Source organism: Exiguobacterium sp. s192 (genome assembly GCF_018618795.1).
In the GTDB taxonomy this organism is placed as follows: Bacteria; Bacillota; Bacilli; order Exiguobacteriales; family Exiguobacteriaceae; genus Exiguobacterium_A; species Exiguobacterium_A undae.
In genome coordinates this window covers 173,015-222,713 of sequence record NZ_JACSMS010000005.1, presented here as the reverse complement: position 1 = coordinate 222,713, position 49,699 = coordinate 173,015, and the positions used below count along the sequence as shown (strand labels likewise).

Annotated in this window: 44 protein-coding genes, 2 rRNA genes and 2 riboswitches (1 of these 48 only partly in view); of the genes, 42 read left to right on the top strand and 4 right to left on the bottom strand. The window is 49.9% G+C overall.

Annotated elements, in window-relative coordinates; genetic code table 11:
- From KNP87_RS10805 to ligA, 22 genes are all read left to right on the top strand, one after another.
- Positions 1 to 120: ribosomal RNA gene (locus KNP87_RS10805) — 23S ribosomal RNA — on the top strand; the annotation flags it as partial.
- Between the two features lie 48 nt (positions 121 to 168).
- Positions 169 to 284: ribosomal RNA gene (gene rrf, locus KNP87_RS10800) — 5S ribosomal RNA — on the top strand.
- Positions 285 to 382: 98 nt separating this feature from the next.
- Entirely contained in the window at positions 383 to 589 is a 207-nt protein-coding gene (locus KNP87_RS10795; RefSeq protein WP_026833974.1) for an NETI motif-containing protein, read from the top strand.
- A gap of 234 nt (positions 590 to 823) precedes the next feature.
- Positions 824 to 925: riboswitch (purine riboswitch) on the top strand.
- 89 nt (positions 926 to 1,014) lie between these two features.
- Entirely contained in the window at positions 1,015 to 1,506 is a 492-nt protein-coding gene (purE, locus tag KNP87_RS10790; protein ID WP_026833973.1) for a 5-(carboxyamino)imidazole ribonucleotide mutase, read from the top strand.
- A complete protein-coding gene (purK, locus tag KNP87_RS10785) occupies positions 1,503 to 2,606 on the top strand; it encodes a 5-(carboxyamino)imidazole ribonucleotide synthase (RefSeq protein ID WP_214721651.1) in 1,104 nt (367 codons plus the stop codon). Before purE ends, purK begins: the two co-directional genes overlap by 4 nt.
- Positions 2,603 to 3,898 carry an adenylosuccinate lyase gene (gene purB, locus KNP87_RS10780; protein ID WP_028106995.1) on the top strand — a complete coding sequence of 432 codons (1,296 nt, stop codon included), beginning with the start codon at positions 2,603 to 2,605 and terminating at the stop codon, positions 3,896 to 3,898. Before purK ends, purB begins: the two co-directional genes overlap by 4 nt.
- Positions 3,899 to 3,958: 60 nt before the next feature.
- Positions 3,959 to 4,666, top strand: coding sequence for a phosphoribosylaminoimidazolesuccinocarboxamide synthase (purC, locus tag KNP87_RS10775; protein ID WP_214721650.1), 708 nt, complete (start codon positions 3,959 to 3,961; stop codon positions 4,664 to 4,666).
- On the top strand, positions 4,663 to 4,911 hold the full coding sequence (gene purS / locus KNP87_RS10770; RefSeq protein ID WP_026829308.1) for a phosphoribosylformylglycinamidine synthase subunit PurS: 249 nt from the start codon (positions 4,663 to 4,665) through the stop codon (positions 4,909 to 4,911). The genes purC and purS overlap by 4 nt, the downstream gene beginning before the upstream one ends.
- On the top strand, positions 4,908 to 5,591 hold the full coding sequence (purQ, locus tag KNP87_RS10765; RefSeq protein WP_026829307.1) for a phosphoribosylformylglycinamidine synthase subunit PurQ: 684 nt from the start codon (positions 4,908 to 4,910) through the stop codon (positions 5,589 to 5,591). The genes purS and purQ overlap by 4 nt, the downstream gene beginning before the upstream one ends.
- A complete protein-coding gene (purL, locus tag KNP87_RS10760) occupies positions 5,572 to 7,791 on the top strand; it encodes a phosphoribosylformylglycinamidine synthase subunit PurL (RefSeq protein WP_214721649.1) in 2,220 nt (739 codons plus the stop codon). The genes purQ and purL overlap by 20 nt, the downstream gene beginning before the upstream one ends.
- Complete coding sequence (purF, locus tag KNP87_RS10755) at positions 7,767 to 9,176, top strand: amidophosphoribosyltransferase (RefSeq protein WP_026833967.1); 1,410 nt, start codon at positions 7,767 to 7,769, stop codon at positions 9,174 to 9,176. The genes purL and purF overlap by 25 nt, the downstream gene beginning before the upstream one ends.
- Before the next feature lie 19 nt (positions 9,177 to 9,195).
- Positions 9,196 to 10,230 carry a phosphoribosylformylglycinamidine cyclo-ligase gene (gene purM / locus KNP87_RS10750; RefSeq protein ID WP_028106992.1) on the top strand — a complete coding sequence of 345 codons (1,035 nt, stop codon included), beginning with the start codon at positions 9,196 to 9,198 and terminating at the stop codon, positions 10,228 to 10,230.
- Positions 10,227 to 10,802, top strand: coding sequence for a phosphoribosylglycinamide formyltransferase (gene purN / locus KNP87_RS10745; protein ID WP_214721648.1), 576 nt, complete (start codon positions 10,227 to 10,229; stop codon positions 10,800 to 10,802). The genes purM and purN overlap by 4 nt, the downstream gene beginning before the upstream one ends.
- Positions 10,799 to 12,319 carry a bifunctional phosphoribosylaminoimidazolecarboxamide formyltransferase/IMP cyclohydrolase gene (gene purH / locus KNP87_RS10740; protein ID WP_214721647.1) on the top strand — a complete coding sequence of 507 codons (1,521 nt, stop codon included), beginning with the start codon at positions 10,799 to 10,801 and terminating at the stop codon, positions 12,317 to 12,319. Before purN ends, purH begins: the two co-directional genes overlap by 4 nt.
- Before the next feature lie 15 nt (positions 12,320 to 12,334).
- The gene (gene purD / locus KNP87_RS10735) at positions 12,335 to 13,591 is read left to right on the top strand and encodes a phosphoribosylamine--glycine ligase (protein WP_214721646.1); all 1,257 of its coding nucleotides are present in this window, start codon (positions 12,335 to 12,337) and stop codon (positions 13,589 to 13,591) included.
- A gap of 214 nt (positions 13,592 to 13,805) precedes the next feature.
- The gene (locus KNP87_RS10730) at positions 13,806 to 15,545 is read left to right on the top strand and encodes an adenine deaminase C-terminal domain-containing protein (RefSeq protein ID WP_119923654.1); all 1,740 of its coding nucleotides are present in this window, start codon (positions 13,806 to 13,808) and stop codon (positions 15,543 to 15,545) included.
- A gap of 67 nt (positions 15,546 to 15,612) precedes the next feature.
- The gene (locus KNP87_RS10725; protein ID WP_012369366.1) at positions 15,613 to 15,927 is read left to right on the top strand and encodes a YerC/YecD family TrpR-related protein; all 315 of its coding nucleotides are present in this window, start codon (positions 15,613 to 15,615) and stop codon (positions 15,925 to 15,927) included.
- Between the two features lie 39 nt (positions 15,928 to 15,966).
- A complete protein-coding gene (locus KNP87_RS10720) occupies positions 15,967 to 17,346 on the top strand; it encodes a TrkH family potassium uptake protein (protein ID WP_214721645.1) in 1,380 nt (459 codons plus the stop codon).
- Between the two features lie 12 nt (positions 17,347 to 17,358).
- Positions 17,359 to 17,583: a hypothetical protein gene (locus KNP87_RS10715; protein WP_028106987.1), complete on the top strand. Its 225-nt coding sequence runs from the start codon at positions 17,359 to 17,361 to the stop codon at positions 17,581 to 17,583.
- Between the two features lie 84 nt (positions 17,584 to 17,667).
- Positions 17,668 to 18,351 (top strand): heptaprenylglyceryl phosphate synthase, encoded by a 684-nt coding sequence (pcrB, locus tag KNP87_RS10710; protein ID WP_214721644.1) that lies wholly within the window; start codon positions 17,668 to 17,670, stop codon positions 18,349 to 18,351.
- Positions 18,352 to 18,395: 44 nt separating this feature from the next.
- The gene (gene pcrA, locus KNP87_RS10705; RefSeq protein WP_026833959.1) at positions 18,396 to 20,621 is read left to right on the top strand and encodes a DNA helicase PcrA; all 2,226 of its coding nucleotides are present in this window, start codon (positions 18,396 to 18,398) and stop codon (positions 20,619 to 20,621) included.
- 14 nt (positions 20,622 to 20,635) lie between these two features.
- Positions 20,636 to 22,630, top strand: coding sequence for an NAD-dependent DNA ligase LigA (gene ligA, locus KNP87_RS10700; protein ID WP_214721643.1), 1,995 nt, complete (start codon positions 20,636 to 20,638; stop codon positions 22,628 to 22,630).
- Between the two features lie 91 nt (positions 22,631 to 22,721).
- On the opposite strand, the gene KNP87_RS10695 is transcribed toward ligA, so the two are convergent.
- The gene (locus KNP87_RS10695) at positions 22,722 to 23,297 is read right to left on the bottom strand and encodes a class D sortase (RefSeq protein WP_214721642.1); all 576 of its coding nucleotides are present in this window, start codon (positions 23,295 to 23,297) and stop codon (positions 22,722 to 22,724) included.
- Between the two features lie 133 nt (positions 23,298 to 23,430).
- Between KNP87_RS10695 and KNP87_RS10690 the strand changes: the two genes are divergently transcribed.
- From KNP87_RS10690 to KNP87_RS10680, 3 genes are all read left to right on the top strand, one after another.
- Positions 23,431 to 24,609 (top strand): CamS family sex pheromone protein, encoded by a 1,179-nt coding sequence (locus KNP87_RS10690; protein WP_214721641.1) that lies wholly within the window; start codon positions 23,431 to 23,433, stop codon positions 24,607 to 24,609.
- 187 nt (positions 24,610 to 24,796) lie between these two features.
- Positions 24,797 to 25,651, top strand: a complete 855-nt coding sequence (locus KNP87_RS10685) for a MurR/RpiR family transcriptional regulator (RefSeq protein ID WP_026833955.1) — start codon at positions 24,797 to 24,799, stop codon at positions 25,649 to 25,651.
- 12 nt (positions 25,652 to 25,663) lie between these two features.
- On the top strand, positions 25,664 to 26,830 hold the full coding sequence (locus KNP87_RS10680) for an amidohydrolase (RefSeq protein ID WP_214721640.1): 1,167 nt from the start codon (positions 25,664 to 25,666) through the stop codon (positions 26,828 to 26,830).
- Between the two features lie 80 nt (positions 26,831 to 26,910).
- Here KNP87_RS10680 and KNP87_RS10675 read toward each other — a convergent pair whose 3' ends face one another.
- Positions 26,911 to 27,102 (bottom strand): YwbE family protein, encoded by a 192-nt coding sequence (locus KNP87_RS10675; protein ID WP_214721639.1) that lies wholly within the window; start codon positions 27,100 to 27,102, stop codon positions 26,911 to 26,913.
- Between the two features lie 191 nt (positions 27,103 to 27,293).
- Here KNP87_RS10675 and KNP87_RS17375 point away from each other — a divergent pair, with 191 nt between their 5' ends.
- The 3 genes from KNP87_RS17375 (at position 27,294) to glsA (ending at position 31,953) form a co-directional block, all read left to right on the top strand.
- The gene (locus KNP87_RS17375; RefSeq protein ID WP_214721638.1) at positions 27,294 to 28,160 is read left to right on the top strand and encodes a DnaJ C-terminal domain-containing protein; all 867 of its coding nucleotides are present in this window, start codon (positions 27,294 to 27,296) and stop codon (positions 28,158 to 28,160) included.
- A 6-nt stretch (positions 28,161 to 28,166) separates the two neighbouring features.
- Positions 28,167 to 30,740 (top strand): ATP-dependent chaperone ClpB, encoded by a 2,574-nt coding sequence (gene clpB, locus KNP87_RS10665; protein ID WP_028106980.1) that lies wholly within the window; start codon positions 28,167 to 28,169, stop codon positions 30,738 to 30,740.
- Positions 30,741 to 31,020: 280 nt separating this feature from the next.
- Positions 31,021 to 31,953 (top strand): glutaminase A, encoded by a 933-nt coding sequence (gene glsA, locus KNP87_RS10660; protein WP_026833950.1) that lies wholly within the window; start codon positions 31,021 to 31,023, stop codon positions 31,951 to 31,953.
- Here the strand turns inward: glsA and KNP87_RS10655 are convergent.
- The gene (locus KNP87_RS10655) at positions 31,950 to 32,732 is read right to left on the bottom strand and encodes a CHAD domain-containing protein (RefSeq protein ID WP_214721637.1); all 783 of its coding nucleotides are present in this window, start codon (positions 32,730 to 32,732) and stop codon (positions 31,950 to 31,952) included. The two genes, glsA and KNP87_RS10655, sit on opposite strands and share 4 nt — an antisense overlap.
- A 97-nt stretch (positions 32,733 to 32,829) precedes the next feature.
- Here KNP87_RS10655 and KNP87_RS10650 point away from each other — a divergent pair, with 97 nt between their 5' ends.
- The 5 genes from KNP87_RS10650 to KNP87_RS10630 all read left to right on the top strand — a co-directional run bounded on the left by KNP87_RS10650 (position 32,830) and on the right by KNP87_RS10630 (position 40,261).
- Entirely contained in the window at positions 32,830 to 34,185 is a 1,356-nt protein-coding gene (locus KNP87_RS10650; RefSeq protein WP_214721636.1) for an MATE family efflux transporter, read from the top strand.
- Positions 34,182 to 36,740, top strand: coding sequence for a bifunctional lysylphosphatidylglycerol flippase/synthetase MprF (mprF, locus tag KNP87_RS10645; RefSeq protein ID WP_214721635.1), 2,559 nt, complete (start codon positions 34,182 to 34,184; stop codon positions 36,738 to 36,740). The genes KNP87_RS10650 and mprF overlap by 4 nt, the downstream gene beginning before the upstream one ends.
- 308 nt (positions 36,741 to 37,048) lie before the next feature.
- Positions 37,049 to 38,197 (top strand): N-acetylglucosamine-6-phosphate deacetylase, encoded by a 1,149-nt coding sequence (gene nagA, locus KNP87_RS10640; protein ID WP_214721634.1) that lies wholly within the window; start codon positions 37,049 to 37,051, stop codon positions 38,195 to 38,197.
- Positions 38,198 to 38,200: 3 nt separating this feature from the next.
- Complete coding sequence (gene nagB / locus KNP87_RS10635; RefSeq protein ID WP_214721633.1) at positions 38,201 to 38,959, top strand: glucosamine-6-phosphate deaminase; 759 nt, start codon at positions 38,201 to 38,203, stop codon at positions 38,957 to 38,959.
- A 204-nt stretch (positions 38,960 to 39,163) separates the two neighbouring features.
- Complete coding sequence (locus KNP87_RS10630) at positions 39,164 to 40,261, top strand: LCP family protein (protein ID WP_214721632.1); 1,098 nt, start codon at positions 39,164 to 39,166, stop codon at positions 40,259 to 40,261.
- A 63-nt stretch (positions 40,262 to 40,324) separates the two neighbouring features.
- On the opposite strand, the gene phnF is transcribed toward KNP87_RS10630, so the two are convergent.
- On the bottom strand, positions 40,325 to 41,062 hold the full coding sequence (gene phnF / locus KNP87_RS10625; RefSeq protein ID WP_214721631.1) for a phosphonate metabolism transcriptional regulator PhnF: 738 nt from the start codon (positions 41,060 to 41,062) through the stop codon (positions 40,325 to 40,327).
- A gap of 128 nt (positions 41,063 to 41,190) precedes the next feature.
- Between phnF and KNP87_RS10620 the strand changes: the two genes are divergently transcribed.
- The 9 genes from KNP87_RS10620 to dapD all read left to right on the top strand — a co-directional run.
- Positions 41,191 to 42,342, top strand: coding sequence for an alanyl-tRNA editing protein (locus tag KNP87_RS10620; protein ID WP_214721630.1), 1,152 nt, complete (start codon positions 41,191 to 41,193; stop codon positions 42,340 to 42,342).
- Positions 42,339 to 42,767, top strand: coding sequence for a GNAT family N-acetyltransferase (locus KNP87_RS10615; RefSeq protein WP_214721629.1), 429 nt, complete (start codon positions 42,339 to 42,341; stop codon positions 42,765 to 42,767). Before KNP87_RS10620 ends, KNP87_RS10615 begins: the two co-directional genes overlap by 4 nt.
- A gap of 119 nt (positions 42,768 to 42,886) precedes the next feature.
- Complete coding sequence (locus tag KNP87_RS10610; RefSeq protein WP_214721628.1) at positions 42,887 to 44,092, top strand: argininosuccinate synthase; 1,206 nt, start codon at positions 42,887 to 42,889, stop codon at positions 44,090 to 44,092.
- Positions 44,089 to 45,462 carry an argininosuccinate lyase gene (gene argH, locus KNP87_RS10605; protein WP_214721627.1) on the top strand — a complete coding sequence of 458 codons (1,374 nt, stop codon included), beginning with the start codon at positions 44,089 to 44,091 and terminating at the stop codon, positions 45,460 to 45,462. The genes KNP87_RS10610 and argH overlap by 4 nt, the downstream gene beginning before the upstream one ends.
- A gap of 66 nt (positions 45,463 to 45,528) precedes the next feature.
- Positions 45,529 to 45,706: riboswitch (Lysine riboswitch) on the top strand.
- Positions 45,707 to 45,819: 113 nt separating this feature from the next.
- Positions 45,820 to 47,019 (top strand): aspartate kinase, encoded by a 1,200-nt coding sequence (locus KNP87_RS10600; protein ID WP_214721626.1) that lies wholly within the window; start codon positions 45,820 to 45,822, stop codon positions 47,017 to 47,019.
- A gap of 12 nt (positions 47,020 to 47,031) precedes the next feature.
- Positions 47,032 to 48,024, top strand: coding sequence for an aspartate-semialdehyde dehydrogenase (locus KNP87_RS10595; RefSeq protein WP_214721625.1), 993 nt, complete (start codon positions 47,032 to 47,034; stop codon positions 48,022 to 48,024).
- 20 nt (positions 48,025 to 48,044) lie between these two features.
- Positions 48,045 to 48,926: a 4-hydroxy-tetrahydrodipicolinate synthase gene (dapA, locus tag KNP87_RS10590; protein ID WP_119923669.1), complete on the top strand. Its 882-nt coding sequence runs from the start codon at positions 48,045 to 48,047 to the stop codon at positions 48,924 to 48,926.
- Positions 48,923 to 49,669: a 4-hydroxy-tetrahydrodipicolinate reductase gene (gene dapB / locus KNP87_RS10585; protein WP_119923670.1), complete on the top strand. Its 747-nt coding sequence runs from the start codon at positions 48,923 to 48,925 to the stop codon at positions 49,667 to 49,669. The genes dapA and dapB overlap by 4 nt, the downstream gene beginning before the upstream one ends.
- Positions 49,656 to 49,699 carry the start of a 2,3,4,5-tetrahydropyridine-2,6-dicarboxylate N-acetyltransferase gene (gene dapD, locus KNP87_RS10580; protein ID WP_026833934.1) on the top strand. It continues 664 nt past the right edge of the window, so the window shows 44 of its 708 coding nt (coding positions 1-44); it begins with the start codon at positions 49,656 to 49,658; the stop codon falls past the right edge of the window. Before dapB ends, dapD begins: the two co-directional genes overlap by 14 nt.

The window sequence follows — 49,699 nt, the reverse complement described above, 5'->3', positions numbered from 1 at the left end:
GAGATTTCCCTTTGAGTAATCAAGAAAGACCCCTCAGAGACGATGAGGTAGATAGGTCACGGGTGGAAGCATGGCGACATGCGGAGCTGAGTGATACTAATCGGTCGAGGCCTTGTTCTAGCAGATGATCTTGTTGATGACTTCAGTTTTGAGGGCGCGAGCCCGTCGTCTGGTGACGATAGCCAAGTGGTCACACCCGTTCCCATGCCGAACACGGAAGTTAAGCACTTGAACGCCGAAAGTAGTTGGGGGCTTCCCCCTGTGAGGATAGGACGTTGCCAGGCAAACGGTGGTTCTGGAGCATACGCTCAAGGGCCGCCGCTTTTTTATGGACTTTTTTTGGTTTTTTTCATATATATAATAAGGAAGGAATGTGAGACTCATGGCAAAAAAACAAAAAATGCGCGTTGCCGTAGAAGAAAATGAAACGATCAGCGAGTGCATTGATCGGATTGATGCCATGGGTTATCGTCCGACCGTTCGACGGGAAGAACCGATTTTTGGACTTGATGCCAACGGAGAACCGTATCCTATCCGCCAACAAATCATTTTTGACTGTAAGCCGAAACTCGAATCTGAGAACGCATGAATCGGCATGAATCGAATTGTTTTTTCGCAAAGACCATCCTTTCTTTTATGAAAGGGTGGTCTTTTTTAGTAGTTTTTCTTTCTGTCAGGTTGACAGCAGTTTAAATTTCCGAATGGAAAACCAACCGAATGGAAGAAATTAAGTATAAAACCGAACGATGAATTTTCAGATAATTAAATTGTTCGCCTTTGGTTGACGAATCGAGTTCAGTCTTGTTAAGATGAAGGCGTGATAGGAAGATTTAATATAACACCTCGTATAATAGCAGGGATATGGCTTGCAAGTTTCTACCCGACGACCCTAAATCGTTGGACTATGGGGTATATGGATGTTCGTCGATCGTTTTTTGGCGTACCTTTTTATACCCTAAGCCACCCTTTTAGACGTGGTTTGGGCTTTTTTTATGCAAAAAGGAGGAGACGAAGATGAGTAAGGTGGAAATCGGAGTCATCATGGGCAGTCAATCGGATTGGGTGACCATGCAGAAAACGTGTGACGTACTGGATCAATTGGACATTGCATACGAAAAGAAAGTGGTCTCCGCACACCGGACACCGGACTTAATGTTTCGATATGCGGAATCCGCTCGGGAACGAGGATTAAAAGTCATCATTGCCGGTGCAGGTGGGGCAGCCCACCTTCCAGGAATGGTGGCAGCGAAGACAACGCTCCCCGTGATTGGTGTCCCGATTCAGAGCAAAGCACTCCAAGGCATCGATTCCTTACTCTCGATCGTTCAGATGCCAGGCGGTGTTCCGGTTGCGACCGTTGCGATTGGAGACGCTGGAGCGAAAAATGCCGGTTTGCTTGCAGCTCAGATTCTTGCGACCGTCGATGAACGGATTGCCCGGGCTTTAGATCATATGCGGGTCGAACTGGAAGGGGATGTCATCGCTTCGGAGGTGCATCTGACATGACACGAATCGGAGTTTTAGGCGGAGGACAATTGGGGCGGATGATGGCTTTATCTGCACGCCAAATGGGATATTCGCTCATCACGCTTGATCCGACGGAGAATGCACCGTGTGCGCAAGTTGCCGATCAACAGATTCAGGCACCGTTCACGGATGTCGAGGCAGCCAAACGACTGGCTGACGCCTCGGATGTCGTAACGTATGAGTTTGAAAACATCTCACACGAAGTAGCGGAAGCCATCGGCGGTAAATTGATCCATGGCACCGAACTTCTGTTTCGGACACAACACCGGATTCGTGAGAAGGAACTGCTTGAACAGCTCGGTTATCAAGTGGCACCATACCAGGCAGTTCAGACGACCGATGATCTTCTCGAAGCAAAACGGCAGTTAGGTCTTCCCTTCATCTTAAAAACAGCCCGGTTTGGTTATGACGGCAAAGGGCAGACGGTCATTCGAACGGAACTGGATCTAGAAACGGCCGTCACCCGTTTTGAACCGACAGAATACGTTGCCGAAAAGTGGTTGCCGTTTGACCAAGAGATTTCCGCCATCGTCACGCGAAGCGAGCGGGAAACGAAAGTCTTCCCGGTCAGTGAAAATATCCACCAAGACAACATCCTGCATCTGTCGATCGTTCCCGCCCGTATTTCAAGCGACTTGGAGCAACAAGCGATTGACCTGGCGACGCGTCTCGCGAACGATGTCGATTTGATCGGAACACTGGCAATCGAACTGTTCGTCGTCGGTTCCGAATTGATCGTCAACGAACTGGCGCCGCGTCCGCACAACTCGGGTCATTATTCGATTGATGCGTGCGAGACGTCACAGTTCGAGCAACACATACGAGCCATCTGCGGACTGCCGCTTGGCGATACCCGCTTGACGACACCGGTCGTCATGGCGAACATCCTAGGTCAACATATCACAGCATTAGACGAGGCATTACCGATGTTATCCTCGCGGACGAAAGTCCATTTATACGGAAAACAGGACGCAAAACAGGGGCGGAAGATGGGGCATCTGAACATCTTGGCTGATTCGGTCGAAGAAGCGTTAGCCGAAGTTGCGCGCCTGCAGATATGGAAGGAGACGGTTAGATGATCGAACGCTATACACGTCCTGAAATGAAAGCGATCTGGACAGAACAGAACAAATTCGAAGCCTGGTTAAAAGTTGAGATTTTAGCATGTGAAGCCTGGAGTGAGCTTGGCGTGATTCCAAAAGAAGACGTCCAGTTGCTTTGGGAAAAAGCTTCCTTTGATGTCAATCGGATCAATGAAATCGAGCAAGAGACACGACACGACGTCATCGCCTTCACACGTGCCGTATCGGAGACACTTGGCGAAGAACGCAAATGGGTTCATTACGGACTGACGTCAACGGACGTCGTTGATACGGCGTTATCGTATCTGTTGAAACAAGCCAATGATATCTTGGCGGCCGATCTCGATCGTTTCATTGAAATCTTGAAGGTCAAAGCCAACGAACATAAGTATACGGTCATGATGGGACGTACACACGGCGTACACGCTGAGCCGACGACGTTTGGTCTGAAGCTGGCCCTTTGGTACGAAGAAATGAAACGGAATAAAGTCCGGTTCGAGGCAGCACGGGAAACAGTCGAATACGGCAAGATGTCGGGAGCGGTCGGAACGTTTGCGAACATCGACCCATTCATCGAAAAATATGTCTGTGAGAAGCTTGGCACGAAACCGGCACCGGTCTCGACGCAAACCCTGCAACGTGATCGTCATGCCCATTACATGTCGACGATTGCCTTAATCGCGACATCGATTGAAAAGATGGCGACGGAAATTCGTGGTCTTCAAAAAACGGAGACTCGTGAAGTCGAAGAATTCTTCGCTAAAGGTCAAAAAGGATCATCGGCGATGCCGCACAAACGGAATCCGATCGGTTCCGAGAACATGACGGGTCTTGCCCGTGTCATCCGCGGCCATATGGTGACAGCGTACGAAAACGTCTCACTGTGGCATGAACGGGATATCTCCCACTCGTCTGCGGAACGGATCATTTTGCCGGATGCGACGGGATTACTCAACTACATGTTGAATCGGTTCGGTAACATCATCAAAAATCTGACGGTGTTCCCGGAAAACATGAAACGCAACATGGACCGGACGTTTGGTGTCATCTTCTCCGGTCACGTCTTACTCGCTTTGATTGAAAAAGGCTGGTCACGCGAAGCGGCCTACGACTTCGTTCAACCGCGGGCGATGCAGGCATGGGAAGAACAAATCATGTTCCGCGATGTCTTATGGCAGGAAGCGGACATTCAACAACTCTTTACAGAAGAAGAACTCGATGCTTGTTTTGATCCAACGTATCATACGAGCCGAGTCGATGAAATCTTTGAACGGTGTGGCTTGAACTAATCAACCTGGGACGGGAGCTCGGCTCCCGTCTACATCTTAGGATCATGGGGGACGAAATCGATGCAACCACTTTATGAAGGCAAGGCGAAACGGTTATACACGACGCAGGAGCAGGATGTGCTCCGCATCGTCTACAAAGACGAGGCAACAGCATTTAATGGAGAGAAGAAGGCAGAGTTTGCCGGTAAAGGAGAATTGAACAACCGCTTGACGAGCCACTTTTTTGAGGTCCTCGCAGCGGCGGGAATTCCGAGCCACTTCATTGAACGGACATCGGAGCGCGAACAGCTCGTACGTCGTGTCACCATCATTCCACTTGAGGTCGTCGTGCGAAACGTCGTCGCCGGCAGCCTCAGTAAACGGCTGGGCATCGAAGAAGGAACGGTGCTCGAGACGCCGATCGTCGAGTTTTATTATAAAGATGACAGCTTAGGTGATCCGCTTGTCACACCGGCACACATCAATTTACTGAAGATTGCGACTACAGAAGAGCTTTTACGGCTTGAACAGGAAGCCCATCGTGTCAATGACGTCTTGCGTCCCTACTTTGATAACAAGGGCATCACGCTCGTTGATTTTAAACTGGAATACGGTAAAACACCGGCCGGCGAAATTTTGCTGGCAGACGAAATCTCACCGGACACATGCCGGTTATGGGATAAGGAAACGGGCGAACACCTCGACAAAGATGTTTTTCGCCGCAATATCGGATCACTCATCGACACATACCAAACACTATTCAATCGCCTAGGGGGAAACGGACAATGAAAAAGGTTACAGTAGCGGTCGCATTACGAGAAAGTATTTTAGATCCACAAGGTGTCGCGGTCAAAGGCGGTCTAAGCCAGCTTGGTTTTGCGGGGGTCGAAGAAGTTCGGATTGGCAAGCGGATTGAGTTGCTCGTTTCCGATGAGACAACGGACGCGATGATTCATGAGATGTGTCAGAAACTGCTCGTTAACACTGTGATGGAAGATTACCGTTTTGACGTAGAAGAGGTGACGACCGTATGAAGTTTGCCGTCATCGTTTTTCCCGGATCGAACTGTGATCTAGATATGTATCATGCTGTCAAAGACGCACTCGGCGAAGAAGCGGACTACGTCTTCCATACGGAAACGTCCCTTGAAGGATACGACGGTGTCCTGTTACCGGGCGGTTTTTCCTACGGCGACTACCTCCGGTGTGGCGCGATCGCTCAATTCTCACCGATCATGGAGGAAGTGAAACGATTTGCGGCAGAAGGCAAAACGGTCCTCGGCGTCTGCAACGGGTTCCAAATTCTTGTTGAAGCCGGGCTTCTCCCGGGTGTCTTACACCGGAATACGGGACTGAAGTTCATGTGCCGGACGGTTGAACTGAAGGTCGAAAACAATGAGACGCGTTTTACATCCGACTACGCAGCGCAAGAAACGATTACGATTCCGATCGCGCACGGAGAAGGCAACTACTACTGTGACGATGCGACGTATGCGATGTTACAGACGAACCGACAAATTGCCTTTACGTATACCGATAATCCGAACGGATCACGCGGCGATATCGCCGGCATCACGAATAAAGCCGGGAACGTCCTCGGCATGATGCCACACCCGGAACGGGCAGTTGAACTGCTGACCGGCGGAACCGATGGACTTAAGTTATTCACTTCACTCGTCAAACAGGGGGCACATCATGTTAAAACAACAGTCTGAACCAACGATGGAGCAAATTCAGGAACAACGGATCTACGCAACAATGGGACTGAGCGATGCGGAATATGAGATGGTCGTCAACTTACTCGGACGCCAACCGAACTACACAGAAATCGGATTGTTTTCCGTCATGTGGTCGGAGCACTGTTCGTACAAGACGTCGAAGCCGGTGTTACGCCAGTTTCCGACGACAGGTCCACGCGTCCTGCAAGGTCCGGGTGAAGGAGCCGGTGTCGTCGATATCGGGGACAATCAAGCCGTCGTCTTTAAAATCGAGAGTCACAATCACCCGTCAGCCGTCGAACCGTATCAAGGGGCAGCGACCGGTGTCGGTGGGATCATCCGCGATATCTTTTCGATGGGAGCCCGTCCGGTCGCCTTGATGAACTCGCTTCGGTTCGGTCACCTCGGTACACCGCGTGTCAATCAACTGTTTGAACAAGTGGTCGCTGGAATTGCCGGATACGGGAACTGTGTCGGGATTCCGACGATCGGGGGAGAAGTCGGCTTTGATCATTCGTATGAGGGCAACCCGCTTGTCAATGCGATGTGTATCGGCTTGATCAACCATGAAGACATTCAAAAGGGTCTCGCCAAAGGGGCGGGGAACTCGGTCATGTACGTCGGAGCCGCAACCGGACGCGACGGGATTCACGGAGCGACCTTTGCTTCAGAAGATCTTGGGGAAGATACGGAAGCAAAACGTCCAGCCGTTCAGGTCGGGGATCCGTTCATGGAGAAACTCTTGATCGAAGCCTGTCTTGAAATCGTTGGTCATCCGGCGCTTGTCGGCATGCAGGATATGGGAGCTGCCGGACTGACATCATCATCAGCCGAGATGGCTTCGAAAGCCGGTATGGGCATCGAGATGCATCTGGATGATGTACCGCAACGGGAAACAGGCATGACAGCTTATGAAATGATGTTATCAGAGTCACAAGAACGGATGTTGTTGGTCGTTGAACGCGGACGCGAATCGGAAATCGAAGCGATCGTCAGCAAATGGGGACTCCATGCGGTGCATGTCGGAGAAGTCATCGATGAAAAAGTCCTTCGTTTGGTCCAACACGGCAAAATCGTCGCTGAAGTACCGGTGGATGCGCTGGCAGAAGAAGCACCGGTCTACAACAAACCATCCCGTGTCCCGGCATATTATGAAGAGTTCCAAACGATGGAGGAAACGTTACCAGTCGTTGACGATGTGGTCGAGACATGGCGTTCCCTACTCAAACAACCGACGATTGCTTCAAAACGTTGGGTCTACGACCAATACGATCATATGGTTCAAACGTCAACGGTCGTCGCACCGGGTTCTGATGCAGCCGTCATCCGGGTTCGCGGAACGAACAAAGCACTCGCGATGACGACAGACTGCAACAGCCGTTTCGTTTACCTCGATCCGTTCGTCGGCGGACAGATTGCCGTCGCTGAAGCAGCCCGCAACATCGTTGCCAGTGGTGCGACACCACTCGCGATCACCGACTGCCTGAACTTCGGGAATCCGGATAAACCGGAAGGCTTCTGGCAACTACAGCAAGCGACGGCCGGAATGGCAGAAGCGTGCCGTGTGCTCGAGACGCCGGTCATCGGTGGAAATGTTTCCTTGTACAATGAATCCGCCGGCAAAGCAGTCCATCCGACGCCGGTCGTCGGGATGGTCGGTCTTCACGAACAGACCGAATGGATTACGACGCAACACGTCAAGCAAGCAGGCGACGCTGTTTACCTGCTCGGAGAAACGACAGCAGAATTCGGCGGCAGTGAACTGCAATACCTGCAATTCGAAAAATCATTCGGGAAAGCACCGCAGATTGACTTAGCCGTCGAACAAGAGCGGTTACTGGCCTTGCAAGCGGCGGTTCAAGCGGGACAAGTCACAGCGATTCATGACGTGGCAGAAGGTGGTCTCGCTGTTGCCTTAGCCGAGATGACATTCGGAACGACGCTTGGTCTTGACGTGACATTTGACGGTCCGGCACTAAATCTGTTCAGTGAATCGCAATCACGTTTCGTCGTGACGGTGAAGCCGGAACAGGAAGCCGCCTTCGTAAAACTGACAGGGGCGCATAAAATAGGATACGTTACCGATCAAGATGCTTTGCAAATCAAGACAAGCGATACACTCATCGAAGCGACACGTTCAACACTGCAAGCCGACTGGGAAGGGGCGATCGCGTGTTATATGACATCAAAGGATTAAATGAAGAGTGTGGGGTGTTCGGGATTTTTGGACAACCGGAAGCAGCGCAACTTGCGTATTACGGACTCCACAGCCTGCAACACCGGGGACAGGAAGGGGCAGGAATCGTCGCAAGCGACGGCAAACTGCTCCTGCCGCACCGGGGACAAGGGCTCGTCACGGAAGTTTTTTCGCAAGAAACACTGGATTCTTTATCCGGGCACCACGCCATCGGACATGTCCGCTATTCGACGGCCGGGGGAAATACGCTTGAGAATACACAACCGCTCCATTTTAAATCACGGACGGGCGACCTGGCGCTTGCGCACAACGGGAACCTCGTCAATGCCGATTCATTAAAACATCTACTCGAAGCAGAAGGAGCGATTTTCCAAACGACGAGTGATACGGAAGTTGTCGCTCACCTCGTCAAGCGGAGTAAGTTACCGACGCTTGAAGACCGGATTGCCGATAGTCTGGCTCGACTCGTCGGCGCGTTCGCGTTCTTGTTCTTGACGGAAGATACGTTGTACGTCGCCGTTGATCCACACGGTCTGCGGCCGTTGTCGCTTGGAAAAACACCGGACGGCGGAATTGTCTTTTCATCGGAGACATGTGCGTTTGACATCGTCGGCGCCGAGTTCATTCGGGATATCGAGCCTGGGGAGCTCGTGACCATCACAACGTCCGGCATGTCATCGCGTCAATATATGGAACCACATGAGCGGGCGATGTGTTCGATGGAATACATCTACTTTTCCCGTCCCGATTCGATGATTGATGGGGTCAACGTCCATACGGCACGAAAAGCACTTGGCAAAAAGATGTTCGAAGAAGCACCGGTCGAGGCAGACGTCGTCACCGGTGTGCCGGATTCGAGTATTTCCGCCGCCATCGGGTATGCGGAAGCGAGCGGCATTCCATATGAAATGGGTTTGATCAAAAACCGTTATGTCGGTCGGACGTTCATTCAGCCGTCACAAGAACTCCGCGAGCGCGGTGTCAAGATGAAGTTATCGGCGCTGCGGGGTGTCGTCAACGGCAAACGGGTCATCATGGTTGATGATTCAATCGTTCGCGGGACGACAAGCCGCCGCATCGTCGGACTGTTACGGGAAGCCGGGGCAACCGAAGTCCATGTCCGCATCACGGCACCCCCCATCACCAATCCGTGTTATTACGGGATCGATACATCCTCAAAAGATGAACTGATTTCCGCCCGCTTGACACCAAGTGAGATTTGCCGGGAAATCGGAGCCGATTCACTTGAGTTTTTGACGGTCAACGGAATGGTCAATGCAATCGACCGCCCGTTTGATGGTCCGTTGAAAGGTCAATGTACGGCTTGTTTCACAGGCGAATATCCAACACCGATCGGTGCATTAGAATTAGAAGCCAAACTTTGAACAGATGGGGGAACAAAGCATGAGTAAACAATACGAAGCAGCAGGTGTCAGCCTGACGGCAGGATACGAATCCGTTTCTCGAATGAAAAAACACGTGGCCCGCTCGATGCGCAAAGAAGTCATGACGGGACTCGGCAGTTTCGGTGCAATGTTCGACCTCAGTCAATTGAATCTGAAAGAACCGGTCCTCGTCAGCGGTACGGACGGCGTCGGAACGAAGCTGAAGCTTGCCTTCGCCCTCGACCAGCACGATACGATCGGGATTGATTGTGTTGCGATGTGTGTCAATGACATCATCGTCCAAGGGGCGGAACCGCTCTATTTCCTCGATTACATCGCTCTCGGAAAAGCGGTTCCCGCTAAAATCGAGCGGATCGTCGCCGGCGTTGCCGAAGGTTGTGTCCAGTCCGGTTGTACATTGATCGGCGGGGAAACGGCAGAAATGCCGGGGATGTATGCAGACGGTGAATACGATATCGCCGGATTCGCGGTCGGTGCCGTCGAAAAACAAAAATTGATCACAGGAGAACACGTTCAACCGGGAGACGTCATCTTAGGTCTCGCTTCGTCGGGCGTTCACTCGAACGGCTTTTCACTTGTCCGGAAGATCGTCGCCGAAAGCGGTCTGCGGTACGAAGATGAGTTGATGATGTTCGGCAGTACGATCGGCAATACGTTGCTGATGCCGACACGGATTTACGTCGAAGCGGTCAAAGCGGCCCTCGAGACAGAAAAAATTCAGGCGATGGTCCATATTACCGGCGGCGGTTTTTACGAAAACGTTCCGCGTGTTCTTCCTGAAGGATGCGGTGCGACGTTTGACCCGAAAAAATGGCCGACGTTGCCGGTCTTCGATTGGCTCGAACAAGCCGGAAACGTGCCGCGTCACGATATGTACAATGTCTTCAACATGGGCATCGGTTACATGATGATCGTTAAACCGGAAGATGTCGATGCCGTCACGGCACGCCTTGCCCGTGAAAATGAGACAGTCTATACGATTGGGACAGTCACGGATGAGCCGGGCGTCCGCATCCATGGAGTCGATCAATGAAAATCGCCTGTTTTGCCTCGGGAAGTGGCAGTAATGTCGAAGCATTGTTCGACGCGATTGAAGAAGGACGTCTGCAGGCTACGATTGAACTCGTCGTCTGTGATCAAAAACAAGCGAAAGTGATTGAACGGGCACGCGCACGTAACTGTGATGTGTTCGTGTTTACAGCCAAGGAGTATCCGGATAAACCAACGTTCGAGCGGGAAATCGTCGCCGAGTTGGAGCGGCGACATGTGGAACGGATTATCTTGGCCGGGTATATGCGATTAATCGGGGATGTTTTGCTGGCACACTATGCCGGACGAATCGTCAACATCCACCCGTCGTTGCTGCCGGCTTTTCCCGGAAAAGATGCAATCGGGCAAGCATTTCGTGGCGGAGTCAAAATCACAGGTGTTACAATTCATATAGTCGATGAAGGGATGGACACGGGACCGATCATCGCACAAGAAGCGGTCCGGATCACAGAGGATATGACACGGGAAACGCTGCAACAGGCGATTCAGCAAGTCGAGCATAAACTGTACCCGCAAGTCATCGAAGAGTGGATGAAAGAGGAGGCAAACGTATGAGAGCGTTAATCAGTGTATCAGACAAAACCGGCATCGTTGAATTAGGACAGGCGATGCACCAGGCAGGGATTGAACTCGTTTCGACAGGTGGGACACATCAAGCCCTTGAGGCAGCAGGACTTCCGGTCATTGGTATCAGTGAAGTCACACAGTTTCCAGAGATGCTGGACGGACGGGTCAAGACCCTTCATCCGATGGTCCATGGTGGACTGCTTGGACGACGTGATCTCGAGAGCCACCGGGAACAGATGGCAGAACAACAGATTGAACCGATTGATTTTGTTGTCGTCAATCTCTATCCGTTCAAAGAAACGGTCATGCAGGAAGACGTCCCGTACGCCGATGCGATTGAAAACATCGATATCGGTGGACCGAGCATGATCCGATCTGCTGCGAAAAATCATGCGGCGGTGACGGTCATCGTTGATCCGGCAGATTACGCAGATGTCATCAACGAGATTCATCTTGGTGGAACGACGTTCGAAACACGCCAGAAGCTGGCAGCAAAAGCGTTCCGCCATACAGCGGCTTACGATGCCTTGATTGCAGACTACTTCTTGACGCAGACAGGCGAAAAGTTCCCGGATCAGTTGACGATCACGCTAGAGAAGGTTCAGGATCTGCGTTATGGAGAGAATCCACACCAGGAAGCCGCCTTTTACAAAACACCGATTTACCGCGGGGCATCACTCGCTTCGGCGAAGCAACTCCACGGCAAAGAATTGTCCTACAACAATATCCAGGATGCCAATGCAGCGCTTGAGATTCTCGATGAGTTCCGTGAAGCGGCAGCCGTCGTCGTCAAACACATGAATCCATGTGGCGTCGCGGTTGGTCCGACAATCGACGAAGCCTTCCGCCGGGCGCACGCCGCCGATCCTGTCTCCATCTTCGGTGGGATCGTGGCCTTGAACCGCGAAGTCGATCTCGCAACAGCAGAACAGTTAAGCGGAATTTTCCTCGAAATCATCATCGCTCCTTCCTTTACGGAAGACGCGTTTACGTTGCTTGCAGCGAAGAAAAATCTTCGGTTACTCGAACTGGATGTCAAACGTGTCCAAGCGATTCGTTATACGGCAGTCGCCGGCGGCATGCTTGTGCAGGACAGTGACGATGAGACACTCGATGATGCGTCAGCACGTGTCGTAACGGACCGGAAACCGACGGCAGCCGAATGGGAAGACTTAAAACTCGCTTGGCGTGCGGTCAAACACGTCAAATCGAACGCCATCGTCATTGCGAAAGACGAAGTGACGGTCGGCGTCGGCGCCGGACAGATGAACCGTGTTGGTTCAGCGAATATCGCGATCACCCAAGCCGGTGAGAAAGCGATTGGTGCCGCAATGGGATCAGACGCCTTCTTCCCGATGGGGGATACGGTCGAAGCAGCGGCAGCGGCAGGCATCACGGCGATCATCCAACCGGGTGGATCGATTCGCGACCAGGAATCCATTGATGCGTGCAATAAACACGGTATCACGATGATCTTTACGAACGTTCGTCATTTTAAACACTAAGCGGAGGCGGTCCGAGTGAAAGTATTAGTAGTCGGTAAAGGTGGACGCGAGCATGCGCTCGTTTGGAAACTGGCACAAGATGTCCGGATTGATACGATTTATGCAGCACCTGGAAACGTCGGGATGACGGAAGCTGTTTGTGTCCCGATTCGGGAAGACGCAATTGGGGAATTGGTTCAGTTCGCCCGTGACGAACAGATTGATTGGACGATCGTCGGACCCGAAGGACCGCTTGTCCTCGGAATCGTCAATGCGTTCCAAGCAGCCGGATTAAAGATCTTTGGACCGTCCCGTGAAGCGGCGGCGATTGAAGGCAGTAAACAATTTGCGAAAGCCTTGATGGACCGGGCCGGGATTCCGACGGCTGACCATGCGGTCTTTACTTCCGCGGTTGAAGCGAATGCTTACATTCGGGCGCAAGGAGCACCGATCGTCATCAAAGCGGATGGTCTGGCAGCAGGGAAAGGTGTGACCGTCGCTGCGACGACGGAACAGGCCATCCAAGCTGTCGACGAAATTTTTGCCGGTGATTTCGGGGAGCAGAGCAGCGTCGTGATCGAAGAATGTCTTGTCGGAGAGGAATGTTCGCTGATGGCTTTCGTGCACGAAGAAACCGTCATTCCGATGGTCTTGTCGCAAGACCATAAGCGGGTCTTTGATGGTGATCTTGGTCCGAACACGGGTGGTATGGGCGCTTACAGTCCGTTGCCACAGTTTGACGAACAGGCGGTAACGGAGGAAGCGATGCAACGGGTCCTCCGGCCGCTCGTCGAACAGATGGCGAGTGAAGGGATTCCGTTTACCGGTTTCTTATACGCCGGTCTGATGTTGACCGACCGTGGACCGTCCGTGATCGAGTTTAATGCGCGCTTCGGTGATCCGGAGACGGAAGTGATTTTGCCCCGTCTCGAAACCGAACTGCTGGATGTCATCATCCCCTTGATGGAAGGTGACGTTCCCGAAGTCGTCTGGTCGGATGAAGCCGTCGTCGGTGTCGTCATCGCGGCGAACGGATATCCGGAACAGCCGGCAACGGGCCATCTGGTCCGGACGGATACGATCGGTTCCGATGTCCTTGTCTTTCATGCCGGAACCGTCGCCGGTGATCAAGAGACGGTGTTATCTGCCGGAGGACGCGTCCTCGTTTGTGTTGCGAAAGCGGCGAATATGGAAGATGCGGTGTCGGCAATCTACAGCGGACTCGATTCATTTGACCGGACCGGCTTCTTTTACCGGACGGACATCGCCAAAAAAGCATTTCGAACGATCTGATTTTATAACGGCAAAAGCCGGTGCCTCACATGATTGTGAGGGACCGGCTTTTTTTGTGTCCGGCGACGAAAGACGCTTGTCTTCCGTGGCGGTTTTGTGTTATTTTGGCGAAATGAGTCGAATTGACGACGAATAAGCTTGAAACTTTTCCGGTAACATTTTAGTATAAGAACTATAAGAAAGCGTTTTCAAATAAAAAGGAGGTCGAGCTTTCATGAAAAAAAATTGTGGACGGTCCCCATGGACGAAAACAGAAGTCCGGACCCATCAAGCGGTCATCAATGGAAAGCTTGCGCCTACACTCGTGATTGAAAATGCGACGTACTTAAATCAAGGACTCAAAGCGTGGCGGACGGCGAATATTTGGATCAGCGGCGACCGGATCATCTACGTCGGACCGGACATGCCGGAAACGGCGGACGAAGTGTACGATGCTGCAGGGAAATTCATCGTCCCGGGCTACATCGAACCGCACGCGCATCCGTTCCAACTCTATAACCCGGCGACGCTTGCGAAGTTTGCAGCGGAACGCGGCACGACGACACTTGTGAATGACAATATGCTTCTTTTGTTAGAGCCGGTGGAGCAAGCGTTTGCGCAAGTCGAAGCACTAGCAGACCTGCCGACTTCGATGTATTGGTGGGCGCGACTCGATGCCCAGACGGAACTCGACGCCGACAGCATCACGATTGATAACCGGCGGATTCAAGCTTGGCTGAAGCATCCCCAGGTCATTCAAGCCGGCGAACTGACCGGCTGGCCGCGTCTTTCGCAAGGTGATGACGAGTTGCTGCAATGGATGCAGGATGCGATGAAGCTTGGAAAACCGATCGAAGGACATTTTCCGGGAGCATCCGCGAAAACGTTGACGAAGATGGCATTATACGGCGTGACGAGCGACCACGAAGCGATGACGGTCGAAGAGGCACTGATGCGGCTCGAGCTCGGCTATACGACGACCATCCGTTACTCGTCGATTCGTCCCGACCTACCGGATATTTTTGCGGGTCTCGTTGAAGCGGGATTACAGAACTACGAGAAGGTGCTCGTGACGACAGATGGATCGACCCCTTCCTTTTATAAAGCCGGTCTGATGGATGAGACGATTCGGTTGATGCTGGCCGCAGGGATTGCTCCGGAAGAAGCGTACCGGATTGCCTCTTATAATGCGGCACGTCACTTTAACCTGGATCATCTGCTCGGCAGTATCGCACCGGGACGGATTGCTCACCTGAACATCTTGGAAGCAAAAGACCAACCGACACCGGTCGATGTCTTGGCACGAGGAACATGGGTCCGGAAAAACGATATCCCGTGTTACCCGGTCGAAGCGATGGATCATGCGCTTGACTTGATGCAGAAGTCTGAAATCGGGATTGAACTGACGGAACATGACTTTTCCTTCAGCATGCCGGTCGGACTTGAAATGGTCAATTCCGTCATCATGAAGCTGTATCAGATTGAACATGATACGAGCATGCAAGTGTTACCGGACGGATGTGAGGAGTCGTTTTTGATGTTGGTTGACCGCGAAGGGAAATGGCGTCTGAACACCGTCTTAAAAAACTTTGCGACCCACGTCGGTGGACTCGTCAGCTCGTATTCGATCAGCGGCGATATCTTGTTGATTGGAAAATCCAAACGAGACATGCAGATTGCCTTTGAACGGATGAAATCGTTTGGCGGCGGCGTCGTTCTCGTTGATGACGGCGAAGTGATTGCGGAAATTCCTTTAACGTTAATGGGGCAAACGTCGGATTTGCCGCTCGAAGATTTAATCATTCAAGAAACGGCTTTGCGCGAAGCGTTATTTGCCCGAGGATACAAGTTTGAAGATCCGATCTATACCTTGCTGTTCCTGGCTTCGACCCACCTGCCGTATGTGCGGATCACACCGCAGGGAATTTATGAAGTCTTACGCAAGAAAGTACTTTTCCCGGCAATTTTGCGATGACGCTTGAAATTTAAAACGTCGCACTTTAAACTGTTAAAGAGCAATGAATGGGAAAGGGAGTCAGATGATGCAACTCGATAAATTGCGTGGAAAAGAACTTGATCAATTATTTACGGCCATCATGAAGATGGATTCATTAGAAGATTGTTATACATTGTTTGAAGACTTAGCGACGGTCAATGAGATTCAGGCATTGGCACAACGACTTGAAGTCGCCCGGCAGTTACGGGAAGGAAACACGTACCACAAGATTGAAAAAGCAACAGGTGCTTCAACAGCAACGATTTCCCGTGTGAAGCGGTGTCTGAACTACGGTTCTGGCGGCTATGACTTGGCACTCGCACGATTAGGTCTTGTAGAAGAGGAAGTAGCGGATAACTAACCGGTTATCCGCTATTTCTGCGAAGGAGGACGAAGCCGGATGGATTTAGCGTTTCAACAAAAAATTCAACATTTCATTCGAAAACTGACGCCGATCCAGTCACTCGTCATTATTTATTTCGTTGCCGTCATCATCGGAATCATTATGCTTGGATTGCCCTGGTCGACACGGGGAGATTACAATTGGGACTTTACGGACCTTGTGTTCATGGCTGTCAGTTGTGTCAGCGTGACCGGTCTGACGACGGTCTCGGTCTCGGATACGTTTACGACGTTTGGTTACTTTATGATCATGATTTTGGTCCAGGTCAGCGGGATCGGCTTGATGTCGCTGCATATCGCGATGTGGGTTATCCTCGGCAAACGGATTGGTTTCCGGGAACGGCAACTTGTTGTCCGTGACCAAAACCAGACGACGATGCAAGGAGTCGTCAAATACATTCGCGAAGTCATTTTGATCATCCTATCGATTGAAATCATTGGAGCCTTGATTTTAGGCTTGTATTATACGAAGTACTTTCCGACGCTGGGTGAAGCGATGTTACAAGGATTGTTTGGTTCTGTCAGCGCGACGACCAATGCCGGGTTTGATATTACCGGAGAATCGTTATTGCCGTTTCGCGGGGACTTATTTGTCGTGTTCATGCAGATTCTGTTATTGACGCTCGGGGCGATCGGGTTCCCGGTCTTGGTTGAAGTCCGGCGCTATATCTCCTACCGGGCGACACGCCAATCAACGCGTCAACCGTATCATTTTTCATTATTCACAAAATTAACGGCTTCGACGTTCTTTATTTTGGTCCTGTTCGGAACGGCCAGCCTGCTGCTGTTTGAATGGAACCAATCATTTAAAGGGTTGCCGGTCGGTGAAAAGCTGGTTGATGCCTTATTCCAATCCGTAACGACCCGAAACGGCGGACTGACGACGGTCGACATCACGACCTTCTCGCAAGCCTCGATTTTTGTTTTATCGATTCTGATGTTTATCGGGGCGTCGCCTTCATCCGTCGGGGGAGGGATTCGGACGACGACGTTTGCCGTCGCCGTGCTCAGCGTCATTGCCTTTATCCGCGGGGAGTACGGAATTAAGATTTTTGGACGTGAGATCGGACAGTCCGATATTTGGAAAGCGTTTGTCGTCATCGTTGTCTCGACCGGCGTGACGATGATCGGGTTGATTGTCTTATTGATCTTTGAAGATGCCCCGTTCCTGGTCCTGTTTTTTGAAGCCTGTTCGGCGTTTGGAACAACCGGATTGTCACTTGGGATTACGAGTGAATTATCCGATGTCGGTAAGTGGACCTTATCCGTCTTGATGTTCATCGGACGAATCGGTGTCATTTCCTTTGTGCTCCTGCTCAAAGCCAATCAGCCGAAACGGAATTACAATTACCCAAAAGAATCGGTCATCATCGGTTAAGGAGGTTGCGTCATGCAACGTGCATTTTGGATCAACTTTGGTTATATCTTCATGGTTCCGGCGTTGCCGTTTCTGGCGATCGTTAACGGGCGGGCGCTCTGTTCGCCGGACTCCCCGTTACTGGATGTGCCGGTGCTTGGTTTTTTCTTGGCTGAACCCTGGGCGTTTGCCGTCCTGTATGCCTTCCTCGCCTTTGGACTTGCCGCGTTGTTGACGAAACGCCAAGTCCGGACTTGAAAGGTGTGTCCCATCTCGCTCTGCGCGGGATGGGTTTTTGTTTTATACTGGACACAGCGAATGAAAAGAGAGGGTGGAACCAACATGTTGTTACCGTATAATGAATGGCGTCATGTCTTTAAGCTCGATCCGGCAAAGGAAATTGAAGAAGACGCCCTCCAAGCGATTGCCACGTCAGGAACCGACGCCATCATCGTCGGAGGAACCGATGACATCACACTCGATGCGACACTTGATTTACTGATGCGATTGCGTCGTTACCCGGTGGCCGTTGCCCTGGAAGTGTCAGAGCTCGAAGCGGCGACGATGGGGTTCGATACGTATTTGACACCAAGCGTCCTCAACAGCGGAACGCTTGAGCACGTCATTGAAAAACAAGTCGAGGCACTCGAGGAAGTAGGTCATATGTTAGCGCACGCCGATCTTGTCGGGGAAGGGTATATCGTACTGAATCCTGATGCCAAGGTCGCCCGTGTCACGCAAGCCAAGCCATTGGCGGATGATACGGTCATTGCCTACGCGCAACTCGCAGACAGCGTGTTCCGGATGCCGGTCGTTTATCTGGAATACAGCGGAATTTACGGTGATCCGAAACTGGTCGCCTCGGTCAAACGGGTGCTGAAGCAAGGTCGGTTGTTTTACGGCGGCGGCATCGACTCGGTCGAGCGGGCGGAAGAAATGCTGGAACATGCCGATACGATCATCGTCGGCAACATCATCTATGAGAATTTAGAAGCAGCACTTGCGACAGTCACGGCAACACGATAAAATATAAGAACAAAAGTTCGGAATATAGAAATGAGGCTATTTAGATGTTTAATTTAAGTGAACAGCTTGTCAGCGGTCTGAATCCGGAGCAAGCAAAAGCGGTCAAACATACGGACGGACCCCTGCTGATCATGGCGGGAGCAGGATCAGGAAAAACACGTGTTTTGACACATCGCGTCGCCTATTTGATGGCTGCGAAACAAGTCGCCCCGTGGAACATCTTGGCGATCACGTTTACGAACAAAGCGGCACGCGAGATGCGTGACCGGATTTCCCGGCTCGTCGGCGGTGTCGCCAACGACATCTGGGTGTCGACCTTCCACTCGATGTGTGTTCGGATGTTACGTCGGGACATCGAAAAAATCGGCTACAACCGAAACTTCACGATTCTCGATTCAAGCGACCAACAGTCGGCGCTTAAACTTGTTTTAAAAGAACAAAATCTCGATCCGAAGAAATGGGATCCACGGTCGATGTTGTCGATCATCTCGAGTCAAAAAAACGAATTGCGGAGCGCAGAGTTTTACGCTTCGATCGTCACGAACCCGTACGAAAAAACCGTTGCTGAAATCTACAAAGGGTACGAAGCCGTCTTGCGCCGTAATAACGCGCTGGATTTTGACGACTTGATCGGGAAGACGACCGAGTTGTTCAAACAAAATCCAGACGTTTTGGCGTTTTACCAACGCAAGTTCCAATACATCCATGTCGATGAGTACCAAGATACGAACAAAGCCCAATATGATCTTGTCAATCTGCTCGCAGCGGCGCACCAAAACCTATGTGTCGTCGGGGACTCGGATCAGTCGATTTACCGTTGGCGCGGAGCCGACATCGCCAATATCCTGTCGTTTGAGGAAGACTATCCGACAGCGAAAGTCATCCTGCTTGAACAAAACTACCGGTCTTCAAAACGGATTCTGGACGCAGCGAACCACGTCATTCAGAACAACAGCACCCGTAAAGATAAAAAACTGTGGACGGAAAACGCGGAAGGCGAAAAACTGGTGATCCATACAGCAGAAAATGAACGGGAAGAAGCGTTCTATATCGTTCAGGAAATCCGCAATGCCTTGCGTTACGGGATGAAATTAAACGATGTCGCGATTCTGTACCGGACCAATGCCCAGTCACGGGCGATTGAGGAAACGTTGCTCAAATCCAACGTTCCGTACAAAATGATTGGCGGTACGAAGTTCTACGACCGGAAAGAAATCAAGGATGTCTTGGCTTATCTGCGTCTGATTTCGAATCCGAACGAAGATTTATCGTTTGCCCGCATCGTCAATGAACCGAAGCGCGGAATCGGCGCGACGACGATCGATAAATTACGTGATTTCGCCGATTTACAGGGGGTCTCCCTGATGGAAGCAATCCGTGACATCGAATTGTCGAGCATCGCCCCGAAAACGGCAGCCAAACTGACGGACTTCCGGACGATGATTCTTGGTCTGCAACAGATGCAAGAGTTCATCAGCCTATCCGAGCTGGTGGAAGAAGTGCTTGAGAAGAGCGGCTACCGTCAAGTCTTAAAAGAAGACAAGACACTTGAAGCCCAAAGCCGTCTCGAGAACATTAACGAGTTCATCACGGTTGCGCAAAACTTTGAAAAAGAAACGGCGCAAGCGGATCCGGAAGAACAGACGATCATTGCTTTCCTGACCGATCTGACGTTGGTCGCTGATGTTGATTCCCTGGATGAAAGTGATCCGGGTGAACAAGTGACGTTGATGACGTTACACTCGGCTAAAGGTCTCGAGTTCCCAATCGTTTTCCTGATCGGAATGGAAGAAGGATTGTTCCCGCACAGCCGTTCGTTGCAGGATGAAGATGAGATGGAAGAGGAGCGTCGTCTTGCCTATGTCGGCATCACACGCGCTGAAAAACGATTGTATCTCTCGCACGCGCGAATGCGTTCGCTGTACGGACGGACGAATGCCAACCTCGAATCCCGTTTCCTCGCCGAATTACCGGAGGAAGTGCTCGAGCGAACCGGCAAAAAACCAAAACCGTTGCCGTGGGAAGATCGTCCGGTACCGCAAGGAAAAGCCGTCATCGGACGTTCGGTCACGAAACCGACGGCGATGAAGACGTCCGGTGCTGAATCACTCGGCTGGAACGTCGGGGACAAAGCGGAACACGGGAAATGGGGACGCGGAACGGTTGTTCAGACACGCGGATCAGGTGATAGCTTAGAAATCGACATCGCTTTCCCGGAAGTCGGCGTCAAACGATTGCTTGCGAAATTCGCACCGATCAAAAAGGTATGAGTGGAGGCACCAAGATGACAGTACAAGTACGAATCGATGAATTGCGCCAGAAACTGAACCAGTACAGTTATGAATATTACGTCCAAGATCAGCCGACGGTACCGGACAGCACATACGATCAACTGTTGCGTGAACTGACGGAGCTTGAAACCGAACATCCGGAGCTGATTACGGCCGATTCGCCGACACAACGTGTCGGCGCGGCTCCGCTTGACGCGTTCGAGAAGGTGACACATGACTTACCGATGTTGTCGCTCGGGAACGTATTTGATGAGACGGAGATTCGCGAGTGGGTCGCCCGGATTGAACGTTCGCTCGGCCGTTCGACGACATATGTCGCCGAATTAAAGTTTGATGGTCTGGCGATTTCCTTAAAGTACGAAGACGGACGTCTCGTCCGCGGTGCGACACGCGGCGACGGAACTGTCGGTGAGAACATCACGCAAAATCTGCGGACAATCAAAGCCTTGCCGCTGCGGTTACGTCAAAATGAAACGGTCGAGGTACGTGGTGAAGCTTATATGCCTAAACAATCGTTCGAACGCCTGAATCAAGATCGGGCGGAACGGGAAGAGGCCTTGTTCGCCAATCCGCGGAATGCGGCAGCCGGAAGTTTACGCCAGCTCGACTCGTCGATTACGGCATCCCGTAATCTTTCGTTGTTCGTGTATGGCGTCGGTGTCAATACACTCAGCGCCCGTTCGCACAGTGAAGCGATGCTTCAGCTTGCTGAGCTCGGACTGCCGACGAACAAAGAGATGCAGACGTGTGAGACGGTGGAAGATATCTTGGCTTACATTCAGCACTGGACGGTTGAACGGGCAACACTTCCGTACGAAATCGATGGGATCGTGCTGAAGGTTGACCGCTACGATGATCAAGAAGAGCTTGGGTTCACAGCGAAAAGTCCTCGTTTTGCAACGGCTTATAAATTTGCTGCGGAAGAAGTCATGACGACGGTCGAAGAAGTTGATTTCAGTGTGGGACGAACCGGGAAAGTCACGCCGCGTGCACGCTTTGCTCCGGTCGTCGTCGCCGGCTCGACGGTCAGTTATGCCACACTCCACAATGCCGATTTCATCACGGAAAAAGACATTCGTCTGCATGATCAAGTCATCATCAAAAAAGCCGGCGATGTCATTCCAGCGGTCGTCAGTGTCGTCGTCTCAGAACGGACAGGGAACGAACAACCGATTGAGTTTCCGACACACTGCCCGGCTTGTGCGTCGGAACTTGTTCGCCTTGAAGGCGAAGCGGATATCCGGTGTGTCAGTCCGGAATGTCCGGCACAACTGGTGGAAGGCATCATTCATTTTGTGTCGCGACAAGCGATGAACATTGATGGACTGGGCGAGAAGGTCGTCCGCCAATTGTACGAACACCAAGCGATTCGGACCTTAGCCGACCTGTATCGGCTCGATCGGGAAGAATTGTTGACGTATGAGCGGATGGGCGAAACATCGGTCGAGAATTTACTGAAGGCGATTGAAGCGTCCAAGAACAACTCATTGGAACGGCTGATGTTTGGTCTTGGTATCCGATTAGTCGGACAAAAAGCGGCCTACTTGTTAGCCGAACGGTTTGATACACTTGATGGCATTGCGCAAGCGGAATACGACGATATTCTGGCGATTGACGGCATCGGCAGTAAGATTGCTGATTCGGTTACGAAATATTTTGAGCACCCGGAAGCGCAGGCCTTGATTCAAGACTTGGCAGCACTGGGACTTAATCAACGATTCCTCGGACAACGGGTCGATCAGTCAAATGCGCCACTGGCCGGAAAGACGATTGTCCTGACGGGCACACTCGAAACGCTGAAACGTTCTGAAGCCGGAAAACGGTTGGAATTGCTCGGAGCAGATGTAACCGGCAGTGTCAGTAAAAAAACGGACATTTTGGTGGCAGGAGAGAAGGCCGGTTCGAAGCTGACGAAGGCGGAATCGTTAGGAATTGAGATTTGGAATGAAACTCAATTGCTCGAAGAGTTAGCCAAATATGAAGGGTAATACAAGATTGATCAAGTGGATGACCTGAATAAAACAAGGGACTGACTCAAAAGTCAGTCCCTTTTCGTATTAACTTAACGTGGACAATGAATCACAGTGACTCCGTTTTGATCAAAGTCCCTTGTTTAATCAAACGATTGGTTGCCGTTTCCGGCGGGTCACATGTGATGAGGGTGATGGTCGCTTGTTTGACGTCTTGATTCAAGACGGAGACATCAGTTGGTTTGACGAGCTGTGACGTCATCATCTTATACGTATAGCGGTGACTTTTTGTCGTCACGATGACGTGCGCTCCCTGTTTTAACTCCGGCAAGCGATTGAAGTGAAGACCTTTTGTGAAGCTGCGGTGTCCCGCTAAGGCATAATTTCCTTTGCCCGGTGATCCGGTCTGTTTGATGTGCCCGATACTTTGGTCAAGAATGTCGGTCGAAGCTCCTTCTAAGATGACCTGCTCAAAATCAAGCGACGGAATCGTCAGTAAACCGGCTCCCGAAGTCGCGACCGGTTGATTCGTTTCTTTGGCATCGACGGCTTTCAAATCCTGTGTCCAACGTTGTTTCAGTTCTTCAGCGGCAGCTTGTTTTTGATGCGAGGTGTAGAGCGGCCAGATGATAAGTAAAATACCAGCGGTCAATAGAAGCAGACCTAAAATTTTTTGTCGTTTCATAAAAAATCCTTTCGTCTGCTGAAAAGCAGGGTGTACTTTTTTGAAAAACAGGGAAAAACTACACCTTCCCCGATGGAAAACTATTCTGTTATGATAGAGAGAACGATTTTAAAAACATGGGGTGCGTAAATCAATGAAATATAAAAAAATGGTGGCAGTGACGTTAACAAGTACATTGTTCCTCGGTGCGTGTTCGTTTGACTTATCACAAAAAAGCGATACAACAGAAGTCATTACAGAAAGTGAACAAGGAAAAGAAGTCCAGGCCGTCGTCAGTCCGGCGATCGATACGACAGATTCTTATTACCGGACCGTGTTACCGTTTCGACCAAGTGTTGCACGCGGTATGACACAAAAACGTGTCAGCTCGCGCCTTGAGCTGGATGAAATCGAGACCGGCTTGATGCGGCATTCGACGCAATTCTTTGATCCGGAAAAATATTATTATCAAGAAGGTCAATTGCTGGAAGCAGATCAAATCGCCCAGTGGCTTTTGCGCAAAGGGAAAGCCGGAGATGGGGTCAGTGACCCGAACGGATTAAACCCGGCGTATACGACCGGAAAAACCTACAAAGAAAAAAATCAAAAGTCTCCTTTGATTCTATCGCACATCCTCGAGCAAGACTATATGTTGGAAGAAGATAAAAAGCTGGAGCTCGGAGGGACGTCAATCGCTCTCGTCTTAAACAGTGAGTATGTCTTCCAAGATGAGAATTATGGACCAACCTACACGGTCAAGCTGGATGAGAAAAAGGTCGTCGCGCAAGGGAAACAGATGGCGAACGAACTCGTGAAGAAGATGCGGAAAACGGAAGGCATGAAAACGACACCGATTCATGTGGCGTTGTACCTGCAAGAAAATGAAGGCTCACCGGTTTCCGGTCATTACTTGTCGTCTGCTTTCATCGGACGCGGGAACCAGATTAGTGCCAACGACTGGAAAAACTATGATGAAAAGTATTATTACTATCCGTCAAGTGCTGCAACCAATGATGTCCGCGATGATGCGGCCAAGTTTGATCTGTTCAAGGACCGTCTGGAAGACTACTTCCCGAACTACACCGGCATGATGGGGGAAGGGTTTTACCAAGAAGGTGAGCTGAAAAAACTGGAGATTAAGATTCCGGTTCAATTTTACGGAAAAGCAGAGCTTGTGGCGTTCATTCAGTACGTGACGTACCTGTTGGAAAACCGTTGGGAGTACAATCGTAATGTCCCGACGACGATTACCGTCACGAACCTGAACGGGGATACGGAAGCGATGCTGTTCATCGAGCCGGATACGAAAAAACCAATCGTCAAAATTCGTTGATTTCAGCGTTAGAAAAATGGCTCTTTGCGAAAGCGGGAGTCTTTTTTGCTACTTAATTACATCGATGGACTTGTTTGGATTTACGAAAGCTATCTTGGAGGAGCATAATAGAAAAGAAGCATAATGCGGATCAGGCGGATTGACGCTGAATTCGTCTGTTTTAATCCATTGTAAGGGAGAGAATTGCATGAAAGGTGGTATTTTTTCACAGATTAGTGCTGTCCGCGAAGAGTTGCCTTCTTCATCACGGAAAGTCGCTGATTTTGTTTTAGCGCATATGAACGAAATTGCGGGAATGACGATTCATCATTTAGCGGAAGAATCGGGGACAAGCGCGGCAGCCGTCGTCCGTTTTTGCCGGGCACTTGGTTTAAAAGGATATCCGGAATTGCGGATGCGGATTTCAGCCGATACGGCACGGACGGATTTGAAAGGGTATCACGATATCGAAAAAAATGAACGTCCGGCGGATCTGGTGGAAAAGACATTAAGCAACAGTATCCAAGCCTTGCAGGATACGGCGAAGCAGCTCAGTGAAAACCGGATTGCGCAAGCGACGGAAGTGTTGGATCAGGCACGGGCCATTTATTTTTATGGAATCGGGGCTTCCAACGTTGTCGCCTTAGATGCCGCACAAAAATGGACACGGGTCGGTAAATTGACGATTCAAGAATCCGACCAACATCTCGTTGCGACGATTCTTGCGAATGCCAGTCCGGATGATGTCTTTTTTGCGATTTCTTACAGCGGGGAAACGGAAGAAGTCGTCGAATTGATTCGTCTTGCCAAGATTCGCGGTTTGAAAGTCATCAGTTTGACGCGGTTTGGAGATAACCGGATCAGTCAGCTCGCAGACATCGCGTTATGGACGTCGCGCGCACCGGAAGCCCCGTTACGCAGTGCGGCCCTCAGTTCCCGGTTGGCACAGTTATTTGCGATTGATGTCTTGTTCTTGTCCTATGCGGCAGTACATTATGACGACACGATTGAGCGCCTTCAATATACACGGGAAAGCGTGAAGATGTTGCACAGCAAAAAATAGGAGGCGTACATAATGAAACAGACAGTGGAAGAGATGGTTGAGCAGTTATTTCCAGTCATGGTTGAACGGCGTCGTTATTTACATCAACACCCGGAACTGTCGTTTCATGAAGTCGACACACCACGGTTCATTGCTGAACGATTAACGGAACTTGGGATTGAAGTCCGAACCGGAGTGGGCGGACGAGGTGTCGTCGGGACAATCCGCGGTGGTCAACCGGGCAAAACGGTTGCGCTACGGGCTGACTTTGATGCCTTGCCGATCCAGGATGAAAAAGAAGTCGACTACCGGTCGACGGTTCCCGGTGCCATGCATGCCTGTGGTCATGACGGTCATACTGCCACGTTGTTGGCGGTTGCGGAAATCCTTGTCCGTCAAAAAGAACACTTGGCGGGAAATGTCGTATTGATTCATCAACACGCGGAAGAAGTCGTCCCGGGTGGAGCGCGTGACATGATTGCCGATGGTTGTTTAGACGGCGTCGACGTCATTTTCGGGACACATCTCTGGTCGACGACGAAGCTTGGTACCATCGGTTACCGTGTCGGTCCGGTCATGGCAGCAGCTGATAAATTTGAGCTGACGTTGTTTGGCCGCGGCGGACACGGGGCGAAACCACACGAAACGATTGATGCCGTCGTACTTGGAGCAACCGTCGTCAAGGAACTGCAAAGTATCGTCAGCCGACGACTTGATCCGTTGCAACAAGCTGTGTTGACGATTGGAACCCTCCATGCCGGGAACACGTTTAACGTCATCGCCGACAGTGCGGAATTGACCGGAACGGTTCGGACGTTTGATCCGCTCGTCGCCGATCAGATCGTCAAAGAGATGGAGCGGACGATCAAAGGCGTCTGTGACGCTGCAGGGGCAACATACGCGTTTCGGTACGAAAGAGGTTATCCGGCGGTCGTCAATCATCCGGCGGAAACGGAGCTGGTTCGTGCCGTCGCGTCGGACGTCGTCGGAGCAAATCAAGTCTTTGAGATTGCACCGACGATGGGTGGGGAAGACTTCGCGTATTACTTGCAACAGGTTCCGGGGACGTTTTTCTTTACCGGTGCAGGCGACGAAACGTTTTATCCGCACCACCATCCGAAATTTGATTTTGAAGAACAGGCGATGCAATATGCTGCCCGGATTCTAATCGAGGCGACGTTCCGTTATCTGGCGGAATGAGACGTGAAAAAGACACCCGTTTTTTGGTGATAGACCAAAAAACGGGTGTCTTTGATGTAGAGGGTGTCATGTACGGATGATTATAAAATTTCTTGAACCCGACCGACTTGTCCGTCTTCGAGACGGACTTTAATACCGTGCGGGTGATTCGGAGACTTCGTCAACAAATCTTTGACGATGCCTTCCGTCCGTTTGCCTGTCCGTTGATCCTGTTTTAACACGATACTGACTGTTTGTCCGATTTTGACGTTGGCTCGTTTTTTCCCATCCATGCCTTAATCGCTCCTTTTTAGTGATGATAGTTGTCAGTATATCATGCTTCTCCAAGCGAAACTTGTTTGAGGAAAATCCGTAAAGTGAAAAGAACAAAAGAATCGTTCTGAAAAAGTTTGACTATATTTGACCAATGGACTGACCAATTCTATAATTAAGATACAGAACAAAAGTTAAAGGAGTGATCAGAGTGGCGAAAGATTATTATCGAACGCTCGGCGTCGAGAAGACAGCCTCGAACCAGGAAATCAAGCGAGCGTATCGTAAGCTGGCAAAACAGTTTCATCCGGACGTCAACCAAGAGGCAAGCGCCGATCAACGGTTTAAAGATATTCAAGAAGCGTTTGATGTCCTCGGGGACGAAGAAAAACGGTCACAATATGACCGCTACGGCAGTAACTTCGAACGGATGGCTGGAGCAGGAGCGGGACAATCGGCAGATTATGACGATCTGTTCCGTCAATTTAATGGACGTCAATCACGACCGACCGGATCAGCCGGGCAATCGTTTGGTTTTGAAGACATGTTTGGCTCCTTCTTCAGTCAAGAGGAAGAAGCGACCGACGAGGAACTCGAGTTGACCGTTCCGCTCAGTCATCTCAGCACGAATGAGAAGGTGACGATTCGTTTGGCATCCGGTGCGATTCAAATGAGTCTTCCAAAAGATTTATATGACGGTAAAAAAGTCCGGTTGCGCGGAAAAAGTTCGATGCGGAACCGAAAAGGTGTTGCTGGGGACGTGTATGTAACAATCCATCTCAAAGATGATGATCATTTCCGCCGCCAGGAAACGGATGTCATCTCGACCGTCCGCGTATATCCGACGGTATTTGTCCTAGGAGGCGAAGTTGTAGCGGATACGTTGGAAGGAAAACGAGTGAAGCTGAAAATCAAGCCGGGCACAAAACCGGGGGCACGTCTCCGGATTCCGAATCGTGGACTCAGCAATCGAGAGGGTCATCGGGGAGCCTTGCTTGTTCAACTGGAAGTAAAACTTCCGGAAATGGATCCAGCGTTTTATGAAGAATGGGAAAATCGTTTATCTGTGAAGGAGTGACGTGAAATGGATTTCGAAAAATTGACAGATCGCGCGCATGAGGCAATCGTATCGGCACAAGCGATTGCCAAACAACGTCGACACAGTGAGATTACGGAATGGCATCTCTTACTCGCCTTACTTTCTCAGGAGGAAGGAATTGCCCGTATCGTTTTTGAGAAGCTCGATCAACGGATTGATCAGTTGGAGACCGGAATCAACGAAGCAATCGGGCGATTACCGGCACTTGCTCAATCCTCGACTCCGCGCATCAGCAACTCCTTGTTGCAAGTCTTGACGGAAGCGGAAACAGAAGCCAGATTGATGCAGGATGAGTATGTTTCGGTTGAACATTTACTGCTGGGGCTGATCAAGCAATCAAGTCCAGCGACCCAGTACTTGCGTAGCCAAGGCGTGACGGAACAGCTGCTTCGTGAAGCCATCATCGAGATGCGCGGGAACCGGAAAGTGACGACCAAAAATCCTGAAGCGACCTTTGATGTCCTCAAGAAATACGGGCGCGACCTCGTTGCTGATTTTCGATCGGGTAAAACGGATCCTGTCATTGGACGGGATGATGAGATTCGTCGGGTGATCCGCATCCTCAGCCGCAAAACAAAAAATAATCCTGTCTTGATCGGGGAGCCGGGTGTCGGGAAAACGGCAATCGTCGAAGGACTGGCACAACGGATTGTCCGGGGTGATGTGCCGGAAAGTCTGAAGAATAAACAATTGTTCAGTCTCGATATGAGTACGCTTGTCGCCGGTGCCAAATACCGGGGCGAGTTTGAAGAACGGTTGCAGGCCGTCCTGAATGAAGTGAAAGAAGCGGAAGGTCAGATTCTGTTATTCATTGATGAACTGCATACGATTGTCGGAGCCGGAAAGACGGACGGGGCAATGGATGCCGGGAACATGTTAAAACCGATGCTTGCCCGCGGAGAGTTACATTGTATCGGAGCGACGACGCTGGATGAGTATCGTAAATACATCGAAAAAGATCCGGCACTCGAACGCCGGTTCCAACAAGTCCTTGTGGCGGAACCGGATGTCGAAGATACGATTTCGATTTTACGCGGCTTAAAGGAACGGTTTGAGATTCACCATGGTGTCCGGATTCATGACAATGCCCTCGTCGCAGCAGCAATCCTGTCAGATCGCTACATCACGGACCGGTTCATGCCGGATAAAGCGATTGATCTTGTGGATGAAGCCTGTGCGATGATTCGGACCGATATGGAATCGATGCCGGCAGAACTCGACTCGTTGGTCCGACGGGTGATGCAGCTCGAAATCGAAGAGGCGGCACTGAAAAAAGAAACCGATGACGCCTCACGCAAACGACTCGAGATTTTACAACAGGAACTCAGTTCTGTCCGCGAAGATGAAAGTGCACTTCGGACACGTTGGCAACGTGAAAAAGACAGCTCGCAAAATGTCCAACAATTGCGGGCAGATCTTGAAAAAGCGAAATTGGCCCTGCAAGAAGCAGAAGGACGATATGATTTAAATACAGCGTCTGAAATCAAGTACGGTCAGATTCCAGCACTTGAGAATCAGTTGAAAGTAGCGGAAGAATCGGCAGAGCATGTCTCGCATGAATTAGTCCGTGAGGCGGTGACGGACGAAGAAATTGCAGATATCGTCTCGAAGTGGACAGGAATCCCCGTGACCCGTTTGGCACAAGGGGAACGAGAAAAGCTGTTATATCTGGAAGAGACGCTTCATGAACGGGTCTTCGGTCAGGATGAAGCGGTCCGGCTGGTCTCGGACGCCGTCATTCGGGCACGGGCTGGCATCAAGGACCCGAATCGTCCAATCGGTTCCTTCTTATTCCTTGGTCCGACCGGTGTCGGGAAAACAGAACTGGCGAAAGCACTTGCGGCAGCGATGTTCGACAGTGAAGACCACATCGTCCGGATTGACATGTCGGAGTATATGGAAAAACACAATGTCTCTCGTCTCGTCGGTGCGCCTCCGGGCTACGTCGGTTACGAAGAAGGCGGTCAGTTGACGGAAGCCGTCCGTCGCAGTCCGTATTCGGTTCTGTTGTTTGATGAAATTGAGAAAGCACACGGCGACGTCTTTAACATCCTGTTACAGGTCTTGGACGACGGCCGTTTAACGGATGCGCAGGGACGGGTCGTTGATTTTAAAAATACGATTGTCATCATGACGTCGAATATCGGAGCGAACATTTTGCTCGAAGCGGCGAAGGACGGGGAAATCGATGCGGCGGAAGAGGAAGCTGTTCGCCAGGAATTGAAAAATTATTTCCGACCGGAATTTTTAAACCGGATTGATGATACGATTCTGTTCCATCCGCTTCACCGGGCGGAAATCGAACGAATCATTGATAAAGCAGTCAGCAAAATGAGTGATCGTCTGTCGGGTCGTGAGATTACGATTGATGTGACGGAAGCGGCAAAAACGTTGATTTTCAATGAAGCCTTCGAACCTCAATATGGTGCACGTCCCATCAACCGTTATATTCAACGGACGATCGAGACGAAACTCGCACGCGCTTTAATCAGTGGAGCAATCCAAGACGGATCGCACGTCGCGATTGATACAGACGGGACAGAATTGATCATTCGATAAGGACTACAGGCAGGGGCTGACTCACAAGTCGATCTCTACACAGGCAAGGGTGGCAGATGATAATTCTGCCACCCTTGTCTCGTTCAAAAGAAATTCACTCGCTTCATGCGACTCCGAAGTATAAGCTTGTGTCTCGCTTGAGGAAAGCGCGTGAAAAAAAGAGTGATTCCTCTTTGAGACATTTCTTTTTTTGACGACGACAGTTGAAAAAGAAGAACGGTCATATCTCGTTTCCAAAAAGCATGATAAGCTAGTGAAAACGACAGGAAGAGGGACTTTAATGAACGTAACGCAACAACAACTAGAAGAATTAATTGCGGAATGTCGCCCGTATACGGTGCTTGGACAAGTGGCAAGTTATATTCCGGAACTGGCAAAGTCGGAACCGACACAGCTCGGAATCGCGGTTTGTAATGCAGACGGGACGTTTGTGTCTGCCGGTGATGCGGAAACGATGTTTACATTACAAAGTGTTTCCAAGATTATCACACTGGCCTTTGTCCTAGAGACATTTGGCGAGGATTATGTGTTCTCGAAAGTCGGGATGGAACCGACCGGCGATGCGTTCAACTCGATTGCGAAACTCGAGGAGACGATTCCGACGAAGCCGCTTAATCCGATGATCAACGCAGGGGCGCTTGCCGTCACGAGTATGTTGCCGGGAGAAGATGCGGCGGACAAGTTAAATCAACTGCGTCAATTCATTGCCGACCTGCTCGACATCGAACTGGATATGGTCAAATACGACGCAGAAGTTGCAAAATCTGAATTTGAAACGACGGATTTGAACCGGGCGTTGCTCTACTTTATGCGTTATCATGGAGTCATTGAAGGAAATGTTGAAGAAATCATCGATGTGTATACCAAACAGTGTGCGATTTTAACGAACTGTAAGGGTCTGGCGATGATGGGCAAGATTTTAAGTCAATCCGGGAAAACTCCTTCGGGAAGACAAGTCATTTCCCGTCGGAACGCGCGGATCATCCGGGCAATCATGACGACTTGCGGCATGTACGATGCTTCGGGTGAATTTTCGGTTCAAGTCGGATTACCCGGAAAGAGTGGGGTCTCCGGTGCGATTGTTGCGTGTGGTCGAAGTGATTTTGACATGGCGGATCTTGGCATTGGTATCTTCGGACCGGCACTGGATTTGAAAGGAAATTCAATCGCCGGAACAAAAATGCTTGAATTGCTTGTCCAACGCCACCCTTAAGCGAACGAAAGTTGATCGAGCATCTTCGCTAACTTTCGTTCGAGACGTGTGACTTCTTTAGCTTGATCCGGCGCTTGCGCGACCGGTGGGCTGAAGAGACGCCAGCGTTCTAAACGATTGTACGTATCGTTGACGTCACCCAGTTGAGTCTGAATGCGTTTAAGTCGTTCGACAGTGGTCTTTTGGACATCCGTGTAAGGACGCAAATATTCTACCGTATATCTGTAGAACTTCGTCGCAAGACGCAGTTCGTGCATCATCTGAATCCGTTTTGACCCTTCCTTATGTTGGACTTTTTCGTAGTTCAATTTCTTTTTATCAAACCGATTTTCAGCGGTTTGAAGCAACTCCTTTTCATGGATGCGTTTCAACTGTTTGGTCAAAGGACCTGCCAGGAAGCGGCGGACCGAACGATCCAGTTCATTTGAAATCAACAGATGCATCGTTTCAATCAATGTCGCGCGTTTTCCTTGCAACTGCAAGGCGAGATGTTCGGCAAACAATTGTTCAATCGGTGATTTGACGGATTGCTGGCTCAGTTGAACGTCCAAGTCCCGGACTTGCCCGAACGCATGCATCAGACGTTTCCAAATGAGATAAATCGGTTCTTCCGTTTGATCGAGTAACTTGGCGAACGTAATCAATTTCCGCAGACGAATCCGGGCCTGGTGTACATCCTCCGGATTTTTAAAGGTTTGTGCTTCTTTGGCATAATGATTAAACGTCGACCAGGTTTCCAGCAATTCAAAGGTTAAATTTTCGACATCACGATGATTCATCTGAATCCCTCCTTATGTGTTTTACGTAGAACAGACGACGGCAATGACCGTTGATTAAAAATAGGGCGAATGTGTTGCCCTGGAATGTGGTGGAACAATGTTAGAGACAACTACGCTATCCGGAAAGATTCAGCAATTCATGAAAATCTTCTTTCCGATTCTGGTCACACAGGTAGCGTTTTACTTAATTAGTTTTTTTGATACTGTCATGGCGGGTCGTTACGGATCAGCTGATTTGGCAGGTGTCGGCGTCGGAGCAAGTTTGTGGGCGCCTGTTTATACCGGATTGACCGGTATTTTATTGGCTGTTGCGCCACTCGTCTCTCAGGCGATGGGTGCCCGGAAGGAACGGGAAGTCAAACGAATCGTCATCCAGGCACTGTATGTGTCGATTGTCATCATTCTGCTGACGGTGGTCCTTGGATTTTTACTCGTCAACCCGATTTTAAATCAGATGGAGTTATCCGATACCGCGCGCCACGTGGCTCGTGTCTATCTCATCATGTTAGGTTTTGGTATCATTCCGATGTTTGTCTTTTTTGTCCTGCGTACCCTGATTGATTCGTTAGGGAAATCAAACATCACGATGACGTTATTATTATTCTCTTTACCCATTAATGTCGCTTTCAATTATCTGTTCATCTTCGGAAAGTTTGGTTTTCCTGAGCTGGGCGGAATCGGTGCCGGAGTGGCGACGGCCATCACGTATTGGATTTTATGTCTCGCGGTCATCGGCGTCGTCTTAAAAGGAGAACTGTTCCAGCGTCTCGGGATTCTCCGGCGTTTCTACAAACCGGATCTCAAACGGATCAAGGAATTGATTTTGCTGGGTGCACCGATCGGATTGGCGATTTTTTCAGAAGTCAGTATCTTTTCAGCTGTCACGTTGCTGCTCGGCGCTTACGGCGATGTCGTCATCGGGGCCTATCAAGCTGCAATCAACTTCGCTTCCTTCGTCTATATGATTCCGCTCTCTGCCGCCTCGGCATTGACGATCACGGTTGGATTTGAGGTAGGGGCAAAACGAGTCAAGGATGCCGTGCAATATGTCTGGATCGGCTTGTTGCTGTGTCTCGCCGTCTCTTTATTTTCAGGGGCGTTGCTCTACGTTCAAAACGAACAGATTGCTGCCTTGTACAGTAATGATCCGGCTGTCATCAAAATGGCTGCCCACTTCATGATCCTTGCGATTTTCTTTCAGTTATCGGATGCGATCGCCGCTCCGACCCAAGGAGCGTTGCGCGGCTTCAAAGACGTTAATGTCACCTTCATTTTGACGATTACCGCTTACTGGGTCATCGGCTTGCCGCTTGGATTCTACTTTGAGCGTTTTACAGCGCTTGGACCAGACGGGTATTGGTGGGGACTGATCATCGGACTTGCCGTTGGCGCGGGTCTTCTATTACTCCGCTTAATGCATCTCGTCAGAAAATCGAAGGAGGTTGCAGAATGAAAATCAACAAACAACGCATCATCACGATTGCGAAAGTCATTTTGCCGATCGTCTTGATTGCTTTCATTTTCTATCAGGGACAAAACGAATTAAAAAGTTTGTCTTTAAAAGAATCGATTCGGGCAATTCAGCAAATTCCGTCTTGGGAATTTATTTTATTGATTCTCGCGGGATTGGCAGCTGTCGCGACGATGTTCTTTTATGATGTGTTCTTATTACGCTCCCTCCAAGTTAAAGTACCGCTTGGATTGGTATTTCGGGCGTCGTGGATCGCCAATTCGTTTAACGGCATCATCGGTTTCGGTGGACTGGCGGGGATTGGCGTTCGTTCAGCACTGTATCGTCCCTTTGTTGAAGGGACCCGGTTGCTGAAGGCGATTGGATGGATGGCACCGACATTGATCAGCGGATTGTCCATCTTATCTGCCTTGTCCTTGCTGAACATTTTCCCGGCATTTGAAGTGTTGGATCTGAAAAAATGGTTATGGCCGGTCATTATCGGTGTGGCCTTTTTCTTCCCGGTTTATCTGCTGTTTACGTTCCGACGGGGGAGCAGCAGCATCCGTCCGTCTTCGATTGCACTGTATTCGTTAGTGTCACTCGCGGAATGGTTCAGTGCCGGAGTCGTCGTCTACTTCATCTTGGCGGCGCTCGGAACGGATGTCAGCTTTTCGAAAGTCATGGGCGTCTTTATCATCGCAGCGACAGCTGGATTGATTTCGATGGTTCCCGGAGGATTTGGTTCGTTCGATTTGGTCTTTTTAATCGGAATGCAACGCGCCGGTGTCGAAGAAGGGATTGTCTTGACGGGACTGTTGATTTATCGACTGGTCTATTACTTGATTCCGTTTGTGATTGGTGTGATTTTCTCGGCACGTGAATTCAGTGGTCCGGTCGTCAAAATGATTGAAGACAAACCGATTGTTGGACCGTCCGTTGAAGTCGGAGGAGTCATCTGGCGGCTTCAATTACGCTTTTTAAGTAAGGTGCGGCACTTTACGCTCGCCTTGATTACGTTACTTGCCGGAATTACGATTTGGGGACTGGCGATTTTACCGCCTAACTCTACTCAATATGAATACCTGGAGGCCCGTCTGCCGCATGAGTTATTATTGCTTGCCAACAGTTTCTTTTTAATGGGCGGCCTTCTCTATGTGTTACTCGCACCATCCTTATACCGGCGGACAAAACGTTCGTTGTATATGGTATATGGAGCATCGGTCTTTGCCCTCATCGGGATGGCTCTCCGTGGATTTAATCTGATTTCGTTGTCCATCGTCCTGATTGTTCTCATCCTGGTGATGATGTCGCGGAACGCGTTTCAACGGGAACGGACTTTGATCACGACGACACGGCTGATTCGTTCGGCAATTGCCGGATTTTTATACATCGGCGGCTTCATCTTTTTTGGATACGCCTTTTATACACTCGGTTCTGCAGATGGAACAAAAGTCTACCCGGCACATGAAATTTTTATGTTCGCGGCGAGTGCCTCGATCTTTGCCCTGGTCTACACGCTGGTGTTCATCCGTTTGTTCAATACATTTAATCAACCGGTATTGGGAGAAAAGTTAGATGAACAAAAAGTGCGGCAGGTTTTGGCAGAGCAAGGTGGAAACTACTTAAGTCATCTGGCTTTTTTAGGGGACAAACGATTTTTCTTCTCGGAATCCAATCGTTCGTTCATCCAGTTCAGTCAGACGGGCAATCGAATCATGATGCTCGGTGATCCGAGCGGTGATCCGGAAGAACATTCACAACTGATTGCTTGTTTTTTACGCCGGGTTGAAGACTTGGGCTACATCCCGAATATCTATCAGATTCAAGCGCAAAATATGTCGTTGTATCACGATTTTGGCTTCAACTTCTTTAAACTGGGTGAAGAAGCCATCGTCGATATTACAAGCTTCACGGTCTCAGGGAAAAAGCGAGCCGGATTGCGCTCGATTAAAAATCGTTTTGAGCGGGAGGAAATGACGTTTGATGTTATTTCGCCTCCCTTTACAGAAGAGTTCCTGCACCAATTGCGTGATGTCTCGGATGAGTGGTTAGGTGGAAAGTCTGAAAAAGGATTTTCGCTAGGTTATTTTAAGGAAACCTATCTGAACCAAGCGCCGATTGGTGTGATGCGGGATGCAGAGGGACAGATGCTTGGTTTCATGACTTTCATGCCCGCTTACCAAGAAGGTGTTTTGTCGATTGATTTGATGCGTTTTCGTCCGGACGGACCAAATGGTATCATGGACGCGATGTTCATCCGCTTGTTCGATTATGCGAAAGACAATGGCTATCATACGTTCAATATGGGGATGGCGCCGTTATCGTCAGTCGGAGAGGACGAGACGTCCTTTTGGCAGGAGCGGGTTGCAGCAGACGTCTTTAATAACATCCGGTATATGTACAGTTTCACCGGCTTAAGACGGTACAAAGAAAAATATGATCCGAAGTGGGAAGGACGTTATCTCGCTTACCGGAAACGCCAATCTTTGACGATGGCGATCCTGAAAGTAACACGTCTCATCTCGAAGAAAAAAGATCGGATTTTATTGCCATAACCACTCAAGAAGGATTGCTTCCGAGGCAGTCGCTATACAAAATAGGACTGACTCAAAAGTCAGTCTCTCCAAAGGTAAGGGTGGCAGAATGATAATCTGCCACCCTTATCTCGTAAAAAAGAATTACTCGTTACACGCAATTCCTAGAGGAAAGGGCGTGAAAAGACGAGTGATTCTTTTTTGAATCATCTTCATTTTTCTATTCACGATTAAATGTATAAAGGTCTATACAACTAGAATAAATCACGTTATACTGGGGAAGAAGAAACATTGACGGCCGGAATCATGAACCGAAAGGGAGCGAAAACATGACAAGTATCATTCATGCAGAAATTTATACAGGTCAGACGATCATTCACGACGGCTACATCCGATTCGATCATGTCATCGAAGAAATCGGTGAGATGACGGAGTATATTCCACGTGAAGAGACAGTCATCGATTTAAAAGGAAAACGGTTGATACCGGGCATGATTGATATTCATGTCCATGGCGGATACGATGTCGACACGATGGATGCGAGCCGGGAAGGATTGGTTCGTTTCAGTGAAGCGATGCTTGCGGAAGGTGTCACTTCCTTTTTTGCGACGACGATCACCCAAGACTGGGACCAGATTACGAAAGCCTTGGAAGTCGCGGGGGAGGTCATAGCTTCTCGCCAAACGACGATCGAGGGAATCCATCTCGAAGGACCGTTCATCAATCCGGAATATGCCGGTGCACAGCCTTTGGAATACATCGTGGAACCGAGCGTCGAACAGTTCCTGAACTGGCAAGAGGCTTCCGGTAATCAAATCAAACTGGTCACGTATGCGCCGGAACGACCGGGCGCACGGGCATTTGAAGCAGCCGTCCGAGAAACAGGGGCGATTCCTTCTGCCGGTCATACAGACGCGACGTTTGAACAAAATCGTTCTGGTGCGGTCACGCACGGAACACATCTTTACAATCAGATGCGGGCCTTGCATCACCGTGAACCGGGGACGGTCGGGTACTGTCTGTTAGAGCGGACGGTGTTCGCCGAGATTATTCCGGACGGCATCCACAGTTCAAAAGAGATGGTCGAATTCGCTTACCGGATGAAAGGTCCGGAACGATTGACAGTCATCACTGATGCCATGCGGGCAAAAGGTTTAGCGGACGGAGAGTATGAATTAGGCGGACAGGCGGTATATGTGAAGGACGGAGCTGCGCGGCTCGCGACTGGCAATTTAGCAGGAAGTGTTTTGACGATGGATCAGGCGCTTCGCAATATCATTGCGTTTACCGGCTGTTCACTGGAACAAGCCGTGCAAATGACATCGGTCAATCAAGCGGAAGAGTTTGGTCTGACACAAAAAGGGCGGCTTGAACAAGGCAAAGATGCGGATTTTGTTGTGTTAAGTCCTGATTTGGAAGTGGAACAGACGATTCACCGCGGGACGATTCATCAATTTAGAGGACAAGAGGGGGAATAACGGATGAAATGGATGATTGTAAAAAAAGCAGAAGAACTAGCAAACGTTTCTTACCAGTTAATGAAGCAGGAGATTCTGAGACATCCGGAAGGCTTGACGATCGGACTTGCGACAGGCAGTTCACCACTTGGTGTGTATGAAGAGTGGCGTCAAGATGAACTGGATTGCCGTCACGTGACGACCGTCAATCTCGACGAGTATGTCGGCCTCAGTCCGGACCATCCGCATAGTTACCATACGTTCATGAAGGAGCATCTCTTTGATACGGTGACGTTCAAGGAATCGTATTTGCCGATTGGCAACACGGCGGATTCTCATCAGGAAAGTGAACGGTACGAACAACTCGTCCGAACAGTAGGAATCGATATTCAACTGCTTGGGATCGGATCAAATGGACATATCGCCTTTAATGAGCCGGGGACACCGTTTGACGCAAAAACACATGTGACAGAATTAACGGAATCGACGCGGATGGCGAATCAACGATTTTTTGATCGGTTGGAAGATGTCCCGACAGAAGCGATTACGATGGGAATCGGAACGATCATGGAAGCGAAGAAAATCTTGCTTGTCGCATCCAGTGAACGAAAAGCGGAAGCGGTTCGGGACATGATGGAAGGACCGGCGACAGTCGATTGTCCGGCGACGATTTTACAACGGCATGCGGATGTCATGGTTGTTCTCGATGAAGAAGCAGCCAGTTTATTATCAGAGGAAGCCAAGCGGACAGGGCGGGCAGCCTATACGAATTTCATGAAATGAGTCAGATAAACGTTCTTTTCGTCAATGCCTTCGGTATTTGCGACAGGGAACGTTTTTTTGTTTACCGAAGTAACTTTTGTTCAACGTCAAAGGAATGTTGCGATCTGATCTTAACCGAATCGTAAATTGACATTTGTATAAAAGTCCGGATAATGGAGGATAGTGAACTTTACAGAAAATTTACATGAAAATGAGGGCTCAAAGATGCAGACGAGATCAGCAAGAAAAAGGCAACCGAGCGCCGGGAAGATGTTCCTTAAAGTGATTGCTGCCTTGTTATTACTCTTCACTGTCATTGGTTCCGGTTATGCGGGAGCAGTTTTTATAAAAACGCAAGAAACATTAGCGCGAACACAAATTAACATTCCAGGATCGAATGTCAGTTCGAAGTACGACGATGTGCCGTCGGAGTCATTCCTGATTTTAGGAACGGACGAGACAAAAGCGAGTAAATCACGGAATGAACCGGCACGATCAGATGTCATGATTGTCGGGGTCTTGAATAAAAAAACCGAACAGCTTGTGTTAACGAGTATCCCGCGGGATTCGCTTGTCAACATCGACTATTCGAAATACGACGTGCCTTACGGAAAAACAGGCGTCGAGCAGGATAAGATCACGCATGCCCATTACTTTGGCTCGATGGATCAATCGAACTCTTACAATGGAATCAAGCTAGCACGTGAGACGACAGAAAACCTGCTTGGCATTCAAATCGATCACGTCGTCAAAGTCAATTTCCAAGGGTTCGTTCAGTTGATCGATGCTTTGGACGGTGTGGATATCGATGTCCGTTACGCCTTTAAAGAACAGGATTCAGCGCGAAAAGCTGGGACGATTACCGTCGAAAAAGGAATGCAGCATCTGAGTGGTGAACAGGCACTTGCCTATGTCCGGAATCGTCATGACGATCCGCTTGGGGACATTGGTCGTGGTCAAAAACAGATGCAAGTCATTCAGGCTGTTGCGAAAGAAGCGGCGAGCTTCCGGTCACTAGGTGCGTACCGTGACATTTTGGATGCAGTCGGAGACAACGTCGAAACGAACCTTGGTCCAAACGACTACACACGTCTGGCGGACTTCACGACGGCATTACGTGATACGACAGAGTACCAGCTTGCCGGAGAAGGATATATCGGCATCAGCGGTAAATGGGAATATCACCTTGATCCAAACCAGTTGGAACTCGTCAAAGCGAATTTAGCAAAAGCGATGCAAGGACAAGAGGTTTCTCCACTTGAAGAGGAGACGGAAACACCTGTATCGACTGATGAAACAACAGTAGAAGAACCTGTTCAATGAATTTTAAAAGACCGTTTTCCCATCAGTTGATGATGAGAAAACGGTCTTTTTTTACGATTCAGGTCATCCACGTTGCCGTTCCATTTCGACCGTAAACGTATACCGGTCGCCCCGGTACGCGGAAATGACGTACTCAAACGGTTGATTGGTCGCAAGAAACGTCAATTGTTCGACGGATAACACAGGAGAACTGACCGACAATCCGAGATGCTGTGCCTCTTCTTTTGTAGCGAGACGTGACTCGAACGTCTGACTGGCCCGCCCGAGGTTAAGTCCACTGGCTTCCGCAAAGGCATACAAGGAAGTGATGGCGACTTCTTGATTCAAGCCGGGTAACAGTTGTTCCGGAATATAGACAGTTTCAAGTGCAAGCGGTTGTTCATCGGCAATGCGTAACCGCTTTAATTCGTAGATCTGAGCCCCTTCACGAATTCCGAGTTTGTTGGCAATCGGCATTTCAGCAGCAATCATTTGATAGGACAAGAGTTCACTCGCAGGCTCCAGACCGAGATGTTCCATTTCCTCCGAAAAGCTGGTTAATCCAGACAGTTGCATGACGATTTTTTTGTTGGCGACGAACGTACCCCGTCCTTTTTGACGGATCAGATAGCCGGCATTCACTAAATTCGAAATCGCTTGACGCACCGTCATTCGGCTGATTTGATGAGCTTCGGCGAACTCTCGTTCAGAAGGGATCAAATCACCGGGCTGTAACAAGCCGCTTTCGATTTGTTGTTTTAAGGCAGCTTCAATTTGGTAGTAGATTGGAAGTGGTGAATTTTTATTGATGTGCTGAATCACGGCATTTCGTCCCTTCGCGGTCGATAGTCTTTCATCTAGTGTACTAGGAAAAGGGGATGCCGACAAACGATTGTAGTTAATTTGTGGCATAATAGAAGCGAAATCAGATGAAGAAAGGTGGACGTAGGATGCGTCTTGAACAAATTTACCCGGAGGTCCGGACGTTCGAAACGACCGTGATGGATGTCAAAGACCAGCAAGGGCAATGGGTTGCGCTTGAGAAAAGTTATTTTTATCCGGAAAGCGGCGGTCAACCGGCCGATCAGGGCACACTGAATGGGATCCCGGTCCTTGATGTGCAACTTGAAGAGGGAATCGTTTGGCATCGACTTGAAACACCACTCCTTGAAAACGAAGTTCAAGGTACAATCGATGACAGTACGCGAACAGATCATGCCGCCCAGCATACAGCCCAACATGTCATTTCCGCGATTCTTCAAGACGAGTTTCAAATCAAGACGGTCAGCTTCCGTACCGGATCAGAAGAATCGACACTTGATCTTGAGTTGAACGAATGGACTGAAACGATTCAAAACCGTCTTGAGGACCGCTTGCGAAGTGTCATTCGAGCAGCGTTGCCGATTACAGCAACGGAATATATAGAAGCCGATGCTGTCCGATTACCGTTACGGAAAACACCGCAAGTGACAGGACAGATTCGGGTTGTCCAGATCGGCGAACTTGATTACAGTGCTTGTGGAGGGACGCATCTTGAATCGACATCGGAACTGGAACTGATTTTATTCACGGGTCAGGAAAAGGTCCGGGGGAATGTCCGTTTGATGTATGTTGCAAAAGATCGCGCTTTCCGTTTGTTGACGGCTGAACGACGGGTTTTAACCGAGACGGCACGGGCATTGTCCGCGAAAAAGGATCAGGTCCACACAGTTGTCGAAGAACTCAAACAGGAGCAACTCCGGTTGAACCGTCAAATTGGACAAGCGGAAGATTTACATGTCACAACCGTTCTGCAACAGGTGTTGACTTCATCAGACTCCGTCTTGGTGTTGCACCATGAACAGGAAAATATCCGATTTTCCGAAAAGATGATGAAAGCTCTGGCGGAGGAAAAACGGACAGCATTGATTTGGAATGAGGCCGCTAAAAAATTATTGATGTGCAGTTCAGGACCGGTCCATCTCGGCAAATTTGCGAAAACCCACTTAAAACAATTTAATGGACGCGGCGGCGGAAGCGAAAAAAATGCCCAAGCCTTGTTTACGACGTATGAAGATGCAAGTGGCTATATCGAAGCATTGAAGGAGGAATTACATACATGACGGTAATTCAGGTAAAGACAGCAGAACAACAACAGGCAGTCCGGATGATTCGCGAGCGCGTTTTCGTCGAAGAACAGGGGGTGCCGCGCAATTTGGAATATGACACGCACGATGAAACGGCGATTCATCTTCTCGTTCTCGATGAAATGAATCGTCCCGTTGCAACGGGACGGACACGTCCCTATGACGAACAACGGATGAAGGTGGAACGTGTCGCGACGCTTGCTGCGACAAGGGGTAAAGGATACGGCGGTGAATTGATGCGGGCGATGGAACGGGTGGTTCGACGGGAAGGGCGGACGATTTTGACACTCGGTGCCCAAGTCCAGGCGATTCCGTTTTATCAAGGTCTCGGGTATACAATCGTATCGGATGAATTTGATGATGCCGGTATTCCACACCGGACGATGGAGAAAAAAATTTAACGGTTATTTTATGAGAAATCCTAAAAAAGGGTTTCTTTTTTTGAAAGTTTATGTATATATATAATCCATAGTGAATTTTTATACAGACAGATACAGTCGATATCAAGGAGGAATTAGTAATGACAAAACAAAAATTGATTTTAGCGTATTCCGGTGGACTCGATACTTCAGTCGCCATCAAATGGTTAAGCAAGGACTATGATGTCGTCGCGTTATGCATGGATGTTGGTGAAGGAAAAGATTTGACGGTCATCAAAGAAAAAGCATTGCTTGTCGGAGCCGTTGAATCAATTGTCCTTGATGTCAAAGAGAAGTTCGCGAACGAGTTTGTCTTACCGGCACTTCAATACGGCGCTCATTATGAAGGCGCGTATCCACTGATTTCAGCTCTTTCCCGCCCGTTGATCGCTGAAAAACTGGTCGAAGTCGCACATGCCCATGGTGCAACAGCGGTTGCGCACGGTTGTACCGGAAAAGGTAATGACCAAGTCCGGTTTGAAGTTTCGGTCGCTGCTCTTGACCCGTCACTCGAAGTTATCGCACCGGTCCGCGAGTGGAAATGGTCACGTGAAGAAGAAATTGCCTACGCAAAAGAAAACGATGTGCCGATTCCGATTAACCTCGACAGCCCGTATTCAATTGATATGAACTTATGGGGACGCAGTAATGAATGTGGGGTCCTTGAGAATCCGTGGACGGAGCCGCCGCAAGATGCGTACGCTTTAACCGTCGCACCGGAAGACGCACCGGATCAAGCAGAAGAAGTCATCATCGGCTTTGAAGCGGGCGTGCCGGTTTCCATTAACGGAACAGCATATCCACTCGCAAAATTGATTACAGAACTGAATATCATTGCAGGGGCGCACGGAGTCGGTCGGATTGATCACGTCGAGAACCGTCTTGTCGGAATCAAATCACGTGAAGTCTATGAATGCCCGGGCGCGACAGTTTTACTCAAAGCGCATGCAGCACTCGAAACGATCACGTTGACAAAAGATGTCGCTCATTTCAAACCGATTTTAAGCAAACAATATGCAGAAACCATTTACAATGGACTGTTCCATGCCCCGTTAACAAAAGGGCTCAAAGCGTTCTTGTCAGCGACACAGCAAGATGTGACCGGCGAAGTTCGTGTCAAACTCTATAAAGGGAACGCAACCGTCACCGGACGTCAATCGGCTGTTTCGTTGTATGACGAGAAACTCGCGACTTACACAAAAGAAGATGCCTTTGATCACGAAGCGGCAAAAGGATTCATCAAACTGCATGGTCTAGCGATTGCGACACATGCGAGTGTCCATCGTCAGGAAGGCGTGAAAAAATGACGAAACTATGGGGCGGACGGTTTACGGAAAGTGCTTCCGCTCAGGCGGAGGCATTCGGCGCATCGATCTCATTTGATCAAAAACTGGCGGCTGTCGATTTACAAGGCAGCCTGGCCCATGCGCAGATGTTATACGAACAAGGGATTCTCGAGGAGACGGAATGGCAACAAATCGAAGCCGGACTCAATCATTTACAAACGACGATTGATCAGCATGTCTATTCACTGGCCGATGAGGATATCCATATGAACCTCGAGCGGTTGTTGACAGAACAGATTGGTCCTGTTGCCGGTAAACTGCATACAGCGCGCAGTCGAAACGATCAGGTCGCAACTGATCTTCATCTCTGGATGGAGCAGCATGTTCTTGAACTCCTGTCGAGTCTTCGCAATCTGCAATCCGTCATTACGGAACAAGCGGATCAACACGTCGAAACGATCATGCCGGGGTATACCCATCTGCAACGAGCCCAACCGATTTCGCTCGCGCATCACTTGCTGGCTTACTTTTGGATGTTTGAGCGTGATGCCGAGCGACTGACGGACAACTTAAAACGGGTCCGGATGTCACCGCTTGGTGCCGGTGCACTCGCCGGAACGACTTTCCCGATTGATCGGTTCAAGTCAGCCGAGTTGCTTGGATTTGAACACGTCTATCCCAACAGTTTGGACGCCGTCTCGGACCGGGACTTCGTCATTGAATACCTTGGCATCGCGTCGACGGTCATGATGCATCTGTCACGGTTCTGTGAAGAAATCATCATCTGGGCGTCACAAGAATTTTCGTTCATTGAACTGTCCGATGCGTTTTCGACGGGATCAAGCATGATGCCGCAGAAAAAGAATCCGGACTTCGCAGAATTGATTCGCGGAAAGACAGGACGGGTATATGGAAACTTGATGGGGTTCTTGACGACGATGAAAGCATTACCACTCGCTTACAATAAAGATATGCAAGAAGATAAGGAAGGCGTCTTTGATACGGCTGATACGGTTTTACAATCGGTTCAGATTTTTACCGGGATGCTCGAATCCGCTACGTTTAAGACAGAAGCGCTCAAGAAGGCGACAATGCAAGACTTCTCGAATGCAACGGAACTGGCCGATTACCTTGTCACAAAAGGCATTCCTTTCCGGGAAGCGCATGAAATCGTCGGCAAAGCCGTTCTGCATTGTGTCCAGACCAGCTGTTTCTTGAAGGATTTGACACTCGAGACGTATCAGACATTCCATCCGGTCATTACGGAAGATGTCTATCCGTTGCTCGATCCGGTTCAAGCCGTCGCGAGACGAGGGAGTTATGGCGGGACTGGTTTTAACGCTGTTCGCGAACAGCTGACCCAAGCAAAGCAGACCCTTCAAAAATTATAAAAATCAAAAAAGTTTGGCAAATCACTGGATTTAACAAAAAATGTTTGCTATAACTGTAACTAACAACCGACAGATAGAGGCGCGGATGACATCAGTAGCAACACTTACAAAGGCAAGCATGCCAAGTGATGTGAAAGGGGAAATCCGCCGAAGTGAACAAGAAAATGCTTTTTCTTGATTGCTGGTACAACGGTTAAGATCCGTTGTACTGCCGAAACCCACGTTTCGGAGCGCTATCTTACGTAAAAGAACGAATGACACTGTCATCGTTTGTCCGATCGTGATAACGACGGGCCGTAGGAACGCTCCTACCGGCCCGTCGTTTTTTTCTGTTTCGGGACAAAAGGAGATAGGATTGTGACAACTGTACTTAAATTTGGTGGTAGTTCGGTTGCGACTGTCGAACAGATTCAGTCAATTGCGAATTATTTGAAGAATCGGACGGATCAAGGAGAAAAATTAGTCGTCGTCGTATCGGCGATGGGAAAAATGACTGATTCATTGATTGCCCAAGCCCAGGCGATCACGGATCGACCGGAACGGCGCGAGCTGGACCGTCTGCTTGCCATCGGTGAAGAACAGACGATTTCGTTGCTCAGCATCGCCTTGAACTCACTTGGGACAAAAGCCTTGTCCCAGACGGGCGCACAAGCAGGCATCAGTACGATGGGACTCCACACGAAAAGTAAAATCAAACAAATTGACGGCGAATTACTCCGGAAAAAACTGGAGACCTACGATGTCATCATCGTCGCTGGTTTCCAAGGGGTCAATGAACTGGGGGATGTCACGACACTGGGGCGCGGCGGATCGGATACGACAGCCGTCGCACTGGCAGCCGTTCTCGATAAACGATGCGAAATCTATACGGACGTTGACGGCGTTTATACGGCTGATCCACGGATTCATGCAACAGCACAGCCGATTCCGCACATTTCATACGATGAGATGATGGAAATGAGTGCTCTCGGATCAAAAGTCATGGAGATGCGGAGTGTCGAGTTAGGTAAAAAATACGGTGTACACATCTTTGTCGGAAAAACACTTGAATCGGAAAGAGGGACTTGGATCATGGAGGCAACGGAAACGATGGAACAAAAAGCGGTCACAAGTGTCAGTGTGACAAAAAACGTCATGACGGTATCGATCAAACACGTACCACAGACAAACTCAGCGGTCGCAGATATCTTTGAATTGTTGTCAGGACGTCACGTCAACATCGATATGATCAGTCAGACGACGTTTGACAGTGACATCTTCCTCTCGTTCTCGTGTCCGCTCGACGAAGAAGAGTTTTTGGAAGAAGCCTTGCAGGATATCATCAATCGTTTCCCGACCGTCAAAGTCGACCGTCATAACCAACATGCCAAGTTATCGGTCGTTGGAATCGGAATGCGTGACGCAACAGGCGTCGCTTCGAAATTATTTGCGACATTCCGGGCGGAAAACATCACGTTTTATCAAGTCACGACGTCAGAAATCAGCATCTCGTATACGATTGCCCAAGCCGACATCGAACGGACCGTCGCAGCAATCGCCAATGCATTTGATCTGTAAGGAGGAAACCATATGTATCATGTAGCAGTCATTGGCGCAACAGGCGCCGTTGGACAAAAAATGTTGCAAGTCTTGGCGGAACTCGACTTTCCGGTTCGTCAAATTTCAGCTTACGCTTCAGCCCGTTCTGCCGGGAAAACCGTCCAGTTCAAAGGGCAAGACGTTACGATTCAAGCATTATCGGAGCAAATCACAGAAGCCGGCATCGATGTCGCACTGTTCGCAGCAGGCGGAACGATCAGTGAACAGTATGCCCCGTTACTCGCTGCAGCAGGAACACTCGTCGTCGACAACTCGAGTGCCTTCCGGATGCAGGCGGATATCCCGCTCGTCGTACCGGAAGTAAACCCGAAGGCAATCGGTCCGGACGATCGATTGATTGCCAATCCGAACTGTTCGACGATTCAATCCGTCGTCGCCCTGGCCCCGCTTCAGCAGTTTGGTTTACAGCGTATCAACTATACGACGTATCAAGCGGTCTCCGGTTCGGGTCAAAAAGGAATTGAGGATTTAGCCCGCGGCAGCCGCGGCGAAGAACCGGTCAATTATCCGCACCCGATTCACGATAACATCCTGCCGCATATCGATGTTTTCTTACCGAATGGGTATACGAAAGAAGAACAGAAAATGATTGACGAGACACGCAAAATCTTCCGCTTACCGGAGTTGCCGGTCAGTGCGACATGTGTCCGCGTCCCGGTCACGAACGCTCATTCCGTTGCGATCAACGTGACGTTTGAGCAGGAGACGACGGTCGAAGCAATCCGCGAAGCATTGCGTCAAGCACCCGGCGTCGTTCTGGTCGATGATGTCAGTCAAAATCAGTATCCGATGCCGCTTGACGCCAGTGGAACGGATGACGTATACGTCGGACGGATTCGACAGGATCAGAGTCTTGCGAACACCTTCCACATCTGGTGTGTCGCCGATAACATTCGAAAAGGGGCCGCTTCGAACGCCGTGCAAGTGGCGCGTCAAGCACTTGAAAGTTCAATCCATTCTTAAGAAACGGGGAGGAATCCGACATGTTTAAAGGAGCAGGAACAGCACTGGCAACACCGTTCACGTCAACGGGTGAACTGGATTTAACCGTATTTGAACAACTCATCGAACAACAACTCGCGGCAAACATTCAAGCATTGGTCGTCGGTGGGACGACAGGAGAAGGATCGACGTTGACGAATGAAGAGTTCGAGACGTTACTGAAAACCGCGGTCCGTGTGACGGCAGGACGCGTGCCTGTCATTGCCGGAACCGGAACGAACAATACAGCGCAGACGATCGAAAAGACACAAGCGGCGGAACGTCTTGGTGCCGATGCAGCGATGCTCGTGACACCGTATTACAACAAAACGTCACAAGCCGGTCTCGTGGCGCATTTCACGGCCGTCGCGGACGCGGTTTCGCTGCCGATCATGCTGTATAACGTCCCGTCACGTACAGGGGTGGCGATTTCAGTTGAGACTGCCGTGACGCTTGCGAAGCATCCGAACATCCAAGCGTTCAAAGAAGCGAGCGGAGATGTCAGCTTCATGGGTGAACTGATGACGGCTTTACCAAACGACTTTGCCGTTTTCTGCGGCAACGACGATCAAATTCTCCCGTACATGGCATGGGGGGCACAAGGCGTGATTTCCGTCTTGTCGAATCCGTATCCGGCTGAGACGCAAGCCTTGGCAGAAGCGCTGCTTGCAAACGACTACGACACGGCACGCCGGATTCAGAGTGATCTGATGCCTGTCATTTCCGCCTTGTTCAGCGACGTCAATCCGATTCCCGTCAAAGCAGCACTTGAAGAAATCGGAATTGCCGTCGGGGCCCCCCGTCTGCCGCTCGTCCGTCAGTCGGAAGCAGGACATGCGCACCTGCTTGAGACGATGCGGAGTTATAAAGGAGTGGTTGGATGAGACTCGCCATTCACGGATACGGAGCGACCGGACATTACGTGCATGAACTGGCACCGGATGCCGTCGTCGCCGTCATCGACAAAACGAAAACGGCGGAACGTGTGCCCTCATACGGCACGCTCGCCGAAATGACGGAATCGGTTGATGCGATCATTGATTTTTCGCATCCGAGCTTGTTGCCGGATCTACTGGATTACGGCATGAGAACGAAGACACCACTCGTCATTGCGACGACCGGCTTCTCGGAAGCCGAGCTGCAGACGATTCGTGACGCTTCCAAACAGATTCCGATTTTCCAATCGTATAACATGTCGTTTGGAATCGCGATGATGCAACAGTTGTTGAAAACACTCGTTCCGCTTGCTGGAGCTTTCGACATCGAACTGCTTGAGAAACACCACAATCAAAAAGTCGATGCACCGAGCGGGACGGCGGAGCTGTTGCTCCGGACCATTCAGGATTTACGAAATGTCCAACCGGTCTACGAACGGGAGTCGACGCGTGAAAAGCGGGAACCAAACGAAATCGGGATGCACTCGATGCGTGGGGGAACGATTTTCGGCGAACACGAAGTGTTGTTTGCCGGGGTCGATGAGTTGATCGAAATCAAACACACGGCGTTATCCAAAAAAGTATTCGCTTCAGGCGCCATCAAAGCGGCGGAAGCACTCATTCAAAAATCAGCGGGACTCTATACACTGGAGACGCTCTACACACAGGAGGATTCACATGTTATTAACTGATGCTTATGAAATTGCGAAATTCATTAAAGA

What these genes read in the sequence shown, in the direction of transcription:
- KNP87_RS10795 (WP_026833974.1), top strand. Translation starts at nt 383, where the DNA reads ATGGCAAAAAAACAAAAAATGCGCGTTGCCGTAGAAGAAAATGAAACG.
- purE (WP_026833973.1), top strand. Translation starts at nt 1,015, where the DNA reads ATGAGTAAGGTGGAAATCGGAGTCATCATGGGCAGTCAATCGGATTGG.
- purK (WP_214721651.1), top strand. Translation starts at nt 1,503, where the DNA reads ATGACACGAATCGGAGTTTTAGGCGGAGGACAATTGGGGCGGATGATG.
- purB (WP_028106995.1), top strand. Translation starts at nt 2,603, where the DNA reads ATGATCGAACGCTATACACGTCCTGAAATGAAAGCGATCTGGACAGAA.
- purC (WP_214721650.1), top strand. Translation starts at nt 3,959, where the DNA reads ATGCAACCACTTTATGAAGGCAAGGCGAAACGGTTATACACGACGCAG.
- purS (WP_026829308.1), top strand. Translation starts at nt 4,663, where the DNA reads ATGAAAAAGGTTACAGTAGCGGTCGCATTACGAGAAAGTATTTTAGAT.
- purQ (WP_026829307.1), top strand. Translation starts at nt 4,908, where the DNA reads ATGAAGTTTGCCGTCATCGTTTTTCCCGGATCGAACTGTGATCTAGAT.
- purL (WP_214721649.1), top strand. Translation starts at nt 5,572, where the DNA reads ATGTTAAAACAACAGTCTGAACCAACGATGGAGCAAATTCAGGAACAA.
- purM (WP_028106992.1), top strand. Translation starts at nt 9,196, where the DNA reads ATGAGTAAACAATACGAAGCAGCAGGTGTCAGCCTGACGGCAGGATAC.
- purN (WP_214721648.1), top strand. Translation starts at nt 10,227, where the DNA reads ATGAAAATCGCCTGTTTTGCCTCGGGAAGTGGCAGTAATGTCGAAGCA.
- purH (WP_214721647.1), top strand. Translation starts at nt 10,799, where the DNA reads ATGAGAGCGTTAATCAGTGTATCAGACAAAACCGGCATCGTTGAATTA.
- KNP87_RS10730 (WP_119923654.1), top strand. Translation starts at nt 13,806, where the DNA reads ATGAAAAAAAATTGTGGACGGTCCCCATGGACGAAAACAGAAGTCCGG.
- KNP87_RS10725 (WP_012369366.1), top strand. Translation starts at nt 15,613, where the DNA reads ATGCAACTCGATAAATTGCGTGGAAAAGAACTTGATCAATTATTTACG.
- KNP87_RS10720 (WP_214721645.1), top strand. Translation starts at nt 15,967, where the DNA reads ATGGATTTAGCGTTTCAACAAAAAATTCAACATTTCATTCGAAAACTG.
- KNP87_RS10715 (WP_028106987.1), top strand. Translation starts at nt 17,359, where the DNA reads ATGCAACGTGCATTTTGGATCAACTTTGGTTATATCTTCATGGTTCCG.
- pcrB (WP_214721644.1), top strand. Translation starts at nt 17,668, where the DNA reads ATGTTGTTACCGTATAATGAATGGCGTCATGTCTTTAAGCTCGATCCG.
- pcrA (WP_026833959.1), top strand. Translation starts at nt 18,396, where the DNA reads ATGTTTAATTTAAGTGAACAGCTTGTCAGCGGTCTGAATCCGGAGCAA.
- ligA (WP_214721643.1), top strand. Translation starts at nt 20,636, where the DNA reads ATGACAGTACAAGTACGAATCGATGAATTGCGCCAGAAACTGAACCAG.
- KNP87_RS10695 (WP_214721642.1), bottom strand. Translation starts at nt 23,297, where the DNA reads ATGAAACGACAAAAAATTTTAGGTCTGCTTCTATTGACCGCTGGTATT.
- KNP87_RS10690 (WP_214721641.1), top strand. Translation starts at nt 23,431, where the DNA reads ATGAAATATAAAAAAATGGTGGCAGTGACGTTAACAAGTACATTGTTC.
- KNP87_RS10685 (WP_026833955.1), top strand. Translation starts at nt 24,797, where the DNA reads ATGAAAGGTGGTATTTTTTCACAGATTAGTGCTGTCCGCGAAGAGTTG.
- KNP87_RS10680 (WP_214721640.1), top strand. Translation starts at nt 25,664, where the DNA reads ATGAAACAGACAGTGGAAGAGATGGTTGAGCAGTTATTTCCAGTCATG.
- KNP87_RS10675 (WP_214721639.1), bottom strand. Translation starts at nt 27,102, where the DNA reads ATGGATGGGAAAAAACGAGCCAACGTCAAAATCGGACAAACAGTCAGT.
- clpB (WP_028106980.1), top strand. Translation starts at nt 28,167, where the DNA reads ATGGATTTCGAAAAATTGACAGATCGCGCGCATGAGGCAATCGTATCG.
- glsA (WP_026833950.1), top strand. Translation starts at nt 31,021, where the DNA reads ATGAACGTAACGCAACAACAACTAGAAGAATTAATTGCGGAATGTCGC.
- KNP87_RS10655 (WP_214721637.1), bottom strand. Translation starts at nt 32,732, where the DNA reads ATGAATCATCGTGATGTCGAAAATTTAACCTTTGAATTGCTGGAAACC.
- KNP87_RS10650 (WP_214721636.1), top strand. Translation starts at nt 32,830, where the DNA reads ATGTTAGAGACAACTACGCTATCCGGAAAGATTCAGCAATTCATGAAA.
- mprF (WP_214721635.1), top strand. Translation starts at nt 34,182, where the DNA reads ATGAAAATCAACAAACAACGCATCATCACGATTGCGAAAGTCATTTTG.
- nagA (WP_214721634.1), top strand. Translation starts at nt 37,049, where the DNA reads ATGACAAGTATCATTCATGCAGAAATTTATACAGGTCAGACGATCATT.
- nagB (WP_214721633.1), top strand. Translation starts at nt 38,201, where the DNA reads ATGAAATGGATGATTGTAAAAAAAGCAGAAGAACTAGCAAACGTTTCT.
- KNP87_RS10630 (WP_214721632.1), top strand. Translation starts at nt 39,164, where the DNA reads ATGCAGACGAGATCAGCAAGAAAAAGGCAACCGAGCGCCGGGAAGATG.
- KNP87_RS10620 (WP_214721630.1), top strand. Translation starts at nt 41,191, where the DNA reads ATGCGTCTTGAACAAATTTACCCGGAGGTCCGGACGTTCGAAACGACC.
- KNP87_RS10615 (WP_214721629.1), top strand. Translation starts at nt 42,339, where the DNA reads ATGACGGTAATTCAGGTAAAGACAGCAGAACAACAACAGGCAGTCCGG.
- KNP87_RS10610 (WP_214721628.1), top strand. Translation starts at nt 42,887, where the DNA reads ATGACAAAACAAAAATTGATTTTAGCGTATTCCGGTGGACTCGATACT.
- argH (WP_214721627.1), top strand. Translation starts at nt 44,089, where the DNA reads ATGACGAAACTATGGGGCGGACGGTTTACGGAAAGTGCTTCCGCTCAG.
- KNP87_RS10595 (WP_214721625.1), top strand. Translation starts at nt 47,032, where the DNA reads ATGTATCATGTAGCAGTCATTGGCGCAACAGGCGCCGTTGGACAAAAA.
- dapA (WP_119923669.1), top strand. Translation starts at nt 48,045, where the DNA reads ATGTTTAAAGGAGCAGGAACAGCACTGGCAACACCGTTCACGTCAACG.
- dapB (WP_119923670.1), top strand. Translation starts at nt 48,923, where the DNA reads ATGAGACTCGCCATTCACGGATACGGAGCGACCGGACATTACGTGCAT.